At 59.6% G+C, this 57,671-nt stretch carries 52 protein-coding genes and 1 pseudogene (1 of these 53 running past the window's edge); 40 read left to right on the top strand and 13 right to left on the bottom strand.

Translation table 11 applies throughout. The annotated features are described in order from the left end of the window. Positions 1 to 214 precede the first annotated feature (214 nt). From NQ014_RS06320 to NQ014_RS06395, 16 genes are all read left to right on the top strand, one after another. Entirely contained in the window at positions 215 to 541 is a 327-nt protein-coding gene (locus NQ014_RS06320) for a WXG100 family type VII secretion target (protein ID WP_005510029.1), read from the top strand. 73 nt (positions 542 to 614) lie between these two features. Continuing rightward, positions 615 to 902, top strand: coding sequence for a WXG100 family type VII secretion target (locus NQ014_RS06325; protein ID WP_005509924.1), 288 nt, complete (start codon positions 615 to 617; stop codon positions 900 to 902). Between the two features lie 321 nt (positions 903 to 1,223). Continuing rightward, positions 1,224 to 1,667 (top strand): 50S ribosomal protein L13, encoded by a 444-nt coding sequence (rplM, locus tag NQ014_RS06330; RefSeq protein WP_005509852.1) that lies wholly within the window; start codon positions 1,224 to 1,226, stop codon positions 1,665 to 1,667. Further along, positions 1,664 to 2,224, top strand: coding sequence for a 30S ribosomal protein S9 (gene rpsI / locus NQ014_RS06335; RefSeq protein ID WP_070851210.1), 561 nt, complete (start codon positions 1,664 to 1,666; stop codon positions 2,222 to 2,224). Before rplM ends, rpsI begins: the two co-directional genes overlap by 4 nt. A gap of 197 nt (positions 2,225 to 2,421) precedes the next feature. Beyond that, positions 2,422 to 4,344, top strand: a complete 1,923-nt coding sequence (locus tag NQ014_RS06340; protein ID WP_257074337.1) for an acyltransferase family protein — start codon at positions 2,422 to 2,424, stop codon at positions 4,342 to 4,344. Positions 4,345 to 4,387: 43 nt separating this feature from the next. After that, positions 4,388 to 6,076 carry a VanW family protein gene (locus tag NQ014_RS06345; protein ID WP_257074338.1) on the top strand — a complete coding sequence of 563 codons (1,689 nt, stop codon included), beginning with the start codon at positions 4,388 to 4,390 and terminating at the stop codon, positions 6,074 to 6,076. A gap of 102 nt (positions 6,077 to 6,178) precedes the next feature. Beyond that, complete coding sequence (gene glmM / locus NQ014_RS06350; RefSeq protein WP_257074339.1) at positions 6,179 to 7,522, top strand: phosphoglucosamine mutase; 1,344 nt, start codon at positions 6,179 to 6,181, stop codon at positions 7,520 to 7,522. A 16-nt stretch (positions 7,523 to 7,538) separates the two neighbouring features. Next, on the top strand, positions 7,539 to 8,195 hold the full coding sequence (gene idi, locus NQ014_RS06355) for an isopentenyl-diphosphate Delta-isomerase (RefSeq protein WP_257074340.1): 657 nt from the start codon (positions 7,539 to 7,541) through the stop codon (positions 8,193 to 8,195). 4 nt (positions 8,196 to 8,199) lie between these two features. Continuing rightward, complete coding sequence (mvk, locus tag NQ014_RS06360; RefSeq protein WP_101687816.1) at positions 8,200 to 9,225, top strand: mevalonate kinase; 1,026 nt, start codon at positions 8,200 to 8,202, stop codon at positions 9,223 to 9,225. Beyond that, complete coding sequence (gene mvaD / locus NQ014_RS06365; RefSeq protein ID WP_048731502.1) at positions 9,222 to 10,199, top strand: diphosphomevalonate decarboxylase; 978 nt, start codon at positions 9,222 to 9,224, stop codon at positions 10,197 to 10,199. The genes mvk and mvaD overlap by 4 nt, the downstream gene beginning before the upstream one ends. 12 nt (positions 10,200 to 10,211) lie before the next feature. Beyond that, a complete protein-coding gene (locus NQ014_RS06370; RefSeq protein WP_257074342.1) occupies positions 10,212 to 11,297 on the top strand; it encodes a phosphomevalonate kinase in 1,086 nt (361 codons plus the stop codon). 93 nt (positions 11,298 to 11,390) lie between these two features. After that, the gene (locus NQ014_RS06375) at positions 11,391 to 12,446 is read left to right on the top strand and encodes a hydroxymethylglutaryl-CoA reductase (RefSeq protein WP_070831092.1); all 1,056 of its coding nucleotides are present in this window, start codon (positions 11,391 to 11,393) and stop codon (positions 12,444 to 12,446) included. 211 nt (positions 12,447 to 12,657) lie between these two features. Further along, the gene (locus NQ014_RS06380; RefSeq protein ID WP_257074346.1) at positions 12,658 to 13,848 is read left to right on the top strand and encodes a hydroxymethylglutaryl-CoA synthase; all 1,191 of its coding nucleotides are present in this window, start codon (positions 12,658 to 12,660) and stop codon (positions 13,846 to 13,848) included. Between the two features lie 101 nt (positions 13,849 to 13,949). Further along, positions 13,950 to 14,285, top strand: a complete 336-nt coding sequence (locus NQ014_RS06385) for a hypothetical protein (RefSeq protein ID WP_257074349.1) — start codon at positions 13,950 to 13,952, stop codon at positions 14,283 to 14,285. Continuing rightward, positions 14,285 to 15,562, top strand: a complete 1,278-nt coding sequence (locus NQ014_RS06390) for a hypothetical protein (protein WP_257074350.1) — start codon at positions 14,285 to 14,287, stop codon at positions 15,560 to 15,562. Before NQ014_RS06385 ends, NQ014_RS06390 begins: the two co-directional genes overlap by 1 nt. Further along, positions 15,562 to 15,843, top strand: coding sequence for a hypothetical protein (locus tag NQ014_RS06395; RefSeq protein WP_257074352.1), 282 nt, complete (start codon positions 15,562 to 15,564; stop codon positions 15,841 to 15,843). The genes NQ014_RS06390 and NQ014_RS06395 overlap by 1 nt, the downstream gene beginning before the upstream one ends. A gap of 15 nt (positions 15,844 to 15,858) precedes the next feature. On the opposite strand, the gene NQ014_RS06400 is transcribed toward NQ014_RS06395, so the two are convergent. Beyond that, positions 15,859 to 16,710, bottom strand: coding sequence for a dienelactone hydrolase family protein (locus NQ014_RS06400; protein ID WP_049169967.1), 852 nt, complete (start codon positions 16,708 to 16,710; stop codon positions 15,859 to 15,861). A gap of 111 nt (positions 16,711 to 16,821) precedes the next feature. On the opposite strand from NQ014_RS06400, the gene glmS reads away from it, so the two are divergent. Further along, positions 16,822 to 18,696 carry a glutamine--fructose-6-phosphate transaminase (isomerizing) gene (glmS, locus tag NQ014_RS06405; protein ID WP_257074353.1) on the top strand — a complete coding sequence of 625 codons (1,875 nt, stop codon included), beginning with the start codon at positions 16,822 to 16,824 and terminating at the stop codon, positions 18,694 to 18,696. On the opposite strand, the gene NQ014_RS06410 is transcribed toward glmS, so the two are convergent. Both NQ014_RS06410 and NQ014_RS06415 read right to left on the bottom strand, forming a co-directional pair. After that, positions 18,679 to 20,031 (bottom strand): HNH endonuclease signature motif containing protein, encoded by a 1,353-nt coding sequence (locus tag NQ014_RS06410; RefSeq protein WP_257074354.1) that lies wholly within the window; start codon positions 20,029 to 20,031, stop codon positions 18,679 to 18,681. The two genes, glmS and NQ014_RS06410, sit on opposite strands and share 18 nt — an antisense overlap. Before the next feature lie 219 nt (positions 20,032 to 20,250). Next, complete coding sequence (locus NQ014_RS06415) at positions 20,251 to 21,312, bottom strand: triacylglycerol lipase (protein WP_257074356.1); 1,062 nt, start codon at positions 21,310 to 21,312, stop codon at positions 20,251 to 20,253. A 24-nt stretch (positions 21,313 to 21,336) separates the two neighbouring features. On the opposite strand from NQ014_RS06415, the gene NQ014_RS06420 reads away from it, so the two are divergent. The 10 genes from NQ014_RS06420 to groL all read left to right on the top strand — a co-directional run bounded on the left by NQ014_RS06420 (position 21,337) and on the right by groL (position 31,607). After that, positions 21,337 to 23,007 carry an NAD(P)H-hydrate dehydratase gene (locus tag NQ014_RS06420; protein ID WP_257074358.1) on the top strand — a complete coding sequence of 557 codons (1,671 nt, stop codon included), beginning with the start codon at positions 21,337 to 21,339 and terminating at the stop codon, positions 23,005 to 23,007. Next, positions 23,004 to 24,617, top strand: a complete 1,614-nt coding sequence (gene alr, locus NQ014_RS06425; protein ID WP_257074360.1) for an alanine racemase — start codon at positions 23,004 to 23,006, stop codon at positions 24,615 to 24,617. The genes NQ014_RS06420 and alr overlap by 4 nt, the downstream gene beginning before the upstream one ends. 30 nt (positions 24,618 to 24,647) lie before the next feature. Further along, positions 24,648 to 25,298: a tRNA (adenosine(37)-N6)-threonylcarbamoyltransferase complex dimerization subunit type 1 TsaB gene (gene tsaB / locus NQ014_RS06430; protein ID WP_257074362.1), complete on the top strand. Its 651-nt coding sequence runs from the start codon at positions 24,648 to 24,650 to the stop codon at positions 25,296 to 25,298. Next, the gene (rimI, locus tag NQ014_RS06435; RefSeq protein ID WP_257074365.1) at positions 25,295 to 25,774 is read left to right on the top strand and encodes a ribosomal protein S18-alanine N-acetyltransferase; all 480 of its coding nucleotides are present in this window, start codon (positions 25,295 to 25,297) and stop codon (positions 25,772 to 25,774) included. Before tsaB ends, rimI begins: the two co-directional genes overlap by 4 nt. A 38-nt stretch (positions 25,775 to 25,812) precedes the next feature. Then, the gene (locus NQ014_RS06440; RefSeq protein WP_016422112.1) at positions 25,813 to 27,549 is read left to right on the top strand and encodes a pyruvate dehydrogenase; all 1,737 of its coding nucleotides are present in this window, start codon (positions 25,813 to 25,815) and stop codon (positions 27,547 to 27,549) included. Between the two features lie 55 nt (positions 27,550 to 27,604). Beyond that, positions 27,605 to 28,033, top strand: a complete 429-nt coding sequence (locus NQ014_RS06445) for a hypothetical protein (RefSeq protein ID WP_257074369.1) — start codon at positions 27,605 to 27,607, stop codon at positions 28,031 to 28,033. A 58-nt stretch (positions 28,034 to 28,091) separates the two neighbouring features. Beyond that, complete coding sequence (tsaD, locus tag NQ014_RS06450; protein WP_257074474.1) at positions 28,092 to 29,171, top strand: tRNA (adenosine(37)-N6)-threonylcarbamoyltransferase complex transferase subunit TsaD; 1,080 nt, start codon at positions 28,092 to 28,094, stop codon at positions 29,169 to 29,171. Positions 29,172 to 29,296: 125 nt separating this feature from the next. Next, the gene (locus NQ014_RS06455; protein WP_257074371.1) at positions 29,297 to 29,527 is read left to right on the top strand and encodes a hypothetical protein; all 231 of its coding nucleotides are present in this window, start codon (positions 29,297 to 29,299) and stop codon (positions 29,525 to 29,527) included. 156 nt (positions 29,528 to 29,683) lie between these two features. Next, entirely contained in the window at positions 29,684 to 29,983 is a 300-nt protein-coding gene (gene groES, locus NQ014_RS06460) for a co-chaperone GroES (RefSeq protein ID WP_005510054.1), read from the top strand. A gap of 19 nt (positions 29,984 to 30,002) precedes the next feature. Beyond that, a complete protein-coding gene (gene groL, locus NQ014_RS06465; RefSeq protein ID WP_257074382.1) occupies positions 30,003 to 31,607 on the top strand; it encodes a chaperonin GroEL in 1,605 nt (534 codons plus the stop codon). Positions 31,608 to 31,726: 119 nt separating this feature from the next. On the opposite strand, the gene NQ014_RS06470 is transcribed toward groL, so the two are convergent. Continuing rightward, positions 31,727 to 32,050: a WhiB family transcriptional regulator gene (locus NQ014_RS06470; protein WP_016422117.1), complete on the bottom strand. Its 324-nt coding sequence runs from the start codon at positions 32,048 to 32,050 to the stop codon at positions 31,727 to 31,729. A 137-nt stretch (positions 32,051 to 32,187) separates the two neighbouring features. Continuing rightward, on the bottom strand, positions 32,188 to 32,556 hold the full coding sequence (locus NQ014_RS06475; protein WP_038629374.1) for a DUF5319 domain-containing protein: 369 nt from the start codon (positions 32,554 to 32,556) through the stop codon (positions 32,188 to 32,190). Positions 32,557 to 32,819: 263 nt separating this feature from the next. Between NQ014_RS06475 and guaB the strand changes: the two genes are divergently transcribed. From guaB to guaA, 4 genes and pseudogenes are all read left to right on the top strand, one after another. Then, positions 32,820 to 34,349, top strand: coding sequence for an IMP dehydrogenase (guaB, locus tag NQ014_RS06480; protein ID WP_016422119.1), 1,530 nt, complete (start codon positions 32,820 to 32,822; stop codon positions 34,347 to 34,349). Between the two features lie 50 nt (positions 34,350 to 34,399). Further along, positions 34,400 to 35,548, top strand: a complete 1,149-nt coding sequence (locus NQ014_RS06485) for a GuaB3 family IMP dehydrogenase-related protein (protein ID WP_257074384.1) — start codon at positions 34,400 to 34,402, stop codon at positions 35,546 to 35,548. Positions 35,549 to 35,667: 119 nt separating this feature from the next. Then, positions 35,668 to 37,417, top strand: a pseudogene (locus NQ014_RS06490) (FAD-dependent oxidoreductase). A 13-nt stretch (positions 37,418 to 37,430) separates the two neighbouring features. Then, entirely contained in the window at positions 37,431 to 39,005 is a 1,575-nt protein-coding gene (gene guaA / locus NQ014_RS06495) for a glutamine-hydrolyzing GMP synthase (protein WP_257074385.1), read from the top strand. A 4-nt stretch (positions 39,006 to 39,009) separates the two neighbouring features. Here the strand turns inward: guaA and NQ014_RS06500 are convergent, their stop codons facing one another. After that, positions 39,010 to 39,771 carry a hypothetical protein gene (locus NQ014_RS06500; protein WP_257074387.1) on the bottom strand — a complete coding sequence of 254 codons (762 nt, stop codon included), beginning with the start codon at positions 39,769 to 39,771 and terminating at the stop codon, positions 39,010 to 39,012. Between the two features lie 65 nt (positions 39,772 to 39,836). Between NQ014_RS06500 and NQ014_RS06505 the strand changes: the two genes are divergently transcribed. From NQ014_RS06505 to NQ014_RS06515, 3 genes are all read left to right on the top strand, one after another. Beyond that, complete coding sequence (locus NQ014_RS06505; protein ID WP_257074388.1) at positions 39,837 to 40,142, top strand: antibiotic biosynthesis monooxygenase; 306 nt, start codon at positions 39,837 to 39,839, stop codon at positions 40,140 to 40,142. A 204-nt stretch (positions 40,143 to 40,346) separates the two neighbouring features. Next, positions 40,347 to 41,042: a hypothetical protein gene (locus NQ014_RS06510; RefSeq protein WP_257074389.1), complete on the top strand. Its 696-nt coding sequence runs from the start codon at positions 40,347 to 40,349 to the stop codon at positions 41,040 to 41,042. Continuing rightward, positions 41,042 to 42,706 carry a DNA polymerase Y family protein gene (locus NQ014_RS06515; RefSeq protein WP_257074390.1) on the top strand — a complete coding sequence of 555 codons (1,665 nt, stop codon included), beginning with the start codon at positions 41,042 to 41,044 and terminating at the stop codon, positions 42,704 to 42,706. The genes NQ014_RS06510 and NQ014_RS06515 overlap by 1 nt, the downstream gene beginning before the upstream one ends. A gap of 23 nt (positions 42,707 to 42,729) precedes the next feature. Here NQ014_RS06515 and NQ014_RS06520 read toward each other — a convergent pair whose 3' ends face one another. After that, the gene (locus NQ014_RS06520; RefSeq protein ID WP_257074391.1) at positions 42,730 to 43,410 is read right to left on the bottom strand and encodes a hypothetical protein; all 681 of its coding nucleotides are present in this window, start codon (positions 43,408 to 43,410) and stop codon (positions 42,730 to 42,732) included. A gap of 164 nt (positions 43,411 to 43,574) precedes the next feature. Here NQ014_RS06520 and NQ014_RS06525 point away from each other — a divergent pair, with 164 nt between their 5' ends. Then, entirely contained in the window at positions 43,575 to 44,486 is a 912-nt protein-coding gene (locus tag NQ014_RS06525; protein ID WP_257074392.1) for a sucrase ferredoxin, read from the top strand. Between the two features lie 24 nt (positions 44,487 to 44,510). Here the strand turns inward: NQ014_RS06525 and NQ014_RS06530 are convergent, their stop codons facing one another. From NQ014_RS06530 to NQ014_RS06540, 3 genes are all read right to left on the bottom strand, one after another. Then, positions 44,511 to 45,143 carry a methionine ABC transporter permease gene (locus NQ014_RS06530; protein ID WP_224433327.1) on the bottom strand — a complete coding sequence of 211 codons (633 nt, stop codon included), beginning with the start codon at positions 45,141 to 45,143 and terminating at the stop codon, positions 44,511 to 44,513. Positions 45,144 to 45,208: 65 nt separating this feature from the next. Further along, positions 45,209 to 46,258, bottom strand: coding sequence for a methionine ABC transporter ATP-binding protein (locus NQ014_RS06535; protein ID WP_257074393.1), 1,050 nt, complete (start codon positions 46,256 to 46,258; stop codon positions 45,209 to 45,211). A 64-nt stretch (positions 46,259 to 46,322) separates the two neighbouring features. Next, entirely contained in the window at positions 46,323 to 47,189 is an 867-nt protein-coding gene (locus NQ014_RS06540) for a MetQ/NlpA family ABC transporter substrate-binding protein (RefSeq protein ID WP_257074394.1), read from the bottom strand. 247 nt (positions 47,190 to 47,436) lie between these two features. On the opposite strand from NQ014_RS06540, the gene NQ014_RS06545 reads away from it, so the two are divergent. The 5 genes from NQ014_RS06545 to NQ014_RS06565 all read left to right on the top strand — a co-directional run bounded on the left by NQ014_RS06545 (position 47,437) and on the right by NQ014_RS06565 (position 54,544). Next, on the top strand, positions 47,437 to 50,676 hold the full coding sequence (locus NQ014_RS06545) for an error-prone DNA polymerase (RefSeq protein ID WP_257074395.1): 3,240 nt from the start codon (positions 47,437 to 47,439) through the stop codon (positions 50,674 to 50,676). Between the two features lie 18 nt (positions 50,677 to 50,694). Beyond that, positions 50,695 to 52,659, top strand: coding sequence for a S9 family peptidase (locus tag NQ014_RS06550; RefSeq protein WP_257074396.1), 1,965 nt, complete (start codon positions 50,695 to 50,697; stop codon positions 52,657 to 52,659). Between the two features lie 31 nt (positions 52,660 to 52,690). Further along, entirely contained in the window at positions 52,691 to 53,230 is a 540-nt protein-coding gene (locus tag NQ014_RS06555) for a tRNA (cytidine(34)-2'-O)-methyltransferase (protein WP_257074397.1), read from the top strand. 67 nt (positions 53,231 to 53,297) lie between these two features. Then, complete coding sequence (locus NQ014_RS06560) at positions 53,298 to 54,155, top strand: bifunctional methylenetetrahydrofolate dehydrogenase/methenyltetrahydrofolate cyclohydrolase (RefSeq protein ID WP_257074398.1); 858 nt, start codon at positions 53,298 to 53,300, stop codon at positions 54,153 to 54,155. A gap of 20 nt (positions 54,156 to 54,175) precedes the next feature. Continuing rightward, positions 54,176 to 54,544: a DUF3017 domain-containing protein gene (locus tag NQ014_RS06565; RefSeq protein WP_005510063.1), complete on the top strand. Its 369-nt coding sequence runs from the start codon at positions 54,176 to 54,178 to the stop codon at positions 54,542 to 54,544. Here NQ014_RS06565 and NQ014_RS06570 read toward each other — a convergent pair. The 3 genes from NQ014_RS06570 to NQ014_RS06580 all read right to left on the bottom strand — a co-directional run. After that, positions 54,541 to 55,677, bottom strand: coding sequence for a homoserine O-acetyltransferase (locus NQ014_RS06570; protein WP_257074399.1), 1,137 nt, complete (start codon positions 55,675 to 55,677; stop codon positions 54,541 to 54,543). The two genes, NQ014_RS06565 and NQ014_RS06570, sit on opposite strands and share 4 nt — an antisense overlap. 45 nt (positions 55,678 to 55,722) lie before the next feature. Beyond that, the gene (locus tag NQ014_RS06575) at positions 55,723 to 57,045 is read right to left on the bottom strand and encodes an O-acetylhomoserine/O-acetylserine sulfhydrylase (RefSeq protein WP_257074400.1); all 1,323 of its coding nucleotides are present in this window, start codon (positions 57,043 to 57,045) and stop codon (positions 55,723 to 55,725) included. A 408-nt stretch (positions 57,046 to 57,453) separates the two neighbouring features. Continuing rightward, a protein-coding gene (locus tag NQ014_RS06580; RefSeq protein ID WP_257074401.1) for an NADP-dependent isocitrate dehydrogenase crosses the window boundary here: on the bottom strand, positions 57,454 to 57,671 show its 3' end. It continues 2,005 nt past the right edge of the window; 218 of the gene's 2,223 nt are visible here — the last part of the coding sequence; its start codon lies off the right edge, out of view; the stop codon is at positions 57,454 to 57,456.

Genomic DNA, 57,671 nt, shown 5'->3' on the forward strand with positions numbered 1-57,671 from the left:
TGAAACAGGGCTTCCGTTGGCAGCGTCAGATTTGTATAAGAGACAGGGGGGGGGGTAGGCAGGGGTAAAGGTCGGAAAACCAAAATGGAACCGAATCGGGGTTTTTCGCGCCAAACAATATGACGGGTTTTTAACGCGGGAAGCTGGCTGGCTCGCGCGGGGAGGTAAAAATGCCGTCGTTAATCAGTCACTCAACACGAATAAGGGGGAAACAGTGGCAAACCTATTTGCAGCCGAATCAGATCAAATGACCACTACCGCGGGGGACGTCGATGGCGTCAACTCGGAAGTACAGGGCGAGCTGGGTCGCATTCGAGGCGTCGTGGACGGTCTGGCGGGGGAATGGAAGGGCCAGGCTAAAGACAGCTTCGATGATCTGATGCTTCGTTGGGATGACGCAGCTATGCGTCTATCCAATGCTCTGACGGATATCGCGGATAACATCCGCGCAAATTCCAGCAGCTTCGATGCGGGCGAGGACGAGGGGGCGTCGTCGTTCAAGCAGGTGGCAGCAGCGGGTGCGTCGTTGCTGAACCTCTAAACGTTTTGTCGAATCGCACAACCACAACACTGAATCACACAACACACATCACCTTTTGGGGAAAGGGTTCTTAATGCAACCAATTAGGTACAGCTTCGGCGGCATCGACGGTGCTGCCGATGACATTCGGTCCACTTCTGGCACCATCAACGGGCTGCTCGGAGATTTGAAGAAGCGCATCGCGCCGATGGTCTCTACGTGGGAGGGTGAATCGTCGGATTCTTACCAGGAGGCTCAGCGCGAATGGGACACAGCAGCGGAGGAGCTCAATATGATTCTCACGACTATCGCGGATACGGTCAGCGCAGGTAGCCAGCGAATGGCGGATATTAACCGCCGCGCGGCAGCTAGCTGGGGATAGTTAGGATCCTGATTCAGGTCCTTTTTATTGAGCTATGTAACCGGGGGAGGGGGGAGGACATTGCTCAATTGAGGTTCTCAATTAGGTATCTGTCTTTGAAGTATTCTTGCTAGCAGCACTCCGGGGGGGGGAAAGGCCAGTCTCAGCAGTTTTCGGCTGAGACTGGCTTTGGCATTTTTTGTTCTAACGCCATCTCAAGGTAAAGTAGCCAAACTGTGTGCGCACACGTGAATGTTGCCTCGGGTCTCCACCGGCCGCCGGGGAATAACAACAGTGTGCACGGTGGCTGGCAAATCTACACGGACCCTAAAAGGAGTCATGTTGTCTACTTTCCATCCGAAGGACGGTGACATCGAGCGCAAGTGGTACGTCATCGACGCTACCGACGTTGTTCTCGGCCGTCTGGCTACTCACGCCGCAGACTTGCTGCGCGGTAAGGGCAAGGCTTACTTCGCCCCTAACGTCGACTGCGGTGACCACGTCATCATCATCAATGCCGATAAGGTGCACGTCTCCTCTAACAAGCGGGAACGTGAGATGCGCTACCGCCACTCGGGCTTCCCGGGCGGTCTGAAGTCGATGACCCTGGGTCGTTCCCTCGAGGTTCACCCGGAGCGCGTCATCGCTGAGGCTATTGAGGGCATGATGCCGCACAACAAGCTTTCGCGTGCGTCCATCAAGAAGCTGCACGTCTTCGCCGGTTCCGAGCACCCGTTCGCCGGTCAGAAGCCTGAAAACTACGAGATCAAGGCGGTGGCACAGTGACCAACCCACAGGACGTCAATGAGAACCAGAACGTAGAGGCCACCGAGGCTTCCTACGATGATGTTCAGGCTGCCGCTGCTGCTGCCACCGAAGAGTTCACCTCTTCCATCGGCGACGCAGTTGCTACCGAGACCGAGGCTGAGGCTGCTCCGGCTGCACCGCTGACCCTGGATCGTCCGATTCAGACCGTCGGTCGTCGTAAGCGCGCTGTCGCCCGCGTCGTTCTGACCGCCGGCTCCGGCAAGATTGTCTGCAACGGTCGTGAGCTCGAGGACTACTTCCCGAACAAGCTGCACCAGCAGGAAATCAAGGACCCGCTGGTCCTGGTTGAGCGCGACAGCCAGTTCGATATCAAGGCCAACATCAACGGTGGTGGCCCGTCTGGTCAGGCCGGTGCTCTGCGCCTGGCTATCGCTCGTGCCCTGAACGAGTTCAACCCGGAGGAGCGCAGCGTTCTCAAGAAGGCTGGCTTCCTCACCCGCGACGCTCGTGCTGTCGAGCGCAAGAAGGCCGGTCTGCACAAGGCCCGCCGCGCACCGCAGTACTCCAAGCGTTAAGCTTTACTGCTTCGAAAAGCACCTCGATTTGCGTATTACACGCAAACCGAGGTGCTTTTTTGGTTAGATTCCGCTGTGACCAGCCATGGCTGCATTTTTGGGACAAGCCCCGTACGTTAGACTTTTATCCGTTAAAAACCGCCACGAGAATCTTTTTTCGCGGTGCGATTGATATGCGATGGGAAGAAGGAAACCGTATGGCGGTGAGCACCACAGCCACCAAGACCTCCGACGCGAAGGGCTCCTCTAGCTCGTCGTCGGTGGCGAAGCATCCCTTCCGCATTCGACGCGTACCAGGCATTGATGGGCTGCGCGGTCTGGCCGTTGCCACAGTGGTGATTTACCACTACTTCGACAATGTGCTACCCGGTGGCTACATCGGTGTGGATATCTTCTTCGTGCTCTCCGGGTTTCTTATCACCTCGCTTCTGGTGCGCGAACGCGCGGTCACTGGGCGCATCGATCTGAAGGATTTCTGGCTCCGCCGGCTGCGCCGCATCGCTCCGGCTGCGATGTTCGTGTTGTTTATTTCCATCGCCGTCGCAGGTCTGGTCGGCGGGGATCCCGCTGTTGGCTTGTCGGCGCAGTTTCTCGGCACGGTCTTTTTCGTCAATAACTGGACGCAGATTGCGGGCTCTCAGTCCTATTTCGCGGATTCCGGAGTGCAGCTGTTAGCGCACTACTGGTCACTGTCGGTGGAGGAGCAGTTCTACTTGCTCTGGCCATTGATCTTTGTGGCTCTTCTCGCCTTGAAGCTGGCATCTCGCAAGCTGGCAGCAGTGGCGGGCATTGGGGCGGTTGCTTCTTTCGTGTGGATGGTCTCGCTCTACGATCCGAAGGTCGACCCCACGAGGGTCTACTACGGTACCGATACTCACGCCTTTGGACTCCTGTTTGGCGCGGCCCTCGCATTGTGGTTGACATCGACGTCGTCACGCGCAGAGGCGGACTCCTGGCCACGCACAGAACCCCTCCTGCGGGACTTCTTTGGCAGTTCCGCCCAAGCTTTCGTAGTGGCCTCGCTGCCTCTGATCTTCCTTTCGTTGGTTCTGCTGATGATGTCGGATACCGCGTCGGCGACTTACCGCGGTGGGTTGGTGTTCGCCTCGTTGCTGTCGGTGGCGATTCTCTATCTTGTCGTTCGCGGTGTCTCACCCGTGCGTCAGATTTTTGAGTTCAAGCCACTGTGCTGGCTGGGAAAGATTTCTTTCTCGCTGTACCTGTGGCACTGGCCGGTCATCGTGCTCATCCGTGAACTGCTGGAGCGCAGTGAGGCCATGCAGTATGAGAACCTCGCTGCCTGCGCAGGTATTGCGCTATCGCTGCTTTTGGCGAACTGGTCATACAAGAATGTGGAATCGCCAATTCGCCGGATGGGTTACCGCCGTTGGATGGCGCAGTTTTCGGGCACGCAGTTTGCCGGTTCCTGGAAGCCGCGCGTTGCAGCAGGGCTGGCGCTGGTCGTCGTGGTTGGTGCAGTTGTGGGAATGGCTACGGCGCCGAAGATGACACGTCTGGAGGCGCAGCTACAGGAGGCAGCTGAGCGCCGTGCGCAGGCTCAGAAGGCGGAGGAAGCCGAGTTGGCTAAGCGCGTTATGCCGCGTGGTGACCAGATCACCGCTATCGGCGACTCTGTGATGCTCGCCTCGGCGTCCGCGTTGGAAGAGAAGCTGCCCGGTATCTATATCGATGCGGCTGTTTCCCGTGGTTATCCGGCTGCGCCGGAGATTATCGCCAGTATGAAGGCGGCGGGTACGCTCGATCCATTCGTCGTTCTGGGTCTTGGTATCAATCAGTCGGCTGCGGCATCGGACGAACACCTGTTGGATGAGATCCTCGATTCGCTGGGTGAAGACCGCATCATTGTCCTAATCAACCCGTACGGTGATCGTGTGTGGATGCCGCAGTCGGAGAGGGAAGTCCTCGACGCGGCAAAGAAGCGCGACAATGTCTATGTGGCTGACTGGTGCCATGGTGTGCGTGATGATTTGTCCAAGCTGCGCGCGGACCTTATCCACCCGACCCCCGATGGCGCCGAGGTCTATGCCAATGCCGTGGTCGATGCTTTCCAGCAGTATGCGAAGAACAAGAAACGCATTCCGGACACCTGCGGAATCTAATAAAAATCTAGTTAGTAGTGTTTCCACGGTAAAGTAAGTGGCTGTGGCCAAACAAAAGTCTTCCTCCAGTCACCGTGGATTAAAGATTTTCCTCGGCATCGTCCTCGGTATCTTCGCGCTCTTCGGTGTGTTTTACGCTGTCGATTACGTGCTGAACAAGGACCATGTCCCGCGCGGGTCTACCGTTGCGGGTATTGACATCAGCACGCTGAGCGCGAATCACGCTGAGGCGAAGCTCGAAGAGCAGCTCGGTGATCTTTCCACTCATCCAGTGGCGTTTCGTGCCGGCGAACGCACGGCGGAGGTTCTGCCCGAGGAGGCGGGGCTGAGCATCGACTGGGAGAAGACGGTCGCGCAGGCGGGTAAGCAGACGGCGAACCCAGTTACCTGGGTGCGCAGTTTCTTTACTACCCGTGAGCTGGATTTGGTCAGCGATATCGATAGCTCTAAGTTCGAGCCGCAGGTCGACCGTCTCGTCGGCGAACTGACTATTGCTCCCGTCGATGGTGAGGTCAAGCTTGTCGACGGCCGCGTGGAAACAACTCCACCGGTCATCGGCCAAGATGTCGACCGCAATGCGGTCAGCGGGGATTTGGCCGCCAAGTGGTTGTCGCCGGAGGGTATCGATGTAGAGACCACCGCGCACGACCCGGCTATCGGTGAGGAGCAGGTCCGTGAGGCAGCTGAGGGAGAGGCCGCCGATGCGGTGTCGGGCCCCATTGTTGCCAAGGGCCGTGATGGCAAAGATGGTGTAATTCCGCCGGAGCGCATGGCTGAAATCATCAGCTTTGTGCCGCGCGACGGCGGATTGGCCGCCGATATTAATGTCGACCGCGCACGCGAGATCCTCGAGGAGGGGCTGGCTGCTTCCGAGGTTGATAAGCGCAATGCGTCGATACGCTTCAGCGGTGGTTCGCGTGAAGTGGTCCCCTCGGTTGATGGCGTAGCCGTGAAGTGGGATGAAACTATGAAGGACTTCGCCGAGCGTGTGACTTCGACGGATAAGCGCGAGTTCGATGCGGTCTACGAGGACAAGCCCGCCACCTACACCACCGAACAAGCGGAAAGTGCCACCTTCGATGATGTCATTGGTGAGTTCACCACCGGTGGCTTCAGCTCGGCATCGGGAACAAACATTGCCCTGGTGTCGCAGATGGTCAACGGCGCATTCGTGGCGCCGGGCGATACATTCAGCCTGAACGGCTACACGGGTCCGCGCGGTACTGCGCAGGGTTTTGTCGAGTCGGGCATCATCCTCAACGGCCATGCGGATAAGGCTGTCGGCGGTGGCATTAGCCAGTTCGCTACCACTTTGTACAATGCTTCGTACTTTGCGGGCATGGAGGATGTCGCGCACACTCCGCACAGTTACTACATTTCGCGTTACCCGGCCGGCCGTGAGGCGACGGTGTACGAGGGCGCAATCGACCTAGCGTTTAAGAACAGTTCCGACACTCCGATTCTCATCGAGGCCGTTACTACTGGCTCCGACGTCACTGTGCGCATCAAGGGTGTTAAGAAGGTCAACGTTGAGTCCATCAATGGTGGCCGTTGGGCATACACGCAACCACAGCGTATGCAGGTCAGTGGCAGCTCTTGCCAGCCGTCGTCGGGTGCGCAGGGCTTCACCACTTCCGATACACGCGTCATTCGGGACCTCTCGGGCGCGGAAATATCGCGTGAAACTCAGACTACGGTTTATGACCCGCAGCCAATTGTGTCCTGTGGCTAGTCTGGATTCGCCTGCGCGACCGGCTAAAGTAATACAGCATTGACAATGCAATAGTCCGCGATACCAAAACTCATAAAACCCCCAAGGAGTGGTCTAGCAACAATGGCACGTCTTTTCGGAACTGATGGCGTCCGCGGGTTGGCGAATAAGACTCTGACCGCACCGCTGGCAATGCGGCTGGGTGCTGCTGCGGCCACTGTGCTGACTAGCGGCACGAATCCGTCGGGGCGTCGTCCCCTGGCCATTGTTGGCCGCGATCCGCGTGTTTCCGGTGAGATGCTCGCCGCAGCGCTGTCTGCCGGCATGGCTTCCCAGAGCGTCGACGTTTTGCGTGTCGGCGTGCTGCCCACTCCGGCTGTCGCTTTCCTCACCGACGACTACGGTGCCGACATGGGTGTGATGATTTCGGCTTCTCACAACCCCATGCCGGACAACGGCATCAAGTTCTTCGCCGCGGGCGGCACCAAGCTTGACGACGCGGTGGAGAAGGAAATCGAACACGCTCTCCACAACCTGCCGGAGACCGGCCCCACGGGCACCGGAGTGGGTCGTGTCATCGAGGAGGCCCCAGACGGGCTCGACCGCTACCTGTTCCACCTCTCCCGTGCGGTCAGCACCAAGCTCGACGGCATTCGCGTCGTGGTGGATTGTGCAAATGGTGCTGCTTCGCAGGCCGCCCCCATGGCGTACGCGGCCGCCGGTGCCGACGTCGTCGCTATTCATGACAAGCCGAACTCCTACAACATCAACGACAACTGCGGTTCCACCCACATTGAGGTTTTGCGCGCGGCAGTGCTGGAGCACGGCGCGGATCTGGGGCTGGCTCACGATGGCGATGCCGACCGCTGCCTGGCTGTGGACTCGCAGGGCAACATCGTCGATGGTGACCAAATCATGGCCATCCTGGCCGTCGCCATGAAGGAAGAGGGGCTACTGCACCACAACACGCTGGTGGCCACTGTGATGAGTAACCTCGGCCTCAAGCTGGCGATGGAGGAAAACGATATCGCCCTGCGTACCACCAAGGTCGGCGACCGCTATGTGCTGGCTGATTTGAACGCTGGCGGTTACTCGCTCGGCGGTGAGCAGTCGGGGCACGTGGTCATTCCGGATCATGCCACCACTGGTGACGGCACCCTCACGGGTCTGTACCTCATGGCGCGGATGGCACGCACCGGTAAGTCTCTGGCTGAGCTGGCCTCCGTAATGAAGGTGCTGCCGCAGACTCTTATCAACGTGCCGGTGTCCAACAAGGCCGCAATTCTGGAGTCTGATGAGGTCAAGGCCGCCATCGATGCAGCCGAGGAGAAGCTGGGTTCCACCGGTCGCGTGCTGTTGCGCCCGTCCGGCACCGAGGAGCTCTTCCGTGTCATGGTGGAGGCCGCCGATGCGGAATCGGCCCGCAAGATTGCCGGGGAGTTAGCTGCGGTTGTGGCCGCAGTCTAGAGTCAGGAGTGTGGAAATGAATGACGTGCCAGAGGACATTAAAGCCCGCTTTGCCCCGGGTGAAGCCGACATCCAGGTAGAGGTGGTCGATCGTGACGGTCGGGTTCTCGGTACCGTCGGCAAGCTTGAAGCACACGTTCCACCGGGAATTTTGCACCGTGCTTTTTCTCTTTTCCTCTTCGATGAGCAGGGACGCATGCTGCTGCAGCGCCGTGCGGAGTCGAAGTATCACTCACCACTGCTACTGACGAATGCGACCTGCTCGCACCCACTGCCGGGGGAGCCGGTGGCCGATGCCGTTGAGCGTCGTGCGAAGGAAGAGCTCGGTGCGGATGTCTCCCAGTTGGAGGAAATCGGCATTGTTATCTACCAGGTCATCGATGATCGTTCGGGATTGGCGGAGCACGAGTACAACCACGTGTACGCCGGCATCGTCGATCCGAAGTCGGTGGATATCAACCCCGATGAGGTCGATGAAGTGGTGTACGTGACTCCGCAGGAACTCGCAGAACGTCGCGCGAACGAACCGATGACGGAGTGGTTTAACCACGTCTGGGGTGTTGGGGCGGAGAAGTTCTCCAAGTACGGTTTCGACATTGCGGGTGTGCCGGGTATCCATGGCCCAGCGGAGGCGCAGGCTGCCGCGCAGTCGGTTTCGGAAAAGGATGTGTAGCTTCGTGACCAGCGTAGAAAACGCCAGCGTCGACGACTTTGGCCTCGACAAGTCCGAGGAATTGGAGACCGGGGAGTTCTATGCCCTGGCCAATGAACAGGGTGCCGCATTCGGTGAAGGCCATGCCAAGTCGATTTTGTTGGGCGAGCACTCTGTCGTCTACGGCAAGCCGGCTATCGCGCTGCCGGTGACGTCGCTGCGCACGATGGCGTGGATTGACCGCGTGGAGGATTCTCCAGTCCTGTTTTCCATGGACGGCGAGGTCATTGACATCGATGAGCTGCCGGAGCGCTTTGCCTCTATCGCCGCTGCACTCCGCGCTGGCCTGCGCACCTTCGGTATTCCCGAACGCGACCTGCTGGTTCGTCTCCGCTCCGGTATCCCACCCGCTGCAGGGCTGGGTGGTTCTGCCGCAGTGGCACATGCGCTTATCGACGCAGTGCGTGACCTCGCCGATGGCACTTTGACCGAGCGTCAGCGCTTTGACCTGGTGCAGGAAGCTGAGCGTCTGGCGCACGGTAACCCCTCTGGCCTGGATGCCACGGTTGCCCGCGCATCGCGTCCGGTTTACTTCAAGCAGGGTGAGTTCCATCCGCTGAAGGTGGCCAAGAAGATGTGGCTGGTGCTGGGGGATACCGGTGTGCGTGGTTCGACGTCGCTGGCCGTTGCCCGCGTGCGTGGTTTCGTCGATTCCCACCGAGTCCACGGCCAAGAGTTGCTGGACCACTTGGGGCAGCTGGCCGATGGCGCGGTGCACAACCTGGCTAAGGGCGATTTTGCCCGTCTGGGACATCGCATGGACTCGGCGCAGGAAGCGCTAGAGGAACTAGGTGTTGGGCATGAGTCCATTACCGATCTCGTCACTGCCGCCCGTCTGGCAGGTGCCCACGGGGCAAAGCTCACTGGTGCCGGCTGCGGTGGCTGTGTGATGGCGCTGGCAGAGTCCGCCGATCACGCGGAACTGATTAGCCATGCCATGATGGGCGCCAATGCCGTTGCTACTTGGACTGTGGAGGTAAATCCCTCGTGACCACGACCGCTACCGCCGTCGCTCATCCCAACATCGCCCTGATTAAATACTGGGGCAAGCGCGATGAGGCCGTGCAGCTACCGGCCACAGGTTCGCTGTCCCTTACTCTGGGCATCGCTCCGACGACGACCACGGTGTCGCTTATCGACGATCCCAGCGTCACCGCCGACTCGGGCACTCTGAACGGCCAGGAGATGGTGGGTAAGGACCTCTCCCGTGTCCAGAAGTTTTTGGATTTGGTCCGCGAGCGTGCGGGCAGCACTAGCTTCGCAGAGGTGACCAGCACCAACGAGATTCCGACGGGTGCGGGTCTGGCTTCGTCCGCGTCGGGTTTTGGCGCTCTCGCGCTGGCCGCGGCGAAGGCCTACGGCCTGGACTACACCCCGGAACAGCTCTCGGCTCTGGCCCGTCGCGGTTCGGGCTCGGCCTGTCGCTCTATTTTCGGCGGCCTCGTTGAGTGGCTGCCCGGCGATGACGATGCTTCCAGCCACGCAGTGGCTCTGCCGGATTCCGGCCTGGATCTCTCCCTGGTCGTGGCGGTTTTGGCCCCGGGGCGCAAGAAGATTGACAGCCGTGCCGCCATGCGTCGCACGGTCGAGACATCACCGTTCTTCCCGGCCTGGGTGGAGCAGGTGCCCCGTGATATCGAGGACATGAAGGCCGCCATTGCCGCTGCGGACTTCACTGCGGTCGGCGAGCTTGCCGAGGCCAATGCCATGCGCATGCACGCCACTATGCTGGGGGCTCTTCCTCCGGTGCGGTACTGGAATCCGGATTCGGTGGCGGCTCTCGATCTCGTCGCTACGCTGCGTGACGAGGGCACCGAGTGCTACGCCACCATGGATGCCGGGCCGAACGTGAAGGTGCTGTGCCGCAGCGGCGATGCCGAGACCATCGCGGATCGTTTCCGCGCAGAGTTCGAGGATATTGACGTGCTGGTTTCCGGCTCCGGCCCTGGCGCATACCTGGTGTAGCTGGGGGAGTAGTTGAGCAACGCTAAAGGCGGACCTATCGAAGGCGAGTCCATCGGCTGTGGCTGCGGCAAGCTGTACCTCACCGGCGAATATGCGGTGATGGATGTCGAGGGGCTGGCCGTCATCGCAGGTGTCGACCGCTATGTGACAGTTCGGTGCCGCGATGCCGACCCATCGCAGCCGGTCTCTCGCGTGTACTCCAGCTATTACGGCCCGCAGGGACGCGTCATTGATATCGATGCGCCAAATGACATCGCTACCCAGACTATTTCCCTGGTCTATCGCATTGCTGCGGGCGAGCTGGAAAACACCCCAGAGAGCCCCATCAATATCGTCATTGAGTCAGACCTCGATGACGCCGACAGCGGTGCAAAGTATGGCCTGGGGTCCTCCGGGGCTGTCGCTGTGGCTGTGACCCGTGCGCTGGGAGCGCATCTGGGTCTGGAGCTCGATTCGCTGGACGTGTACAAGATTGCGATGGTGGCCACGCTTCTGGCTGGTGCGGCTGGTTCCGGCGGCGATATCGCGTGCTCCGCGCACGGTGGGGTGGTGCTCTATCGCCGGCCGAATCCGACGGCGCTCGCAGAGCTCGTGGCGGCTGATCCTGTCGCTGCCGTGGCGGCACCGTGGCCGAATCTTCGCATTGATGCCCGTGCCGACCTCGGTGGGCTACAACTGTTGGTCGGCTGGACGGGCAGTCCGGTGAAGACGGACTCGCAGTTGAAGAAGGCCGGTGGCGCAGACCGTGATTTTGTGCGCGGGGTCTCGTCGATAAGCGAAAGACTCTGGCAGGCGCTTGCCGACGGCGACCACACAGCGGCGTTTGCCTGCCTGCGTGAGAATCGGACGCTGCTGCAGGACTATGAGCGTGAGCGTGCTGTGTGCATCGAGACGGAGAAACTGAAAGCGCTCGCCGACATCGCCGATTGCGCGGGAGCCGCCGGCAAGAGCAGTGGCTCCGGTGGTGGTGACTGTGGAATCGCGCTGGTGGGAGTCTCAAATGGTGCCGATGCCGAGGAGACTGCCGCGGACATCACCGCGCGCTGGCAAGCAGCTGGCATCCGGCCGTTGCCGCTGAAGCTGGCCGCTCAACTTTGACCACAGTTTTTTGACCGTAGAATTTAAGACAGCTGAAATTTACAGAAGCTGGGAACCGAAGCTGCATGCAGCTAGAAAGGGTCGCTTAGGACAATGGCTGAAAAGAGCTCGCACGACCTGGAATATGCACACGTACCACTGAGCTGGATTGGCCCGGTGCGGATTAGTGGCAACGTCATGAATGACGAGGTGAAGATTCCGCTGGCGACTTATGAGACCCCGCTGTGGCCGTCGTGTGGTCGCGGTGCGAAGGTCTCCCGCATGATCGAAGGTGGCATTACCTGCACTTTCGTCGGCGAGAAGATGACCCGCTCGGTGATTTTCACTCTCGATTCGGCAGCTGATGCCGTCGTTGCGCGCGACAACATCCTGTCTCGTTATGACGAGCTGAAGAAGGTTGTGGAGTCTTCCTCGCGTTTTGCCAAGCTGGTAGATATTCACTTCCAGATCGCATCGCGTCTGCTCTTTGTCCGCTTTGACTTCTTCTCCGGTGACGCCTCGGGCCACAACATGGCCACGCTGGCGTCTGAGCGTTTGATGTCCTACCTGATGGAGCAGATGCCAGAGTTGGGCTATGGCTCTATCTCGGGCAACTACTGCACCGATAAGAAGACTTCCGCCGTCAATGGCATTTTGGGCCGCGGTAAGTACGTGATCGCCGAGGCCGTCATTCCGGAGCCGGTTGTCCGCGAGCGTCTGCGCACAACTGCCAAGCGCCTGGCCGAGCTCAACGAGCGCAAGAACCTCGTCGGCTCCATCATGGCCGGTTCGCTGCGCAGCGGTAATGCTCACTACGCGAATATGCTGCTGGGCTTTTACCTCGCTACCGGTCAGGACGCTGCGAATATCGTCGAAGGCTCGCAGGGGCTGACGCAGGTAGAGGCGCTTGACGACGGCTCCGTGCGCTTTAGCTGCACCTTGCCACATTTGATCGTCGGTTCCGTGGGCAACGGCAAGGGCTTGGACTTCGTGGAGAAGAATCTCACGGCGCTGGGCTGCAAGGAGGACCGTGAGCCGGGCGAGAATGCCCGTCGTCTAGCAGCGTGCTGCGCGGCAATCGTCTGGTGCGGTGAGCTTTCCCTGCTCGCGGCACAGACGAACCCGGGTGAGCTGATGGAGGCGCACGTTTCTATCGAGCGTGCGAAGTAGCGGTTTGTGAATAGTCGTTTGCGACAATTCGCAAAACCTAAGACAAATCTCAGGTAGACGCGCTAGATTTCTGTAGTAGGCAATTAACATTTTGTGGGCAAAATATCCCGTGCTCTGATGGCCGCTCTGATGACTGCTCTGATGACATGGGGGATGTTTCGTTGCCCGTGATTTCTTAAAAATCTGTAGAGGTAGTGAAGGCACGGTTTTGATGACAACAAGCAATGTGACCCCGATCGGTATTGATGACATCGCCTTTGCGACGGGTTCGTACTGCATTGACCTCGCCGATATTGCGCCCCGACTCGGAGCGGAACCGGCAAAGTACCACAAGGGCCTGGGGCAGGAACGTTCCAGTGTGGTTGCCTCTGATGAAGATCCGGTGACGATGGCCGCGGCCGCGGTGAAGAAAATCGTCGACCGCCACGGTATCGACGGCGTGCGTACCATTATGTTCGCCACTGAGACCGGTATCGACCAGTCGAAGGCCGCTGCTGTCTATGTCCACGAGTTGGTCGGTCTTGACCCGCACGCGCGCTCTGTTGAGCTGAAGCAGGCGTGTTACTCCGGCACTGCGGCGCTGCAGTTCGCGTGCGCTCTGGTGGCCCGCAATCCGGAGGAGAAGGTCATCGTTGTCGCCTCCGACATCGCCCGCTATGACCTGGACTCCGCTGCGGAGCCAACCCAGGGCGCAGGTGCTGTAGCCATGCTGGTGACCGCTAATCCGCGCATCCTGGCTATCGATGCGGCTTCGGGTGTCTTCACCCGCGAAGTTATGGACTTCTGGCGTCCGAACCACCGCAGCCAGGCGTTGGTGGAGGGCAAGCTCTCTATTAGCGCTTACATCGATGCTGTTCAGGGTGCTTACGAGGACTACCGTGCCCGCGGTGGTGTGGACTTCAGCGAGATTGACTACTTCAGCTACCACCAGCCATTTACCAAGATGGCCTACAAGGCGCACCGGCAGCTTTCGGCCAATAACGGTGTGGAGCTCACCGCAGAGGATGAGGCCCGCCAGCTCGGCCCAACCACCAAGTACAACCGCATCATCGGTAACTCCTACACAGCATCGGCCTACTTCGGCCTGCTGTCGCTGCTGGATACCGAGAAGGACCTGGCTGGCAAGAAGGTCGCTGTTGTCTCCTATGGCTCGGGCTCGGTTGCTGAGTTCCTCACCGGCAATGTGGTCGAGGGTTACGAGTCCCAGCTGCGCGCCGCGAATAATGCCCGTGAACTGGACGAACGCATAAAGCTCGATGATCCGACCTACTACCGCCACGCTCAGGTGACACATGAAGATCCGGGTGAGTACTCCAACCTGGGAGACGACGCCCTGATTGGCACCGGACCATTCAGTTTCACCGGTGTTGAGGGGTGTAAGCGCATCTACCGCGCTCGTTAGCCCCCGGGGGCACCCGCCCTAGTACCTCAACGGAACCGAATCCCCTTTTTTCGCGCCTAACAGTAATAAGAACTGTTTTTTCGCGGGGAAGGGGATTTTTCGTGTCCGCACGTTTTACTGGAGGCAGTGGCGGAGGCTTGCTGCACTTTTCGGAAGATGCAGTGACAGCGGCTGCTCGAGAGATCGAGCAACGCGGCCGTGACGGCCATGAGCGGTGGGGAAGCGCTCCCGATATTTCCGCAGCAGACTGTGGCCAGGGTTTTGCCACCCAGGGGCATCGTTTGCAGCAGGCGGCAGCGCGACTGCGTGAGCACGGACAATCGATGTACGCGGGACTTGGCAATCATGCTCCGGCAGTACGGGAACAGTGGCGTGTCTTCGCCGGCTGTGACAGCGACGGGAGTGCGGACCTCGGGGGAATTGAGGTAGTGGACTGATGCCATGGGTTGCTCGAATCCTTCCGATATTGGTGCGTGTTATTGGCCGTGGAAGCCGTATTGGAGCCAAGCGCGGGGTCGGCGGCATCGGCAAGAATCTGCCCAAAGTCTTGGATAAGGTGCGACGCGCTGACGGCTGGAAGGGCAGCGCCCTATCCAAGTTCTCCAACTCAGTAGGGTTGATAGCCTCCGCGATAACTATTGGTATGGCTTTCGATTGGGGCGGTTTGAAAGGCGATGCCGCCGACGCAGCCAAGGAGCGCTGCGAAAAAGCCGCGCAGGATTGTGCGAATCAGGATCAGCAGTCCGCCGATGGCGCGCAGAGTGTCGGCGAGTGCGGCAAGAAAGTCGACGAGGTCCTCGAGGATTGTGAAAAGCAGGCCGAAGATATGGCTGAGCAAACCGACGGCGTCCTCTCTCAGTGCGAAGCGCTTGTCGACGATCCGGAGGTCGGCGCCGAAGCCGCACAAGTGGCCCAGCAGGTGTGTAACAGTCTCGTCGACTCCACTGGTCAGCTCTACGATGCGCGTAATACCTGCATCGAGCAGTGTCTTGAGCAGGCAGCGTGTGACACTGAGGCCGCGGTGGTCGCCACCCCGCCGCAGCCTCCTACTGTCCCTGCCAGTTCGGGTGCTACTTCGGCGGCCTGTGCAGAGGTGGCTGAGTCTGTGAGTGGCGAAGGAGCTACTGTAACCGGTGGCAACGGTGCTACCGCTGGTGGAATTGGGGTCGTTGCCAACGTTGATATTGGGATAGAGGCAGGCGTTGCTGCTGGGATGTCCCTTGGAGATGCCATTGGCGCTGCCGGGGCGGCCAGTGTCGCTGGAATTGCGGGGGCTGTCGGGGTTGCAGGCAGTGTCGCGTCCTCACTGCTCAACTTGGACATGTGCACGGAGACGGAAGAGTCAGTGTGCGAACAGGCACCTGCGCCAGCACCAGCACCAGTTCCTGCGCCGGAGGACTGTGTGCCGGAACCCGAGCCCAAGCCCGAACCAGAACCCGAGCCCGAACCTCAACCAGAACCAGAAGATGCGCCAGAACCGCCTCCTCCGGCTGAGAAACTAAAGCACCTGGGAATCGAGCTGCCACAGGAGCCGCAGCCAGAACCACAAGCAGAAACACAAGCAGAACAGCAAGCAGAGCCGCAGCCAGAACCAGCCCAGGATTCGGCAGCATCAGTGCAGGAATCTGCTTCAGCTGTGCCCGAACCCCCTGAGCAGCCCAACGCCCAGGAGCTTGTGGGCGCGGTCAATTCGCCGACGGCAGGTGAGTGGTAATGGGGAGTAAGGATTCCGCGAAATATGACCGGATTGGGCAGGCCTATTACGACGCTGCTGCAATGACCCGGCAGGAGTTCGATACGGCGATACAGAGGGCACAGAAAGAATTGCAGGGTTTGGAAGAGCGTCGTAAAGCACGCGAAATTAAGGAGAGGGAGGTGGCGGCGGGCGTCGAAAAGCAACAAAAAACCGCCCGACCGAAGGGAACCGTTACGCGGTTGTTCGGGCGGGCGGGGAAAGGGACGCCGACGGTGAAGTCGATTCGGGGCGTGTCCTGAAGCGTGGCCTAGTGACTACTTGCCGGGAATCAGCGAGTGCTCCGGGTTTTCCGGCAGCTCCTTGATGAGCCACTCCATATCGCGGTTAGTTGTGCCCTTGATAGTGGCGGTCGGGTCTGCGAAATCCGAGTACTTCTTGTCGTCACCGACCGTGGCCAGCAGGAAGCCTGTGAGTGCGGCGCGCGCGACCTCCTGGTACTTCACCTTGGAGGAAGAGAAGCCCGCTAGACGACGGAGAAGAGTTGTTTCCGAGAAGCTGCCCTGGTCAGCCTTGTCTACTTCGCGGTAAACGACATCGCCCTTCCACTGAACAGCCAGGCGAGCCGGGTTACCGCGATCGAGCCACTGATCCTCGCCAGGAGCCAGGACGAGGCCCGGGGCCGAGACATTAGTTGCAGCGGCGCTGGAGGAAGGCGCGGTAGTTGCGGGGAAGACGCAGCCAACGCCGGAGATGAGGTCGTGACCAGCAGCGGCGAGGACGGCTACACCTGCGCCCATGCCGTGGCCGGCAACGCCGAGTTTCTTCGGGTGGACGACGACCTTGCCCTCTCCGAGGCGGACACCAGCGAGAATCTGGAGCGCTGTCTCCAAATCGTTGGCGAGACCACGGTGGTCTGCCACGATGCCATTTTCGGTGTCCGGAGCAGCGACCGCGATGCCCCACGAAGCTAGGTGACGCAGCGTGGCGTGGTACTCCTCAATCGGTGTGCGCCAATCGTGTGCGAAGGCGATACCGGGGATGCCATTGCCCTCGGCAGGCGTGTAGACCTTTCCCGGCAGGCCAGTAAAAGCGAGATCACCGACCATGACGCGGTGCGGTCCACGCTTGGAAAGATTAGATGTCAGAGTCTTCAAGTTGTCAGCCACAGTGAATAGCTTAACTATAAGGTGCATACCTTTGCTGAAAAAGTGCCAGGATGAGCGAGAATGTCTATTTCGTTATGACGATTTTCCGCTTCGCGGGTTATTCTGTAGGGCATGTGTGGAATCGTTGGATATGTGGGCCATCAGCCCGCCCTGGATATTGCTGTCGATGCGCTACGACGCATGGAATACCGTGGCTATGACTCCGCGGGTGTTGCCATTGTCGACGATCAGGGGCATATCACTGTAGAGAAGAAGGCCGGTAAACTCGCCAACCTCGAGGCTGCCCTTGATGCGGATGGGCGCGACAAAATCACTGGAACCACCGGAATTGGGCACACCCGCTGGGCTACCCACGGTCGCCCAATTGATGAGAATGCCCACCCACACCAGTCCTATGACGGCAAGGTGGCTATCGTCCACAACGGCATTATCGAGAACTTTGCTCCGCTACGTCAGGAGCTGGAGGATGCCGGCATTGAGCTGAAGTCCGAAACCGACTCCGAGGTCGCCGCGCACATGCTCGCCCGTGCCCTGGACGGTTCCGACGGCGGATCTACCGCTGGTGATTTCGAGACCTCAGCGCTGTCCGTGCTCAACCGCCTCGAGGGTGCTTTCACGCTGCTGTTTACTCATGCAGACCACCCGGATCGCATCATCGCTGCTCGTCGCTCCACTCCGCTGATTGTCGGTGTGGGCGAAAACGAAATGTTCCTCGGCTCCGATGTTGCGGCTTTCATCGCGCACACCCGCGAGGCCGTGGAGCTGGGGCAGGACAACGTCGTCATCATCACCGCAGATGATTACCGCATCCTGGATTTCGCCGGCAATGAGCAGCAGGGTCGACCATTCACCATCGACTGGGATCTCGCCGCAGCCGAAAAGGGTGGCTATGACTCCTTCATGATGAAGGAAATCCACGAGCAGGCTGCCGCCGTCCGCGATACGTTGGCCGGTCACCTCGTTGACGGCCGCATCGTTCTCGACGAGTCCCGCCTGAGTGACCAAGATCTGCGTGACATCGAGAAGGTCTTCGTCGTCGCCTGTGGTACCGCATACCACTCTGGTTTGTTGGCCAAGTACGCCATTGAGCACTGGGTTCGCATCCCGGTCGAGATTGAGGTCGCGTCCGAGTTCCGCTACCGCGATCCGGTGCTGGACCGCCAGACGCTGGTGGTCGCTATTTCGCAGTCGGGTGAGACTGCGGACACCCTTGAGGCCGTGCGACACGCAAAGAGCCAGGGCGCCCGCGTGCTGGCTGTCTGTAACACCAACGGTGCACAGATTCCGCGTGAGTCTGACGCCGTGCTCTATACGCACGCCGGCCCGGAGATCGGTGTTGCTGCAACCAAGTCGTTCCTGGCGCAGGTAGCCGCAAACTACCTGGTCGGATTGGCTCTGGCCCAGGCGCGCGGCACTAAGTACCCGGATGAGGTCACTCGCGAGTTTGAAGAGCTGGAGACCATCCCGGCACTGATTGACAAGGTCGTCGCTAAGGGCGATGAGTTCATCGACATGGCCAAGGAAATCGGTGCTATTCCGACGATGCTCTTCCTCGGCCGTCACGTTGGTTTCCCAGTCGCACTTGAGGGTGCGCTGAAGCTCAAGGAGCTTGCCTACATTCACGCAGAGGGGTTCCCGGCAGGCGAGCTCAAGCATGGCCCAATTGCACTCATCGAGGATAATCTTCCGGTCGTCGTCGTAGTGCCATCGCCGAAGGGGCGCGCCGTGCTGCACTCCAAGATTGTCTCCAACATCCAGGAGATTCGAGCCCGAGGTGCCAAGACCATCGTGATTGCCGAAGAAGGGGATCAGTCGGTGGTTCCTTTTGCGAACTACCTGATTGAAATCCCGGAGACGTCCACGCTGCTCCAGCCGCTGTTGTCTACGATTCCGATGCAGTTCCTGGCAGCTGAGATCGCTCGCCAGTGCGGTAACGAGGACATCGATAAGCCGCGCAACCTGGCCAAGTCAGTCACCGTCGAGTAGTTCGTCCTGCTTTCGTCGGTACTGCTCAATCTCCGCATCGAGTTCTTCATCCGTGAGGGACTCGATGCGTTTTTCTTCCTCCTCTGTTAGCTCCCAGACCTCGTCAGGTACGTCGCAACATGACAACATCCAATCGAGGTTGCGTTTCTGAATCGTCTTCATCTTCCGTGTTACGCGCTGATGAAAAGTTTGCTTGCCGACGTTCTTTAGCGGCCCAACCGGAACGCTGGTCGCGGTGTCTCCATCACGGGAAGTCCACACTTCCGTTCCATCAGGGAACCGATCGATGTCCCAGCCCTCGTGCGTTTTTAGGTTGTGGTGTCGGCGGCAGAGACAGTGCAGATTCTCCGTGTCAGTCGGCCCGCCCTGCTCGGGATTGTCGTGGTTGTACGGCTGAATATGGTCCAGGTCGCACTTGGATGCCAGGACGTCGCAGCCGGGGAAGCGACAGGTACCGTCGCGACCGCGGACGCGAGCCACCTGGCTCTCGGTGGGGCGGTAACCATCCACCTTGCTGTCGGCGGAGATACGGATGTGAGTTGCGCGGGCAAGCCATTCTTCGGTGGCTACCTCGCTCAACCAGCCGACGCCATCAATCCATGCTGGCCCACCGCCGACCTCGCGGTAGACATTGATGACAATCTCGGCATTGGTCGATTTCTGTGCCAGCTGTAGTAGCGCTTCCGCCTGCGTGCACTGTTCACCGCGATTGATTGCGGTGTTGCGAATCCCCTGGATTCTTGCCATGAGCTCGGTCGCGCGGTCGTTTTCAAGGATTGCTGTGACCTTTTTGTGCTTGCCATCGCCCGTGTCGGCGAGTGCAACTGCTTCGCCCTCGGGAACCCGTTGGGTGCCGTCGTTGCGGGCGCAGTCGTTGTACTCAGAAACCAAGTCACCGATTAGGCGAGACAGCGTGTAGACACCAATCATTGCTTGTCGAGGGCGCGTCGGAGTGAGCATTTCCAAAAGATGGGGCTCTACCGTGTCGAACTGGTCTGGTGACAGCCCGGCAACGCCATTGGCGATGGCGCGGAGATGGGCTAACGAGAAACAGAAGGTGGATTCGATGAGAGCCCGGACTTTTGGTAGGCGTTCGAACATCAGCGCAATTTCGCACAGCGTAGAGCACTTGCCGCGGCTAAGGCCGGTTCGAATGCTTATGCGGGCGAGATGGTGATTGACGTCGACTTCGTCACCGGGATCGCAGATATCGATGAGTTGAAGGTCGGCGGCGTTGATGGCACGGGCCGCGATGCTAATGGGATCGTCGGATTGCTGGTTGGCCCATGAGGGCTTTTGACCTGGTACTGGAAGTTCTGTGGGCGGCGATGACATTGGTTATCCCCCTGATTACTACGTGTCCGCCGGAGAATTGAAGATTGAGTTCTGTGGTGGAGAGAAGCGTGGGGGAGGCTGTTTCAACCAGTCCCGCCGACTTCTGTGCACCAGACAAAGAACTTTCGCTTACAAATTTTCCCTACAACCCAAATCGTACACCTGTTTGAAAAACTGTCAATAGAATTCTGGAAATACGTTCTAAAATTCTGTGCTGAATTAGATCCGACCCCTCCGTCCGAGACCCCTCCGTCCGAGACTCCTCGGCAGGGCGCCGTACATAGGCAGGACTCGCTGTCGCGGATGATGCGGGACATCACCAGTCTCAGCGCCATCCAGTTCCTCCAAGAACTCGTGAATGCGTTCGAGCGTATTGGGGGAGTAGAGCAGTGCGAGGTGATCAGACCAGTCGCCACCGCCAGTGGCATTGTTGACGTTCGTAATGTGGTGACCCTCTTGTTCGGGCAAAAAGGCGCCGGTCCACGGGCGAACCACGGTGTCAAAAGGGGTGCCGATATTCAGGTAGTGCGGGCCGCGTCGGGTAATGCCACGCGCTGCGCGGTTCAGAGTCGCAATGTAGTCAGAGTCCAGCAGCTGTTGAATGCAGGCACGGCCGACAAGGCGGTCGACGAGCTTGTGCATCGGTAGGCCGCACCGCTCAAGGACACTGAGCCTTCGGCGCATGCCCCACGCAGTAGTGCCGCGATGGTTTCCCGCAAGCGAGATGACTGCTCGCACGGGGCTGTTGTCGGAGGCGTACTGCTCGGCTGCTTCTTCGTTGAGGCCACGGTTGAGGGCGTCGTCGTAAAGCGAATCAATGCTCGCGTTGGCGTAACTGCGACAGTGCAGACCGCCCTGGGAATGACCGATGAGGTCGATGCGGGGTAGGGAGAGTTGGGCTCGGAAGCGGTCGAGAAGGTCGGTGACTTCGGCGAGCGCATCGTTCAAATCGGTGGTGGCTTTGACGCTGCGGAGGCGGCTGACCAGCGCGGCGGGGTCGGAGCCGTAATCGAGTGAGAATACAGGGCGATTCCGGGCGAGGAACGGCCCCAACATGGCGAAGGAGTTGAACGAGTTCATCCAGGTGCCGTGAACCAGGACAATTGGTGTGCGGCCGTTGTATCCATCCAGGTCGGGAGTGACTTTGCCGTCGAGGATTTCGCGAACGTCCTGCACGCCGTGGGGGATCCATTCGGGATGACGCAACGAGCGCAGGTATGCCTGCGGAAAGGCGCGCAGTAGAGGGCCGAAAACTCGCGTGCTCGGGGAGTAGTCATCCATAGGGGCTAATCGTAGGCTGGGTTTATGACGTACTGCTACACAGCTGCCGAAATTCGCGCCGCGGAACAGCCCTATCTGGACGCACAAACGCGTGACGACGAACTCATGCGCCACGCAGCCGCCGCTGTGTCGGAGGTGGCGGAGCGGATGCTCGCTAAGGTGTCGCAGGAGCCTGGTCGCGGTCGTGTGCTGCTGTTGGTTGGGTCGGGAGGCAATGGTGGCGATGCGCTCTATGCCGGCCGGGACTTGTCTTCGGGCGGACATGGCGTGGATGCGGTTTTGCTGGGCACGAAGCCACATGAACGGGCGCTGAAAGCGTTTGAGCTCGCAGGTGGGCGGGTGCTGCCGTTGGGGCGTGACCGGGAGACGGATTTATCGAAGATTCTGTGGTCGATTAGTGAAGACTACGCACTGATCATCGACGGAATTGTGGGGCTCGGTGGTCACGGCGCGCTGCGTGAAGAGGCTGCGTGGCTGGTGCGCGAGGCAAACATCGGCGAGGTTCCTATTCTCTCGGTCGACGTGCCGAGTGGTGTGGAAGCCGATACCGGACGCACTTTTGATCCGCCCTCCCAGACCATCAATCCGGACCCTGATCTGGAAGAGGGGCAGGATCCGTACCTGCCATCCCACGTCGAGGCCACGACAACGGTGACCTTCGGCGGACTGCGCTACGCGCATGCGCTGTCGGAAGCCTGCGGTGAGGTCGAACTACATGAAATTGCGCTCGATGCCTTCTCCCTCGAACTTCCAGGACTGGGGCAGACGCTCTACGAAAACGGTACCTACAATGCCGTCCACCACCGGACTCCGACCGTCAAGTTTTACGAAGCCCTAGGCGGGAGCTTCCCCGCACCACTTGGCGCGATAACCCCGCTCGAGCCCGGTGCCGCTGACCACAAGTACTCCACCGGAGTTACAGGAATCGCCGCCGGTAGCGAGGCATATCCCGGCGCAGGGCAGCTGTGTGCCACCGCTGCCGTGCATGCGACGAGCCCCGCAGTCATCTATGTCGGCGACGCGGTCGCACGTAACCGCATCACCACTGCCTTGCCGACGGTCATTGCGCAGCCAGATTCGGTGGATCGCAAAGAGGTACGCGTTGATGCCTGGGTCGTCGGTCCCGGCCGGGGCACTGATGAGCGCGCGGCCGAGGAACTGCGAGATATTTTGGCCACCGACAAGCCGGTAGTTCTCGATGCCGACGCACTGACGTTGCTGTCGAAGCATGAGGACATCCGACAGCTCGTCCGTGAACGCGGCCAAGAGCGCAACCTGCGCACTGTTCTCACTCCGCACGCCGGTGAATTCGAGCGTCTTACCGGGCATGAGGTCACTAACGCCATCGCAGATGCCCGTGAACTTGCCGAGCAGTTCTCCTGCGAAGTGCTGCTCAAGGGGCGCCGCACCGTGATTGCCAATCCGACAACGCAGCGCACAGTCGTGATTGACGCGGGTAGCTCCTGGGCAGCAACGCCGGGTTCCGGCGATGTATTGTCCGGACTTCTCGGTGCCTGGGTAGCGCGTGGCGAATCCCTCTACGTACCAGCAATTATTCACGGTCGCGCCGCATTTTTGGCCGCGCGGACAGCGTTCGGACCAGCACCCTGCAGCGCCCAGGACATCGCCGAATCCATCCGAGATGCCACCGCATGGTTCACCAACGAAGGCAGCAGTGGCAAAATACGGCTATGACTTCCTCGGCACCAGCCATCCTGACCCACACCGTTAATCTCGACGCAATCACCCACAATGTGAAGACCGTCAAGGCCATCGCAGGGGTGTCGGAATTCATGGCCGTCGTCAAGGCGGACGGCTACTCGCAGGGTGCGCTGCAGACCGCGCGTGCCGCACTGGACGGCGGCGCAACACAGCTCGGCGTCGCAACAATCGATGAGGCGCTCTCCCTCCGCGAGGAACTCCGCGCCACGCTTGACGACGGCCACACCACCCCCATCCTCGCCTGGATCTGGGACGCAGCAGCCACCTCGTTGGTGCAGCGCGCTGTGGCTGCAGATATTGACCTCGGTCTGCCGTCGATGGCTCATGCACTGGCTGTGGCCAATGCCGGGCGGGCGCTGTCGGTGACACCACGTGTGACGGTGATGGTCGATACGGGTTTGGGACGCTCGGGATTCTCTATGGCCAATGGGGACTTTGACAATGCGGTCGCTCAGCTGGTCGAGCTACACAAGACCGGTGCGCTGAATATCACCGGTGCTTTCACGCACTTTGCGTGCGCGGATGAGCCGGGCAACGAGAGCGTCGATAAGCAGGCGCAGAATTTCCGTGCTGCGATTGCGGCACTGCGTGAGGCGGGGCTGGACGAGCTGATTAACCATGCGGCGAATTCGCCGGCATCGTTGTCGCGTTCTGACCTGGCCTTCGACATGGTGCGCCCAGGTCTGGCGATTTATGGTGGTGAGCCAATTGCAGGTGCTACCCACGGATTGCGTCCCGCGATGCGGTGGGAAGCGTCGGTCATTTTGGTCAAGAAGCTGCCGGCGGGGCAGTCGGTGTCCTACGGACAGACGTGGACAACTGACCGCGACACCACCATCGGCATCGTGCCCTGTGGCTATGCGGACGGCATGATGCGCTCAGCCTCCGGGCGTTTCGAGGTCAGCATCAATGGCACACGCTATCCGCAGGTGGGGCGCGTGTGTATGGATCAATTCGTCGTCGATCTGGGGCCCGACAGCGATGTCGAGGCCGGCGACACTGCGATTATCGTCGGCGATCCCACACTGGGGGAGCCCGGTCTCGATGACCTCGCGGAGGCATCCGGCACCATTAACTACGAAATCCTCACCGCGCCAAAGGGACGCAGTGAGCGAAAGTGGGTGCGCAGCCGCATTGCGCCAACCGCAGAGGACATGCGTGACCTCGGCGAGGAGATTGGCCGGGAGCTAGCCGCCGGGGATCTGGTGATTCTCGATGGCCCACTCGGCGCGGGCAAAACGACCCTCACGCAGGGCATCGCCCGTGGCATGAACGTGCGCGGTCGCGTGACGTCGCCGACGTTCACCATCGCCCGCGAGCACCGTCCGTTGGCAACCGACGGCGTCACCCTCATCCACGTCGACGCCTATCGCCTCTTCGGCGAAGAGGGACCCGGCTCCGATGGCGAGGCCTTCGATGCGCTGGACTCGCTCGATTTGGACACCGACCTTGAGGACAGCGTCGTGGTCGCCGAGTGGGGAATGGGGCTCGCCGAGGTGCTCTCCGAGCGCTATTTGCAGGTGAGCATCGATCGTTCGCGTGACGACGATGCCCGCGTCGTCACCTGGAAGTGGAGCAAGTAGCTTCAAGTCGGTTCAAGTAGGTTACTGAGTATGAACATTTTGGCCGTTGACACATCGACTCCACAGGTCACCGCGGGAATTGTCCGCGATGGTGAAACCGTGGCCGAAAAGCTGCACCTGGATGCCCGTGCGCACAACGAGGTGCTGGTGCCGCTGATTCAGCAGTGCCTCACTGACAGTGGGGTGGCGGCAACCGAGCTAGATGCCGTGGTTGTCGGCTGTGGGCCGGGGCCGTTTACGGGCTTGCGCGTTGGTATGGCCACCGCAGCCTCCTTCGCCGACGCTCTGGGGATTCCCTGCTACGGCATCTGCAGCCTGGATGCGCTCGCGGGTGGGGTTGGCGATGAACTGGTCGTCACCGATGCCCGCCGCCGCGAGGTGTACTTCGCCGCCTACCGCGATGGCCAGCGGGTTTTCGGCCCGGCAGTGGCCAAGCCAGCCGACGTCATGGAGCTGCTCAAGGGAGAACTTGCAGCAGAAGCCGCCGATTTCGCGCCGAGCCACGCCCGCGGCAGCCTCAGCCACATCGAGCAAATTGCCGGGCTTGAGGTTGCTGCCGAACAAGTCTTTCCCACTCCGAAAGCCATGGTTGAAGCGGTTGACTTTGACTCCGCGCCGGGCCCACTGGTGCCGCTGTACTTGCGCCGTCCGGATGCCGTTGTCCCGAAGGCTATGAGATGAGCGTCGTCAAGCTAGTGCGTCTCGGACCTCCTGCGGCCAAGGCGTGTGCGGCGATTGAGGCAGAGCTGTTTGCCGGCGACGATCCCTGGCCGGAATCGGTCTTTATGGCAGAGCTGGCCGCGCCGAACAATTTCTACGTCGGGCTGATCGCAGAGGCGGACGGGGGCGAAGAAGTGTGCGGCTATGCGGGGATCACCAAGCTGGGGCCTGCGGGGGCCGCCGAGTACGAGATTCACACTATCGGTGTGGGGCAGAAGTGGCAGCGCCGGGGCTTTGGGGCGCAGCTGATGGACGCGCTGATGGCAGCTGTGGCAGAGGATCCGGGCCCGGTGTTTTTGGAAGTTCGCACAGATAACGAACCCGCGATCGCCATGTATCGGCGCTATGGTTTCGAAAATATGGGGCTGCGAAAGAACTATTATCCGGGCTCTGGGGCGGATGCGTACACGATGTGTAGGCCTGAGTTGGCCAGCTAGATGTTGACGTATTGACTAATCTGCGTTAAACCAGGCACATGGCTAAAACCTTTGCAAAACAGCTCGTAGAAACCCTAGAGAAGCAGGGTGTCAAGCGAATCTTCGGACTCGTTGGAGATAGTTTGAACCCCATTGTCGACGCTGTGCGCGAGTCCTCCATTGAGTGGGTGCACGTTCGCAACGAAGAGGCTGCCGCCTTCGCCGCCGGCGCGGAGTCCCTGGTCACCGGCGAATTAGCAGTGTGTGCGGCTTCCTGTGGCCCGGGTAATACCCACCTCATTCAGGGTCTGTATGACTCCCACCGCAACGGCGCAAAGGTGCTGGCGCTGGCATCGCACATTCCTTCCCGCCAGATTGGCTCGAACTTCTTCCAGGAGACCCATCCGGAGTTCATCTTCAACGAGTGCTCCGGTTACTGCGAGATGGTCAACTCCGCTGAGCAGGGTGGCGTCGTTTTGCATCACGCTATCCAGTCGACCATGACTGGCCACGGTGTTTCCGTGCTGGTTCTGCCGGGCGACATTACAACGCATGAGGTGGAAAATGACGAGTTCGTCACTTCCACTATCAGCAGCGGTCGCCCAGTTGTATTCCCTGACGCCGGCCAGGCCGCCGCGCTTGCCGACGCAATTAACGAGGCTAAAACCGTCACGCTTTTCTGTGGCGCAGGTGTGAAGGACGCCCGCGAACAGGTGCTCAAGCTTGCGGAGAAGATTAAGTCGCCGGTGGGGCATGCGCTGGGTGGCAAGATGTACATCCAGTACGACAATCCCTATGACGTCGGTATGTCCGGCCTGCTGGGCTACGGCGCCTGCCACGATGCCTCCAACGATGCTGATCTGTTGATTCTGCTCGGTACTGACTTCCCCTACAACGACTTCCTGCCGACTAAGAACGTTGCACAGGTCGATATCGATGGTCGTGCCATCGGTCGTCGTACCACGGTGAAGTACCCAGTCGTCGGCGATGTGGCTGCCACGATTGAAACCATCCTGCCGCACCTGGATGAAAAGACCGATCGCTCCTTCCTGGACAAGCAGCTGCGGAACCACGAGCGCCTGCTCAGCCACGTCATCGAGGCATACACCCACGACGTTGAGAACATGCGCCCGATTCATCCGGAGTATGTAGCCGACCTGATTGATAAGTACGCCGATGACGATGCCGTCTTCACCGTCGATACCGGTATGGGCAATGTCTGGGCTGCGCGCTACGTCACGCCGAATGGCAAGCGAGAGCAGATTGGTTCCTTCCGTCACGGCACTATGGCCAATGCGCTGTCGCAGGCCATTGGTGTGCAGGCTGCTGATCGGGACCGTCAGGTCATTACCTTCAACGGTGACGGTGGCCTGTCAATGCTGCTCGGTGAGCTCATCACCGTGAAGCAGGAGCAGCTGCCCATCAAGATGTTTGTGTTCAACAACTCCTCGCTCGGCATGGTCAAGCTGGAAATGCTGGTTCAGGGGCTGCCGGAGCACGAGACCGATCACGACGCAGTTGACTACGCCGGAGTCGCAGAGTCGTTGGGTATCAAGGCCATCCGAATTGAAGATCCGGCCGATGCGCCTCGCCTGATTCAAGAGGCGCTGGCTTACGACGGCCCGGTGCTGGTGGACATGATCACCGACCCGAATGCCCTGTCCATTCCGGCAAACATCACCTGGGACATGCTGATGGGATTCTCCAAGGCCGCTACTCGCACCGTCTTCGGCGGCGGCGTTGGTCAGATGATCAACATGGCACGGTCGAACCTCCGCAACATCCCGCGGCCATAGTGGGGGTAGCGCTCTCGAGATGCGGGAGTGGGTGCGGTGCGGTACCTCTGTTTCCATGATTAAAGGTTTTCTGGTGAACCCTGACCTGACGCATCGCATCGTCGAATTTGAGTTGGACGCCGCTGCTACTTTCCTCGGCGGAGTTTCCTCCGACCGTGTTTCGGTGGCGTTCCAGGAAGACGGCGCCGATTACGCCGCTCTCTACAACCCGACGGCCAAGGCTGAGGGCGCTGAACCGAATCCGGTCGCGTCCCTCGGCCGCAATGAGGCTGCTACGGGCAACTCGGCTTTCTTTACCGACCCCACCACCGCAATTTGCGGAACGGTCGTATTTGTCGACGCCGAGGGCAAGGATATCGGCGACGAGGAAATCGAGCGTATTAAGCACGGTATGCGCGCCGTGCGCCACTACCGCGATGACTACCCAGAGGAATACGCTCTCTGGCGTGCCGCTGTGCGGAACCTCGGTCGCCTCGAAATTTAAACTCGGTCGCTGGTAAGTGACCCGGTGGTGCGCTAGTACCATGACTGCTATGACCGAGTTGACCCTGCTGGCAATCGAGAGTTCCTGCGATGAGACTGGCGCTGCAGTGGTGCGTGTGCGCTACGACGACACCGACACCAGCACCCCCGCCATTCCCGAGGTGGAAGTGCTTGCCGACGTCGTCGCATCCTCCATGGAACAGCACGCCCGCTTCGGTGGTGTGGTCCCGGAGATTGCTTCCCGCGCTCATTTGGAAGCCCTGCAGCCAGTAGTCTCCGAGGCGCGCGCGCAAGCAGCTGCCAAGCTCGGTATCGATACTTTTATCCCAGATGCCGTCGCCGCTACCGTGGGGCCCGGTCTCGCTGGTGCGCTGCTGGTCGGTTCGGCAGGCGCGAAGGCCTATGCCGCCGCCTGGGGTGTGCCTTTCTACGGCATTAATCACCTTGGTGGCCACGTTGCTGTCGGAGCTCTCGATGGCGCAGATCTATCCAACGCAGTGGCGCTCTTGGTTTCCGGCGGGCACACGCAGCTGCTGCGCGTGCAGGGGGTTGGTCGTCCGATGGAGGAGCTCGGATCGACGCTTGACGACGCAGCCGGAGAGGCATACGACAAGGTTTCGAGGTTGCTTGGGTTGGGTTACCCGGGCGGCCCGATTATCGATAAGTTGGCTAAGCAGGGAAATCGCAAGGCCATCGCGTTTCCTCGCGCCATGATGCGCCAGCAGGATGCGCGCCATGACTTCTCCTTCTCCGGCTTGAAAACCGCCGTGGCCCGCTATGTCGAGGCGGCAGAGAAGGAAGGTCGTGAATACTCCGTAGAGGACGTCTGTGCTTCCTTCCAGGAGGCGGTCTGCGATGTATTGACCAAGAAGGCCGTTCGCGCAGCTCAGGATGTGGGGGCCACTACGCTGCTGCTCGGTGGTGGTGTGGCTGCGAACTCGAGGTTGCGTGAACTCGCAGCGGCGCGAGCTACCTCGGCGGGAATTACGCTGCACGTGCCGCCGATTAAGCTGTGTACCGACAACGGTGTCATGATTGGTGCAGCTGCCGCCTACCTCATTGCCGCGGGGGTCAAGCCCTCTGGCTACGCCTGCCCGACCGACCCCTCCATGCCTGTGGAAGATCCTGTAATGCAATAAGCAGTGATTCCCCTTCGGATCCATGTTAAATTTCGTTAACTGACTTTGACTTGTTTCTCTGCCATGGACCGCAGGACAATTACAGGAAAGCGCTTGCCCAAAAAAATGAGTAAAGACTACAGCGAGTGGGAACTTCAGCCTGTGACGGATGGTGGGCGCTGGGTGGGCGCGCAAACAGTGGTGGAATGGCGGTCTACCAATGGGACGAAGGTGCCTGGCAAAGGAGGGAGCCAGACAGTCGTTACACAACCGGTTCTGGTGGCCCGTGCTTTAGTGATGAGTACATCAAGGAACACGGAATGACGGTTACTGTGTTCGGTCGTATGGCGTGTAACCCCGACAAGCTGACCAATTAGCATTAGCGCTCACTATTGTTGAGTGTTAGCACTTGCAGGGGTAGAGTGCTAACGAAGGTTGTTTGACACACAGTTGTTCACCCGCGACGACGGCTGTGCACGGCAGACCAACCGGCACAAGAACATCACATCACCGCATGTATGGAGGAATTCATCGTGGCGAACGTCAACATCAAGCCGCTGGAGGACCGCGTCCTCGTCCAGATCAACGAAGCAGAGACCACCACGGCTTCTGGCCTGGTTATCCCGGACTCCGCTAAGGAGAAGCCGCAGGAGGCTACCGTTATCGCAGTTGGTCCGGGTCGTTGGGCCGATGACGATGACCGCATTCCTATGGACGTCAAGGAGGGGGACATTGTCATCTTCTCCAAGTACGGCGGCACTGAGCTGAAGTACCAGGGCGAAGAGTACCTGCTGCTGTCGCAGCGCGACATCCTGGCTGTTATCGAGAACTAAAGGGAGGACGTACCCACACATGGCGAAGCTTATTGCTTTTAACGAAGAGGCTCGCGAAGGCCTCAAGCGCGGTGTGGACACGCTTGCCGACGCAGTCAAGGTCACGCTTGGCCCGAAGGGTCGCAACGTTGTCCTGGACAAGGCCTTCGGCGGTCCGCTGGTCACCAATGATGGTGTGACCATCGCCCGCGACATCGACGTTGAGGATCCGTTTGAGAACCTCGGCGCGCAGTTGGTTAAGTCCGTTGCGGTCAAGACCAATGACGTTGCCGGTGACGGTACTACTACCGCAACGCTGCTGGCACAGGCGCTGGCCCACGAGGGTCTGCGCAACGTTGCAGCCGGCGCAAACCCGATTTCGCTGAACCGCGGTATTCACGCTGCATCCGACAAGGCGGTTGAGCTGCTGAAGCAGCGCGCCACCCCGGTCAGCAGCTCTGCTGCCATCGCACAGGTGGCAACCGTTTCCTCGCGCGACACTGAAATCGGTGACCTGGTTGCAGGTGCTATGGACAAGGTTGGCAAGGACGGTGTCGTCTCTGTGGAGGAGTCGCAGTCGATTGCCACCGAGCTGTCCGTGACCGAGGGCGTGTCCTTCAACAAGGGCTTCCTCTCGCCGTACTTCATTACCGACGTCGAGGCTCAGCAGGCAATTCTCGACGGCGCACAGGTGCTGCTGGTCCGCGAGAAGATTTCCTCCCTGCCGGAGTTCCTGCCGATTCTGGAGAAGATTGCCGAGTCCGGCAAGCCGACTCTGATCATGGCTGAGGATATCGAGGGCGAGGCTCTGTCCGCACTAGTTATCAACGCTATGCGCAAGACCTTGAAGGTTGCCGCAGTGAAGGCACCGTACTTCGGTGACCGTCGTAAGGCGTTCATGGATGACCTGGCAGTTGTCACCGGTGCGACCGTCGTAACGGCTGACACTGGCATGCAGCTGAAGGACGTTGGACTTGAGGTGCTGGGTAACGCACGCCGTATCACCATTACCAAGGACGAGACCGTTCTGGTCGACGGTGCCGGCACCGCTGAGGCTGTGGAAGAGCGTCGTAACCAGATCCGTGCCGAGATCGAGCGCACTGACTCTGACTGGGACCGCGAGAAGCTGGAAGAGCGTCTGGCGAAGCTCTCTGGCGGTGTGGCCGTCATTAAGGTCGGCGCTGCTACCGAGACCGAGGTCAACGAGCGCAAGCTGCGTGTCGAGGACGCCATTAACGCTGCTCGTGCGGCAGCTCAGGAAGGCGTCATCGCCGGTGGCGGTTCCGTACTGGTGCAGATCTCCCGTGAACTCGAGGCATTCGCTGACGAGTTCGAGGGCGACGAGGCAGTCGGTGTCCGTGCAGTTGCCAAGGCTCTGACCCGTCCGGCTTTCTGGATTGCTGAGAATGCTGGTAAGGACGGCGCTGTCGTTGTCTACCACATTGGTGAGCTGGAGAACGGCAACGGCTACAACGCTGCTACTGACACTTACGAGAACCTGATTGAGTCCGGCGTCATCGACCCGGTCAAGGTCACTCACTCCGCAGTCGTCAACGCAACCTCCGTGGCACGCATGCTGCTGACCACCGAGGCTTCCGTTGTGGATAAGCCGGAAGAAGAACCACAGCACGATCACGCTCACTAATCGCAAGTGTGCTAGTGCCCTGGCCTTTGGCACGTAAAATGCTCCCCACCTTTCAATCTGAGGGTGGGGAGCATTTTGGTTTTTATGTGAACCGGCTGGAGTCCGAGAGAGGGGAGGGACTACATGGCAGTAACTAGAACGCGTTCAAGTTCGCGTTCACGTGCGGCCGGCTTAGCTCGAAGGATTTCATTTCGTTCAGATTCGCTGAGACCGCCCCAGACACCGTATGGCTCACCAACCTTGAGTGCGTGACTACGGCACTGCATAAGAACAGGGCAAGAACGGCAGATAGCCTTCGCACGGGCTTCACGCAGGCTGCGTGCGCGTCCGCGCTCGCCTTCCGGGTGGAAGAAGGTCGCGGAGTCCTGCCCGCGGCACGAGCCGTGCAGCTGCCAATCCCACAAATCCGCATTGGGCCCGGGCAAGTGGTCGATGTACGTCATCGGAATTGATGTCTCCTTCATTGAGCTTTCTTGAAGCAGTGAGCTCAAGTGTGGAGGCCAACAATGAACGGTTGGTAAACCTAAGGAGGCCAGCCGGGATACTACGCAAACAATTCCGTCAAACTCTTACCAAATTTTTAGAAACGGCCAGGTCGTCGAGAACGCAGACCGTCGACAAAGCCTGCGCAGTAGTCCCATGGGGCGTAACGGGAGGGGTCTGGATCGAATTGTGGCTCGTGAACCGGAGATGCCTGTCCAGACAGGAGCATCAGGTAGTGGTTTTCCAAAACCTCCCAGTTATAAAAGTGCTCGTCACCGCAGTCCTCACACAACATGCAGACGCCCAGTAATCCCTCTGGGCTCAAAGCGGTGCGGAATAGGCGAACTGCGGCCAGATCTTCAAGAACCTCTCGACGTTCCTGGTCTGTTAGTGGAGCAAACGGCTCATCCGGCTCGAGAAAGCTTGCCGGGTCATTGGGATCTCCTTCGAACGGATCCCGCGGCATGGATGAGAAAAAGTTGTGGTTCACAATCACTACCGTAACAGCTCTGGACGGCAATCCTGTCGATTGGCAATGTACTTAGTTGAGGTTTAGTTCACCTTGGTATAACCCTCAGCTAGCTTTCGGCTAACCCTTGTCGGGCACCTGTCGCTCCGCCTAATTGTCGCGTTTCATCACTGAAGGACTACCCTGTATATAACGTTTGGCAACCACGAAGCGATAGCGCCCCTGGCCGGATGTCGGCAAGGGTGGAGCAGGAGGAGTCCATGACCAACCCCACGGGAATTAGCCTCGGCGGAGACAATCCCAACAAGATTCCACTAGTCGGCCTTACATTCGATGACGTCCTGCTGCTGCCGGATGCTTCGGACGTTATCCCCTCCGGCGTTGATACTTCGACGCAGCTCACTCGTGAGCTGCGTCTGAACATTCCGGTTGTGTCCGCTGCTATGGACACCGTCACCGAGGCCCGCATGGCTGTTGCCATGGCCCGCCAGGGCGGTATGGGTATCCTGCACCGCAACCTGTCTATCGAGGAGCAGGCGCAGCAGGTCGAGATTGTGAAGCGCTCTGAGGCTGGCATGGTGTCCGACCCGGTGACCTGTTCCCCGGATGACACCATCGCCGAAGTAGATGCCAAGTGCGCTCGTTACCGCATCTCGGGCCTGCCGGTCGTCGACAAGGACGGCAAGCTGGTCGGTATCTGCACCAACCGCGACATGCGTTTTGAGGCAGACCTGAACCGCAAGGTTTCCGAAATCATGACACCGATGCCGCTCGTCGTGGCTGAGCAGGGTGTGTCTGGCGATGCGGCGCTGAACCTGCTGCGCGCTCACAAGGTGGAGAAGCTGCCGATCGTCGATGGCGAAGGCCGCCTGACCGGTCTTATTACCGTCAAGGACTTCGTCAAGAAGGATCAGTACCCGAATGCTTCCAAGGATGGTTCCGGCCGTCTGCTGGTCGGTGCTGGCATCGGTACCGGCGAGGACTCCTGGAAGCGCGCGCACGCATTGGCTGACGCAGGCGTAGACGTGCTCGTTGTTGATACCGCTCACGCCCACAACTCAGGTGTACTTGAGATGGTCTCCCGCGTTAAGAAGGAATTCGGCGAGAACATCCAGATTATCGGCGGCAACCTGGCTACCCGTGGCGCTGCACAGGCCATGATTGACGCGGGTGCAGATGCCATCAAGGTCGGTATCGGACCGGGCTCGATTTGTACCACTCGCGTTGTCGCAGGTGTAGGTGCCCCGCAGATCACCGCCATCATGGAAGCCTCTGTCGCAGCTAAGAAGGCTGGCGTTCCGATTATCGCCGATGGCGGTATGCAGTTCTCCGGCGACATCGCCAAGGCTCTGGCAGCCGGGGCATCCTCCGTCATGCTCGGTTCGATGCTGGCAGGTACCGCTGAGGCTCCGGGTGAGGTTACCTTCGTCAACGGCAAGCAGTACAAGATGTACCGCGGCATGGGCTCGCTGGGTGCTATGCAGGGCCGCGGCCTGACCGGTGAGAAGCGCTCCTACTCCAAGGATCGCTACTTCCAGGCTGACGTCAAGAGCGAAGAGAAGCTGGTTCCGGAAGGCATTGAGGGGCGTGTTCCGTTCCGCGGCAGCATCGACTCCATCGTTCACCAGCTGGTCGGTGGTCTGCGCGCAGCTATGGGCTACACCGGTTCCGCTACCGTCGAGCAGCTGCACGACGCACAGTTCGTCCAGATCACCGCTGCAGGCCTGCGCGAGTCGCACCCGCACGATATCCAGATGACTGTCGAAGCGCCGAACTACTACCAGCGCTAAACTGGCTTAGTCGAGTTAAATTCCACGGAAAGGGCATGTGAGGAAAGCTCATGCGCGACATCGTTGAAATCGGTATTGGCCGCGAGGCACGCCGGACCTACGAGTTGGACGATATTGCACTCGTTCCCACTCGTCGTACCCGGTCGTCCAAGGACGTCGATACCTCCTGGCGAATTGACGCCTACGATTTCGAACTCCCGATGATGATGCATCCGACAGATGCCATCGCCAGCCCGGAATCCGTCGCTGAGTTTGCTCGACTGGGCGGCTTGGCGGTTCTCAACGCCGAGGGCATCTGGGCCCGTCATGCCGATGCACAGGACAAGATCGCCGAGCTGGTGGAGTTGGCAAAGAATGCCGCCACCAAGCGCGAATCCGAGGCAGTGAACCGCAAGCTGCAGGAACTGCACTCTGCTCCAATTGATACTGACCTGTTGGTTGAACGCATTAAGGAAATCCGCGCAACCGGCGCGATCACTGCAGTTCGTGTCTCCCCGCAGCATGCCCGTGAGCTGGCTCCGCTGGCTATCAAGGCCGGCATCGACTTGCTGGTTATCCAGGGCACGCTGATTTCCGCAGAGCATGTAACTGCTCAGGGGGAGCCGCTGAACCTCAAGGACTTCATCGGCAGCCTGGATGTTCCGGTTATCGCCGGTGGCGTTGTCGACTACCAGACTGCGCTGCATCTGATGCGCTCAGGCGCCGCTGGCGTGATTGTCGGTACGGGCTTTACGACGTCCCCGGATGCGCTCGGCATCGATGTGCCAATGGCTACCGCTATTGCGGATGCTGCAGCTGCTCGTAAGGACTACCTCGATGAGACCGAGGGCCGCTACGTCCACATCATTGCCGATGGCGGCATTGATACCGTCGGTGACATTGCCAAGGCAATCGCCTGCGGTGCGGATGCTGTGGCACTGTCCAGTGTGCTGGCAACCGTCAACGAAGCTCCGGGGCAGGGCTACGCCTGGCCGTCTGTTGCGGCACACCCGAAGTACCCGCGCGGTGCGGTGTGGCCGGTCGTTGACGATGAGAAGGAATTGGTCAGCCTGGAAGAGGCTCTGTTTGGCCCGTCCGCTTCGCCGTTCGGTGACCGCAATCTCGCCGGTGGCCTGCGTCGCGCAATGGCCAAGTGCGGCTTTACCAACCTGAAGTCCTTCCACCGCGTTGAGCTGTCGGTACGTCCAAAGGGTTTTTAATTAAAGTAATCGGATAGTTTTTTCGCAAAACTACCTTACTGAAAAGCCACCTTTGCTTAGGGTTAGGAACATGAGTTCCGCGCATTAGCGTTACGCCCTTAGAGAAGGTGGCTTTTCCCATGAGTAAACAACGCGATTTCGATGTTGTAATCGTCGGTTCCGGTTTCGGTGGCTCTGTTTCTGCTTTGCGGTTGACCGAAAAAGGCTACCGAGTGGCAGTTCTCGAAGCTGGTCGACGGTTCGAAGATAAAGACTTTGCCAAGACCAGCTGGCGGCTTCACAAGTACCTGTGGGCTCCCAAGCTGGGGCTCTTTGGTGTCCAGCGCGTGCACATGTTGAAAGATGTCATGATTCTCGCTGGTGCTGGCGTCGGCGGTGGTTCTCTTAACTACGCAAACACTCTGTATAAGCCGGGCACCGAATACTTCCAGCACCGTCAGTGGGGGGCACATTACCGACTGGGAGTCAGAACTCACTCCGCACTATGACAATGCATCTCGCATGCTCGGGGTGGTCACCAACCCATCCGACACGCCTGCCGACGTTGTCATGCGTGAGGTAGCCGAAGATATGGGTGTGGGCCATACTTTCCGCTCGACTCCGGTGGGTGTGTTCTTTGGCGCCAAGACCGGTGGCCAGGGTGCGCCAGGGCAAACAGTTTCCGATCCTTACTTCGGGGGGATTGGCCCGGACCGTACTGCTTGTACGGAATGTGGTGAGTGCATGACTGGTTGCCGTCACAATGCCAAGAACACCCTAGTTAAGAACTACCTCTACTTGGCGGAGAAGTTCGGTGCGCAGGTCTTTGACCGCACTACCGTTACTGGCCTGCACCCTCAGGCTGATGGCTCCTGGGTTATTGACACTGAGCGCACTGGCCGTTGGGTAGCTAAGGGCAAGCAGCAGTTTAGCGCTAAGCGCGTCATTCTCGCCGCCGGTGCCTGGGGCACCCAGAACTTGTTGCACCGCCAGCAGGCCGATGGGCACTTGCCGTTGCTGCCGAAGTCTTTGGGCAAGCTGACCCGCACCAACTCCGAGGCTATTTTGGGGGCGATGGGGACGAAGGTGGACCCGGAAAATGACTTCTCTAACGGTGTAGCCATCACTTCGTCATTCTTCCCGGACGAGGACACCCATATCGAGCCAGTGCGCTACGGCAAGGGCTCTAATGCCATCGCAATGCTGCAGATGATTATGACCGAAGGAGGTCGTCGGACTCCGCGATGGTTGCAGGCTGTGGGAACCGTCGTAAAGCATCCTAACTACCTGACGCAGCTCGTGAATCTGCGTAAGTGGTCGCAGCGCACCGTGATTTCTCTGGTGATGCAGAATCGCGACAACTCGATTACGACGTACCTGCAAAAGATCGGGCCGGTGCGTTTCCTGATGAGTAAGCAGGGCGAGGGGGAGCCGAATCCGACGTGGATTCCGTCGGGTAACGAAGCTACGCAACGTGCGGCGGACAAGCTCAGTGCACGTGGTCGGAATGGTCGTGTGCTGGCTGGTGGCACTATCGGTGAGTTGGCAAATATTCCTTTGACAGCTCACTTCATTGGCGGTGCGACGATTTCGGATTCGCCTGAAAACGGCGTCGTTGATCCGTACTTGCGTGTGTGGGGCTACCCGACGCTCTCGATTCACGACGGTTCTGCGATGGCAGCCAACCCGGGAGTGAACCCGTCACTGTCGATTTCCGCGAATGCGGAGCGTGCGACGTCGCTGTGGCCGAATAAGAGTGAGGAAGATCAGCGTCCGGCGCAGGGTGAGTCCTACGTGCGCCTGGATCCGATTGCTCCGGTGAGCCCGGCTGTGCCCGCAGATGCTCCGGCTGCACTGAACCTGGGTATGCCTGCAGTCCGTAAGTCTTGATAAGCTTTAGGGCGTGTCTGAACAGGTGACTAAGCCCGTCCTCGTCGTGGACTTCGGTGCGCAGTATGCGCAGCTCATCGCGCGACGTGTGCGCGAGGCAAAAATTTATTCCGAAGTGGTCGCGCATGATGCGACGACCGAAGAAATCAAGGCCAAGAACCCGGCCGCGCTGGTGCTGTCCGGCGGCCCGTCCAGTGCCTACGCCGAAGGTGCCCCGAAGCTCAACCCAGAGTGGCTTGAGCTGGGCATTCCGGTGTTTGGTATTTGCTACGGTTTCCAGGCGATGACTGAGGTGCTCGGCGGCACGATTGCTGCTACCGGTGACCGTGAGTACGGTCGCACGCAGCTAAACGTCGTCGACGGTGGCGGTGTCGCTCACACTGGTGTGCCGGAGACACACGAGGTGTGGATGAGCCACGGTGACGCGGTGTCTAAGGCACCGGAGGGCTTCACCGTTACGGCGTCCACCAAGGGTGCTCCGGTAGCGGCTTTCGAGTGTTTGGAAAAGCGCATGGCCGGTGTGCAGTACCACCCGGAGGTCAACCACTCGCCGTATGGTCAGCAGGTTCTGGAGAAGTTCCTGTACGAGATTGCTGGTCTGGAGCCGGACTGGACTGCCGCTAATATCGCGGAAGAGCTGATTGAGCAGGTCCGTAATCAGGTCGGTGAGACCGGTCGCGCAATTTGCGCTCTGTCCGGCGGTGTCGACTCCGCAGTCGCCGCCGCGCTGGTGCAGCGCGCTATTGGTGACCGTCTGACCTGTGTCTTCGTTGACCATGGGCTGATGCGTCAGGGTGAGCGCGAGCAGGTTGAGAAGGATTTCGTTGCCGCAACTGGTGCGAAGCTGATCACCGTCGACGATTCCAAGGTCTTCCTGGATGCTCTGGCTGGTATCACCGATCCGGAGACCAAGCGTAAGACCATCGGCCGTGAGTTCATCCGCTCCTTCGAGCGCGCTGTCGCACAGGCGCTGGAGGGCGCTCCGGAGGGCGAGACCGTGGACTTCCTGGTCCAAGGCACCCTGTACCCGGATGTGGTTGAGTCCGGTGGCGGTTCTGGTACCGCCAACATCAAGAGCCACCACAACGTCGGCGGTCTGCCGGATGACGTTGAGTTCACCCTCGTTGAGCCGCTGCGCCTGCTGTTCAAGGACGAGGTCCGTGCGGTCGGCCGCGAACTGGGGCTGCCGGAAGAAATCGTCGCTCGCCAGCCATTCCCGGGTCCGGGTCTTGGTATCCGCATCATCGGCGCTGTCGATAAGGAGCGTCTGGATACCCTCCGCCGCGCCGACGCCATTGCGCGCGAGGAAATGACGGCCGCAGGTATGGACGAGGTTGTCTGGCAGTGCCCGGTCGTCCTGCTTGCCGACGTCCGCTCGGTTGGTGTCCAGGGTGATGGTCGTACTTATGGCCACCCAATCGTGCTGCGCCCGGTTTCCTCTGAGGATGCGATGACCGCTGACTGGACCCGCGTTCCGTACGACACTTTGGAGAAAATCTCCACCCGTATCACCAACGAGGTGCCAGAGGTCAACCGCGTGGTCCTGGATGTGACTTCCAAGCCACCGGGAACCATTGAGTGGGAGTAAGCCACTAGTTGGCAAGGGCCGTGTCTGTGAGTTGTACAAACTCGCGGGCACGGCCCTTTTCCGTCAAGGCCGAATGGTTCTTGGTGATGGTGATGCGCTTATCGGTGGCTAGGGTGTGGAGGGCTGCGCTCACGGCATCGTCGTCAAGCATGGCGAAATAGGGGAGTTGGTCGGTGAAGAAGACGTAGCCGTCGCGTAGACGTGCGATGAAGAGGACTGTGAGGATGCGGGCCTCTGGTGAGTCGGCAGGGTAGGGGCAGCGCTGGGCGAAATTGTCAGGAAGGTGCGCGGCGAGGGGGAGGAAGCCGAATTGTCGCGGCAGGATTGCGCAGGTAGCGGTGATGACGGCCAGAACTAGGGTCATTATGAAGGCGACCGGTGTAGAGGAGATTCGCTCGGCGACGGCGGCAATAATCCATGCGCCGGGGAACATCAGCAGCACGCTTATACTGCTATTCCACGAGATGTCGTTTGGTGACTCACGCATTGGCTCGGCGAAAAAGGATGGCCGAGTTTCTTTGGTGGGTGCTTTTGCCTGGCGCACGAAAAGTGTGGTGCCGATGAGTACCAGTAAAAGCGCTATCATGATCCACCAGCCAATGGAGCCGATGATGTGGGCTTTAAGTAGTGCGAGCAGTGCGATCACTGCGGTGGTGACACCAATTGCCGTCCCCAGTCGCGCGGGACTATTGATAAATTTTGTCGTGCGGTGGGCCGCGTCTTGGTAAGAGCCTGAAGAGTGTTGGTGCCGGCTGCGTTCAGTCATACTTCTTAAGTTTAGTAACGGTGGAGCTATAGATTGTTGAGAGTTGTGTGGCTAGTGTTAAGGCCATGAGCATTGTAAAAATTAACGCTATTACCGCTCCTGAGGGCGCGGGAGAAGAGCTCGAACGTCGCTTTTCCGCTAACTCTTCAAAGATGAGCGATGTGCCGGGCTTCATTGGTTTCCAGCTGCTGCGTCCGACTGCGGGAGAGAGCCGTTACTTTGTCTTTACCGAGTGGGAGAGCGAGGAGGCCTACCAGGGGTGGCGTGAGGGTCGTGCCTTCAAGGCTTCGCATGAGGGCGAAAAGCGCAAGCCGGTGTCGTCGTCGGCTGATTTGCTCGAATTCGATGTAGTTCTGGATGTGAAGGCCTAAGTAGTACGAAATGTAGTACTCGGCTGAGGTTAGAGCGTCGCGCGGTGATGTGTGGCGCTTTTCTTCGCACATTAACATCGAACGTACGTGCTATTTAGGGTAGTGTTTAATCCGCTTGTTGGGAAAGAATATTCGAGCAGTGTTCGTGGTGGGCAGGGCAGTGAGATGGCAGTGGGATAGCAGTGGGATGAGGTGGAACAAGAAGTGACAACGGCGGTCAATATTGCTGCGGGGCAGTCTAGGGAGCAGACTATTGCGGCATTGCGGCAGGCGATGGCGGCCCAGTCTGGTGGGACTGCAACTGGTGCAACCTTTGGGCTCGGTGAGGCTCTGCCGGTGCCGGAGGCGTTGGAAAATACGTTGGCGGGAGCAGTGCGAAAAGGGGCTGTCAGTGTCATTGAACAGCCCGGTGCAGTATTGGCAGGCCTAATCGCGGAAGTTACGAAGACAGGTCATGTTGCGCTAGTTGGACTCGCTGAACAGGGGTTGCTCTCCGTGGTGGAGTTGGGCGGGAAGCTATCGAACATCGTCTGTGTGCCAGATCCTGGAATGCAGCCACTTGAAGTAATTGGGCTGTTGGCGGACGGCGTTGACTTGGTGGTGGCTTCGTTGGCACGCACTCCGCCGCCGTCGCAGGCACGTCCGCTGCAGGCACGACTGCGCACGAGTGGTTGTGCTCTGGTTTTTGTCGGGCAGCAGTGGCCGGGCGCTGAGTCGGAAATTTCCAGCTCTGTTGCTGGTGTTTCCGGGCTTGGTACTGGTTATGGCCGGATTCGAGCAGTGGATTACCAAGTCAGTGTGTCGGGGACGCGGTTTCCGCGGAGGCAGTGCCGTTGGCGGGTGGGGGAACAGGTGGAACAGAACAATGTGGTCGCCTTTCCCGCACAGAGGAGGTCCTAGTGGTAGCGGCGCAATCGAACCGTGTGGTGGCGCTTTGGCTTCCTGATTGGCCAGTGCAGGCAGCGCATCTAGCATCTGTGACGTCACAGGCTAATCCGCTCAGTCCAGTTGCGATTGTGGGTGATAGCGGAGTAGCTGCTTGTTCTCCGAGTGCGCGCCGTGCAGGGGTACGGCGCGGGCAGAGTCGTCGCCATGCGGAAGCGTTGTGCCCGGAGCTGGAGGTTGTCGAGGAAAGTGCGGTGCGCGACGCTGCGGAATTCGAGTCCGTGCTGCAACGGTTGGAGGCGGTGGCAGCTGGGGTTGAAGCTCTACGGCCAGGCTTGGCGGTTGTGGCAGCGCGAGGGGTAATGCGTTATTACGGCGGACAGGATGTGGCCTTGGAAAAGCTGCTTGATGCCGCTGCGGTACCGGGCGTGGACTGCAACTTGGGGCTCGCGGACGATATTGTGACAGCTATTTTGGCAGCGCGCAGGGGAGTGCTGGTAGCTCCCGGGGAGGATGAAGGCAAAAGATTTCGGCAGGGAATCTCTCTGGTGGAGCTGAGGGCGGAAAGTGCACTGGAGATGCCCGCAGAGCTTGCGAAGTCGTGGCAGGAACTCGGCCTGCGCACATTGGGGGATGTCGCTGCGTTACCGAAGCGGGATATAGCCAACAGGTTTGGGGCGCAGGGGGCTAGATGGCACGATTTGGCCTGCCGTGGGGAAGTGCGGTTGGTGGCGCCGCGATCTTTGCCGCCCGGACTGGCTGTGAGTTACCAGTCTTGGGAAAGTCCACTCCGGAGAGTGGATGAGGCCTCATTCGTCGCGCGCTCTCTAGCTGGGCAACTGCATGAAAAACTTTTTAACCATGGGTATTCGTGTTACCGCTTAGCGGTGGTGGCGCAATTTAGTGACGGCTCAGAGGTGCGCAGAGTATGGCGCTGCACTGAGCCACTGGCAGAACAGACTACGGCTGACAGGGTTCGGTGGCAGCTCGATGGCTGGCTGAATAACAGGAATCGGCAGCAGCCACGAGGAGGCAGCGGCACTGTTGCTGGAACTGTTGACGGCGCTGAGGAAAATGATGGAGATGACAGCCGCGGAATTGTAGAGCTGCAGTTAGAGCCACTGGATGTGGTCGCCGCCGGGACCGTAAAGCAGGATCTGTGGCACGGTAGTGATGATGCGCGAGCCAAGGCGCGCCGGGCTGCCGAGCGTGTGCAGGGGTTACTGGGGTCAGAGGCAGTACAGCAACCAATCATGCAGGGCGGGCGTGGCCCAGGGGAAAGAGTGGGATTTGTCGCTTTCGGAGAAAAACCCAAAAACACAAAAACCGCGGAAAATAATCAGCCGTGGCCGGGAGCCGTTCTTGCTCCCAATCCGGCAACTATTCCCGCGACTGCTAATGCTGAGGTGGAAGTGCTCGATGACAATGGGCAGACCGTGGGCGTAACTGGGCGAGCGACCATGACGGCGGTACCATCTCTGGTGCGGCATGGAGTGACAACGTACCGCGTGTCATCGTGGGCTGGGCCCTGGCCGATTGACGAGCGCTGGTGGGTACCCGATGAGGCTCGCCGAGCGGCAAGACTACAAATCCGTGCGGTAGCGCATGACGGTACCATCGCCGCCTGGTTGCTCATAGGGCATGCCGGCGCATGGAGAATCGAGGGTGCTTACGCGTAGAGGCGTAGCGAGGGGCAACCCGATTACTTCGATTGGAAGTCAATAACCAGGCGGCTCGGATTGCTCAACGAGAAAACCTTGAATGGGGTCTTATCTCCCTTGAGCCCGACGACATACTGAGTCTGTCCCTCGAAGGTGCCGGCGCCGACGACTTCCTTAATAACGGAAGTCGATGTCGGCTTGACCGAGTCGGAGGGGAAGTCCTCCATCTGGAAATCAAAGGGGTAGCCCATGCCCCGCAAGTCGATTACCAGCTTGGCTGTGCCATCGACCGAAATCGGTTTGCCGGAGCCCTGTTGGGTCGGCACATCTTCGTAACGGACGAAATATCCCGGAGTGCCCTCGCCGGTGAGTTCAAAGACAATGCGGTCGTAACCGTCGTGGGAACCGACACGGACATCTTCAATACCCAAGTAAGCGCCATCGGAAGGGGCAGCTTCTGAGGAGGAACTATTGAAATCGCCCTCCGGAGCAGCATCGTCATCCATGGTGGTTTGCGCCGCCGCAGATGAGCTAGTGGAGCTGCTAGAGCTGCTCGACAAATCGGAGGTACCAGCGGTTGAGTCAGTCTTCATAGACACTGCAGCAGCCGAGTCTGAGGAGGAGTCAGAGGAGCAAGCGCCGAGAGCCAGGCCCAATGCGAGGCACAGGGATGCCGCGATACGGGTACGGGTGCGCGAAACATCCAGCGATTTCGTATTCATACGTCTGACGGTATGTGCGCAGTTACGGAATTTCAACAAGCTGAACTACAAAAGTCGAGGTCAGAAGTATTTGTTGTCAAAGTGTTGCACAATAGTAATAAAACAGGGGTGAACGCTGCGACCTAAGACCCAATCGCAGGGGGCACTCAATTACGCTTAGGCGTATGAGCCAGGCCAAATTTGATACCACCTGTTCCGCTCAGATGACTGAGCCGCTTCCCGGTACTGCGAAGACCGGAAAGCTCTTTATTGCGTTGGAGCACCAACTCGGTTGGTCGCACGATATTTTTGACGGCGGGGTATGGGGAGCAGAGATCACCTGTCAGGTAGAGGCCTGGTTGTCTGAACGCAGTGGCGCGTTGCAGCTGATTCGAAAGCCAGGCCGAATCGGCCAGCAGCCGTGTGATGGCGTTAACGTCTATATCGCGCATTGTGAGTCAGTGGATGGCTCTGAGGTTTTTCTCGAACATCGCATGGTTGCCGATGTTGAAGACCTGATGACTCTGGATATTCGCCTTGGCCAGCCCACCGAAGGGGCCACTCGTCTGGACCATCCACTGTTTCTCATCTGTACGCACGGCAAGCGTGACCGCTGCTGTGCAATTAAAGGTCGCCCGCTCGCTGCTGCGATGCACAATCTCTACCCAGAGGTCGTGTGGGAAACCTCGCACTCTAAGGGGCACCGCTTTGCGCCGGCCAGCGTGCTGTTGCCGTGGAATTACAGCTTTGGACGTCTGAGTGCGGTGGATGCCAAGGGGGTCATCGAAGACGCGCAGCAAGGCATCGTGCATGCGGAGGGCTGCCGCGGCCGTGGTATCTACACCCCGCAGGGGCAGGCGGCCGAGTTGGCTGTGCGTCGTCAAGCAGATGCGTGGGGCGTAGACGATGTCGCACGCGTTGACGTCGACGGCACGACTGCAGTCGTCGCGCTTTACGACGGCCCCAGCGACCGCGACAAGGTCGTGGAATATGAAGTGGCCCTGGAGAAAATCACCACGGAAGGCGTTGTGTCTTCCTGCGGTGATGCTCCAGGGCCAAAGAAGGGCTGGGCTGCGGTCGAGGTAACCCGCCGCTAGCTAGTGGCTAGCTAATGTGCGCGGCTACCTGCGCATAATCTTCTTGGAGAGCCAGTTGCCGAAGATCTGCGCCAACTGGACGATGAAGATGATGACCAGGGTTGTCACCAGGGTGACGTTCCAGTCGAATGCCTGGTAGCCGTAGGTGATTGCGAAGTTGCCCAGTCCGCCACCGCCGATGTAGCCGGCCATAGCCGACATATCGACCACGGCGATGAATGCGAAGGTGTAGCCCAGTACCAGCGGGCCCAGTGCCTCCGGCACGACGACCGTGCGGATGATGCGCCACGGACTTGCACCCATCGCACGGGCGGCCTCAATCACGCCGGGGTCGATGGACATCAAGTTCTGCTCCACCAGGCGCGCGATGGCGAAGGTGGCGGCAATCGACATGACGAACACTGCGGCTTCGGTGCCGATCGTGGTGCCGACCACGTTCTTTGTCAGTGGGCCGATGGCCGTAACCAGGATGATGAACGGGATTGGTCGAACAAAGTTAATCAGGACATTGAGGACCTGGTAGACAAACTTGTTGCGCAGCACGCCACCATCGCGGGTGGTGTAGAGCAGCACGCCGATTGCCAGACCTGCGACACCACCAATCAGCATGGCGACACAGACCATGTAGAGCGTCTGGCCGAATGCCTCGCCCAGCATCGGGCCGAGGCTATCCCAGTTGGTGTCCTTGCCACTCACCGATGGCAGAGAGTTTAAGAGACCGATCATGATGCAAGCTCCTCTACCTGTGTCAGTTCGGAAATAGCAGCAATGGCGGCATCGAAATCAGAGGGATCCGAGGCGGAATTGCCTGTCAGCGGAGTCAACCGCAAAGTAAGGCGGCCGTAGGACTTCGCCTGCACATTGGCGACCGCGCCGTGTGCCACCGAGGCGGCGACACCGTGGGCACTAGTGGCCTGTGCCAGGGCGCCGAGGTCAACACCGTCATTGATAGTGATGGTGACCAGGCGAGCCGCTGCGCTCTCGGCAGACTGATTCACCGAATCGCGTTCACGGCCAATTGGAACATCGCGCAGTGCGGTGGTGGCGAAGCGGCGGCCAACCTCAGTCTTGGGGTTGGCAAAGACCTCGTGGACCGTACCGGTTTCGACGATGTGACCATTTTCCATGATGGCCATGCGGTCAGCGATACCGCGTACAACCGACATGTCATGAGTAATCAGCACGATAGTGACACCCATTTCGCGATTGATGCGACGCAGCAGATCCAGGACGCCGGAAGTAGTTTCCGGGTCGAGTGCCGAGGTGGCTTCGTCGGCAAGCAAGAGCGTCGGTTCGGTGGCGAGCGCACGGGCGATGCCGACACGCTGCTTCTGCCCACCCGAGAGCTGCTCGGGGAAGGACTCCGCCTTGTCGCCGAGACCGACGAACTCCAACAGTTCCTGGGCACGAGCGCGGCGCTTGGCCTTCGGCATACCGGCCAGTTCCAGCGGGTATTCAACGTTGCGAATCGCGTTGCGCGAATGGAAGAGGTTGAAGTGCTGGAAAATCATGCCGATATTGCGGCGCAGACCCCGTAGCTGGCGCTCGGAGATGCCGACGATGTCGGTGTCATCTAGCAAAACCTGCCCGGAGGTTGGCTTTTCCAGGCCGTTAATCATACGGATGAGCGTTGATTTACCAGCGCCGGAATAACCGATGACGCCGAGGATTTCGCCGGGTTCAACGGTTAGGTTGATGTCGGCGAGCGCGGTGACGTCGCCGAATTGCTTGTTCAGCTCGCGGAATTCGAGCTTCGTTCCCTTGTTGGTCACGAGTGGATCAGTGCCCCTTGGTCTGTGTTCCCTGGTGTTGGGCGGTGCTTAGGTGGCAGTGGCGTTAGTTCTGCTCGCGCTGCTGCTCTTCGACGCGATCCAGAATGTCCTGCAGCTCCTTAGCCGAACGGTCAACCGGAACCGAGGTGCCCTTGGAGTCCTCAGCGACTGCGTCCTGGACCTCCTTGGAGTGCCAGATCTTGGAGAGCTCCGCGTACTTCGGGTCATCAGCATTTTCGGCCTTGGTGACAAAGACGTTGATGTACGGCTCTGCCTCCGTGGAGTTCGGGTCATCCTGGAAGATGGCGGTGTTCGGGTCGATGCCGGCGCGGTCCAGGAAGGAGTTATTGATAATGGCAGGCTTACCCTCACCGTAGGCGGCCGGGGTCTGAGCGGCATCCACCGGCAGAACCGTGACCTTGGAAGCTTCCTTATCGATGTCAGCCGGGGACGGGGTCAGCAGGTCATCCTGCTTCAGCTTCAGCAGGCCAGCCTGAACCAGCACGTTAATAGCGCGGCCCTGGTTGGACGGGTCGTTCGGGATGACGACCTCGGTGCCCTTTTCCAGCTCATCAACCGACTTGTGGTCCTTCCAGAACAGAGCCAGCGGGACAATTTCGCTCGAGCCAATCGGAGTCAGGTCTGACTTAGCGCCGACGTTGTACTCAGCCAGGAACTTGATGTGCTGGAAGAGATTGACGTCGAGCTGGCCCTCATCGAGTGCGCGGTTCGGGGTCTGGTAGTCGGAGAAGGACTGAACATCCAGATCGATGCCCTGTTCGGAAGCCTTCTGTTCGAAAACGGTCCAGGCCTTCTTGCCGGCATCCGTGGTGCCGATGCGAATGGCGTCATCCGAGCTGCCACAGGCGGTAAGGCCGGTTGCGGCGAACGCGACAGTAAGTACACCGGCGGAAAAACGCTTGAGGTTCATCGAGGGGTCTCCTTATTTAATGGGATTTGTTAGCTGAAGTTTTAAGGCAGAACTAGACCAAGCTGTCTTTAATTCTGGGGTTAAGGCTAGCACTTGCCCAGGTAGTGCTGAAAATTTAACTTCAGCCTAAACAGTCGAGCGTGGCTGAGGTGTGACTTACGGATGTGTCGCGGGGGTGGTGCTTAATGCAGATGATAATCGAAAATAAGTTTGAATTCAGTCCGCGGGGTGGGTTAATGTTCGTGGCATGGAAAACATCTCGGACGGACAGTCGGAGCAGTCCGGTCGGCCACTGAGCTGGTCGCGGATTGAGCGTATTCTATCGGGTAAATTTTCAGGAAAACTACAGCCTAATGGCAGCTTCAACGGCTGGCGGGGGCAGCTGTCAGATTCCATCATTGGAGCTTTTGAAGCTCCGGAAAGTGGTGCTAGCGGCAGTGGTAGTGTGTCATTTACGCCTGTGCACATTAAGGCGGAATTGCACTGTCGTTCGAGTTATTCATTCCTGCATGGTGCATCGGATCCGGAAGAATTGGTGTCCGAGGCTGCGCGTTTGGGGTTAAACGTGATGGGGCTGGCAGATCGCGATGGTTTCTATGGAATCGCTCGTTTTGCCGAGGCTGCAGCGGAGGCTGGTATTGCCACTATCATCGGCGCGGAGCTGGGGCTTCCGCAGCGGCCCCTCACGGTGCTGGGACGGGGGCCCGAGGGCTATCGGCGCCTGAGCCACACGCTGTGTGATGCGCATATGTCGGCAGGGGAGAAGTCCGTCGTCCGCTATCCCTCGCTGCCAGAGTTAGGGGAGGCCGCAGGCGGTTTCTGGCAGGTGCTTGCCGACGTCAGCTGGGTCGGCGACTTGGAAGAGCTCATTGCGGCCTTCGGTGCGGAGAACGTGGCGCTCGAGCACCGCGTGAGCCCCACAGCACAGGCGGCCGATGATGCGGAGGCGATTTCGGCCGCAGCTGTGAAGTATGGCCTGCGGGAGGTGGTTTCCTCGGCTGCGACGGCGGCCTCGCCTGCGGCAAGCCGGTTGGCCGGGGCGAAGCAGGCTCTTGCTGTGCGGGAGGACTTAGACGGGTTCGAGTCACGGCTGGAGCCCGCAGGCGGAGCTTGGTTGCGTTCGTGGGAGGAGCTATCGGCGGCAACACGGTATCTGGGGGCGCAGGTGCTGCAGGCAACACAGGACATTGCAGGTGAGTGTGCTTTTACGCTTGATCTCATTGCGCCTGAGTTGCCTCGCTGGGAGGTTCCTGCGGGCCACGATGAGGACTCATGGCTGCGGGAAATTGCTCGTGCAGGGGCACGGCGGCGGTACGGTCCGGCCGATGGAGCTGGGGACGGCTCCGTGCAAGCGCGGGCGTGGGCGCAGTTAGAGAATGAGCTGACTGTGATTCGAGAGCTGGGTTTCCCGGGCTACTTCCTCATCGTGCACGACATCTGTGAGTTCTGTCGCCGGGCGGGAATTCTGGCACAGGGGCGCGGTTCGGCCGCTAACTCGGTGGTGTGTTTTGCGCTGGGGATCACCAATGTTGACCCCATTAGTGCCGGGCTGTTGTTTGAGAGGTTTTTGTCGCCAGAACGGGATGGGCCGCCGGATATCGATGTAGACATTGAGTCTGGCCGTAGGGAAGAGGTCATCCAATACGTCTATGAAAAGTATGGTCGTGACAATGCCGCGCAGGTGGCCAATGTCATTACCTACCGGCGGCGCGGTGCATTGCGCGATGCGGCGCGGGTGTTGGGGTACTCGCCGGGCGTTATCGATGCGTGGGTCAGAGACCGGGAGGCGTGCCCGCCGGAGCCGGTGCGGAAACTGGCGGAGCAGCTTCGTGGGCAGCCTCGTCATTTAGGTATTCACTCTGGCGGAATGGTGATTTGTGACCGGCCGATTGCGGATGTCGTGCCAGTGGAATGGGCACGCATGGAAGGTCGCTCGGTAGTGCAGTGGGATAAGGATGACTGTGCGGCAGCGGGACTGGTGAAATTCGACCTGCTTGGCCTCGGAATGCTGGAGGCCATCCACCATTGCATTGACTTGGTCTATGAACAGCATGGGCGCCGAGTGAACCTGTGGGAAATAGATGTCGCTGAACCGGAGGTTTACGAGATGTTGGCACGCGCGGACGCGGTGGGCGTGTTTCAGGTGGAATCGCGCGCGCAGCTGGCCACCTTGCCCCGACTGAAGCCGAGGGAGTTCTTTGATCTGGTGGTGGAGGTGGCACTCATTCGCCCAGGCCCCATTCAAGGCGGTAGCGTGCACCCCTACATTCGCCGCCGAAATGGACTCGAACCGGTGACCTATGAGCATCCGGTGTTGGAGAAGTCCCTCGGGAAGACACTGGGCATTCCGCTATTTCAAGAGCAGCTGATGCAAATGGCCGTCGATGCGGCGGGTTTCAGTGGGGCGGAAGCGGACTCGCTGCGCCGCGCTATGGGCTCGAAACGCTCAGTGGCCAAAATGGAAGCGCTCCATGCCCGTTTTCTGGCTGGGCTAGAACGCACCAGTGGCATTGATGCGGATGTTGGGGAACAACTGTGGAACAAGATAGTGGCCTTTGCCGCCTACGGTTTCCCGGAATCACACGCGCAGTCGTTTGCCTCCTTGGTGTATTTCTCGGCTTGGTTTAAGTACCACTATCCGGCGGAGTTCTGTGTTGCGTTGCTCCGTGCCCAGCCCATGGGTTTTTACTCTCCGCAGTCGTTGATTGCCGATGCCCGCCGGCACGGTATCGGCTGCGATGGTCCGGATATCTCGGTTTCAGGCGTGGAAGCCAGCGTCATCGATGGGCGTATTCGGTTGGGGCTCGGCGCCATTGCCGGTGTGGGCAATGACGTGGCGGAACGTATCGTCGCAGCGCGGCCATTTGTCAACGCAGCAGATGTCGCCCGCAGAGCTCGGCTGAGTGTTGGGCACATGGAAGCACTGGCGCGCGCAGGAGCACTTGGGTCGCTGGGGATTGACCGTCGTCAAGCACTGTGGGCGGCGGGCGTGGCGGCGACGGAAAGTGAGGGCATGCTGCCGGGGCTCACGCTTGCCGACGCACCTGCGTTGCCCGGCATGACGGAGTTTGAGCTGGCGGCCGCTGATTTGATGGCAACGGGAGTGACCCCGGGGCAGTACCCGGTGGCTGCGTTGCGGGCAGACCTGCAGGAACGTGGAGTGGTGCCTGCGGCGGAACTGAAAGCAGTGCCCGACGGAACACGAGTAGAAGTGGCGGGAGTCGTGACGCATAGGCAACGTCCAGGGACCGCTGGCGGAGTAACATTTTTGGGAATGGAGGACGAAACTGGGCTGGTGAATGTGCTGTGTACGCCGGGGCTGTGGAATCGATTTCGGCCGGTAGCGGTGAATTCGCGGGCGATGGTGGTGCGCGGTATCGCGCAGACAGCTTCTGGTGCGGTGACAATCGTGGCCGATCGTCTGGTGGATATGTCCGAGGCACTGGGGCGGCCAGTGGTGGCAGGTCGAAGTAGAGATTTTCGCTGACTACTAGAATGGATTGTCATGCGCCAGACCTATGAATCCTCGTTAGCACCGGATGGGAGTGCAATCGCCTTTATTGTCCGCGATAGCGGCTACCCGCATGCGGTACAGCAGGAGATTACTCCGGAGGGGCTAGGGGCGGAGCGCCCCGTGAAACTGCCGGTGGAAGGCCCGGTTACCAGGGTGCTGCACTCCCCGGATGGAAAGTGGATTGCCTGCGAGGTCTCTCCGTACGGTACGGAGAGACTGCAGACCTGGCTGGTATCCACCGATCCGGAGGTCGACGGTGCCCGCCCCCTGCGTATGGATGCGGATATGCGCGCCACACTGGTGGAATGGGATAACGATCTCCTAGCGATGAACGCGGTCGATGCCCAGGGCATTAACTATGCGCGTTTGGTCAACCCGACGAACTCAAAGTATGAGGTCATTGATAAACGCACTGACAGCCAGCTGGTAGCGGCTGAAGGTGGGTTTGGCCTCGTGCGGGTGGGGCCGCGAGGCCACCGTGAGCTACTGCTGGTCGGGCCGGGGCAGCAGTGGCAGCCGCTGTTGCCGTCCGATCCTGGCTCCACCACGGATGCCGGTGTCTTATTGGCGCATCCGGGGCAGGAGAAGCTGACCGCATTCGTACTCTCAGATCATGGCGCGGAACAGCGTCGCATCCTGCGCCTGGGGATTACTCCCGATAGCGGTATCAGCACTACTGAGCCGCACACAGCGGAATCGACCGCAGCAGAGATTTTGGATATGAAGATCGGCATCGAAGTTGATGTCGAGGAGTTCATTGGCAATCCGGATCAAGACGTCGAAGAATTTGTCATCAGTGAGGATTCCTCCACTGCGGCTGTGCTGTGGAATAACGGTGGGGTCAGCACGCTTGAGGTGCTTACCCTTGGCCTTCACCCGCAGACTGACGACATGCGGGTGATGGTGCGCCGCAATGTGGAATTGCCGGGAATGGTTGCGCGTGAGCTGTCAATCTCGGGTGACGGTGAGCTGATCTCCCTGACAGTAGAAGGGCCAGGCCTTGCGCCAACGGTGGAGATTCTGCGCAATATCGGTGGTGTCATTGAGCCATTGGACATGGAACGCACCGAAGGGATTTTGGCTCTGGAAGAGAAGAATCTGGAGACCATCCCGGCCCCAGAGCTGGTCTACTTTGTCTCCCGCGATGGGTTGGAACTGTCTGGTTGGCTCTACCTTCCGGAGTCGGTGCGCAATAGTTCTAATGACGTCTCAGGAAACGCACTACCGCCGGCTTTCATCCACATCCACGGCGGCCCAGAACTGCAGGCGAAACCCATCCACCACGATGTTCTAGCCAGCATTGTGGAGGCGGGCTTCGTGGTGTTCACTCCTAATGTGCGCGGTTCCTCGGGGTCTGGTAGGTCATTTGAGCACGCGGGCGACCGCTATGGACGCTTTGCCGCTATTGCGGATATCGCAGCGGCGCGAGCCTTCCTCGTTGATGCCGGGCTGGCGGACCCAGAACGCATTGCGCTGGGCGGACGATCCTACGGTGGCTTCATGTCGCTGTTGGCCTCGGCATGGTACCCGGATCAGTTTGCGGCCATCGTCGATGCTTGCGGAATGACAAGTTTTGAAACCTACTACCAGTCCACCGAGCCCTGGTTGGCGCAGGCCGCGTTCCCCCGATACGGCTACCCGTACCAGGATGCTGAGCTCCTGCGCGATATCTCGCCGCTGCACCGGGCGGAGGAAATGAAGGCTCCAACCCTATTCATTCACGGCGAGTGGGATACCAACGTGCCTCCGCGAGAGTCCGGTCAGATGCGCAACGCCATGGACGCCTACGGTGTGCCCACCGATTTTCTGGTGGTCGAGGGAGAGGGGCATAAGTTCTCAAAGCCGAGGAGTCGAGCGCTCATCGGTGAGACCATCATCGCGTTTTTCGCCGAGCACGGTGTGTGCGATGCGGTGCCCGACACGACAGCGGCAGCAGAAACCAACGACGAGCAGTAATAGAAGCAGCGGAAAAGAACTGACGGAAGAAATGAATAGCGCCACGACCGAGCCAACGAACGCCGAGGCAACCAACTCCACAGACTGGATTAAGAGCCACACCTGCCACGTGCTTTTTGACCGGCCTGTCATCCCGCCGAACACCGGAAACGCTATCCGCATGTGTGCGGGTTCTGGAGCTATGCTGCATCTGGCCAAGCCACTGGGGTTCAACTTCGATGACAAAAATCTGCGTCGCGCCGGGCTGGATTACCATGACCTGGCCGATGTGCGTATTCATGACTCCATCAATCAAGCATTGGAGACCTTTGCCAGCCAAGGGTGCCGCATCTTTGCCTTTACCGCACACGCTGACACGTGGCACACAGATATTGAGTACACGAACACCGATGTTCTGCTCTTTGGCCCAGAGCCAACCGGGTTGGAACAGTCAGTGCTCGATGATCCGCGAATTACACAATTAATCCGAATTCCGATGCTGCCAGCTCGTCGCAGCATGAATCTTTCCAACGCCGCAGCAGTGGCTGCTTATGAAGTCTGGCGTCAGCAGGGCTTTATGGGCGGTAAATAGGGTCAAGGCGAGGGCTGTTACGGGGCGTTTCTGGGCATTATTCGCTCCTGTGCCTAAGATAAATGCCATGGCAGCGACAAAGCTTGATGGCAAACTCTACCGAGACGAAATCTTTGAAGACCTGGAAAAGCGCGTTGAGCGTTTGAAGGAAGCCGGCTACACCCCGGGGCTGGCCACCGTGTTGGTTGGTGATGATCCAGGCAGCCACTCTTACGTCAAGATGAAGCATCGCGACTGTGAGCAGATTGGTATCGCCTCTATTCGCCGTGACCTTCCTGCTGACACCACGCAGGAAGAACTTGAGGCAGTAATCACCGAGCTGAACGGAAGCCCGGAGTGCACAGGCTACATTGTTCAGTTGCCACTGCCGAAACACCTGGATGAAAACCGTATTCTGGGGCTCATCGATCCGGAAAAGGATGCCGATGGTCTCCACCCGGTAAACCTGGGCAAGCTGGTCCTCAACGAGCCAGCACCACTGCCGTGTACCCCAAACGGCTGTATCCACCTGCTGCGACGCTTCGGCGTCGAGCTCAACGGCGCCAAGGTTGTTGTTATCGGCCGCGGTGTCACCGTTGGTCGACCAATCGGCCTGATGCTCACTCGCCGCAGCGAGAACTCCACCGTGACGCTATGTCACACCGGCACCAAGGACTTGGCCGCTGAAACCCGTCAGGCTGATGTCATCATCGCAGCCGCTGGTGTCGCTCATATGCTTACTGCAGACATGGTCAAGCCTGGAGCTGCTGTACTCGACGTGGGAGTTTCGCGTGTCGACGGCAAGCTGGCCGGTGACGTTGCTGATGACGTCTGGGACGTTGCCGGTTACGTATCCCCGAACCCAGGCGGTGTCGGCCCACTGACTCGCGCTTTCCTCGTACGCAATGTCGTCGAGCGCGCTGAAAAGCTCGCTGGCCTGGCCTAGTCAGCCAGGAGGAACAAGTCGTGTCGAAAAGGGAAATTGCGCAGCGTGCCCGGCGGGAAGACCTGCCGGATCCAATGCTGAACCCGCACAGCCCGAAGACCCCGCCGCCGGGGGCATCGTGGCCAATGTGGGTGCAGTATACGATTTACGGCGCGCTCTTTTTCGGCATGTCCGCCTTCGTGGTGTTCCTGGGGCTGGAGCGGTGGCGACGCGCCACATTCATGCTGGGAAGCACAATGATGCTGCTCGGCGTGGCTAGGCAGTACCTGCCGGACAGCATTTTAGGTGTGTTCTCTGTGCGATCCCGGGCCTTTGACCTATGGTTTTGCTCCATAATCGGGATGGGAATCGTATTCCTCGCAGTCAGCGTGGATGCGCTGGGAAGCTAGCTGACATCGTGAGCGAGGAAATTGCGCACAATCGAATCCACTCGCTCGAACTCCGTCAAGAATCCGTCGTGGCCCACGGCGGATTCAATCTTTTCTAGCCCCAAGCAGTTGCCCAGATTGCGGGCGAGGTGCTCCTGCTGGTGGAAGGGGTAGAGAATGTCCGTGTCCACACCGGCGACCATGGTCGGCACGGTTGACGAGTGCAGCGCCTCGTTGAGGCCACCGCGATCACGGCCAATATTGTGCCGATTCAAGGTATCGGTGAGCACGACATACGACCCGGCATCGAAACGCTGAGCCAGCTTCTTCGCCTGATGATCCAAGTAGCTTTCTACCTGGAACCGGTCTTCCGTGCGCATCGGGCCCAGCGGATTCTCACCGGGCTGCGCTACCGCACCAAAACGGTCATCCATCTCCAGCTCGCCACGGTACGTCAAATGCGCGACCCTGCGTGCAAAACCCAAACCGCGGGCCGGGGGCACACCGCGGTCGTAGTAGTCGCCGCCATGCCAATCGGGATCGGACTCAATGAATTGAATCTGCGCAGACTGAATACCAATCTGCCAAGCAGACGCACGTGCGCCGACACACATCACCAATGCCTTGCCGACGAAATCCGGGTACATCAGTGACCACTCAAGCGCGCGGGCCCCACCCAACGAGCCGCCAATGACAGCTTGGAGGCGGGAAATTCCCAGTTCTTGCAGTGCAAGGTGCTCCACTGTCACCGTGTCGCGCACGGAGATAGCGGGGAAGCGAGAGCCCCAGGGCTTGCCGTCGCCCGGATGTGGACTGGAAGGGCCGGTTGTACCGCGACAGCCACCGATGACGTTGGTGCAGATAATGCAGTACTCGTCGGTATCCAGTGCGCGGGCGGAGCCAATCATCCCGTTCCACCAACCCGCAGTCGGGTGGTACTCATCCGAGGGGCCGGAAGCGTGGGCGTCGCCGGTTAGGGCGTGCTCGAGGAGGATGACATTCGAGCAGTCGTCGTTAAGCCGACCCCAGCGCTCGAACTCGACGGTGACGTCGGGGATGACCGCGCCAGCCTCGGTTGTGACATCGCCGATAAAGACACGCCCCGGCTCGCCCTCGGGTGGGAGGGCGGCCGGGGTAGATGGGGAAAAGCTCATGCCTTATAGACTACTTAGTCCGTTATGTGTCTGCGTACAAACGGTCTACGCGAGTGCTGCGAAGCCGCCCTCGAGATCAGCGATGATGTCATCGATGTTCTCGATACCGACGGAGAGACGTACGGTGGCCTGGGAAATGCCGGCGCGAGTCAGACCCTCCTCATCGGACTGGGAGTGAGTGGTGGTGGCCGGGTGGACAACTAGCGAGCGGACATCACCGATGTTGGCGACGTTGGAGTGCAGCTTCAGAGCGTCAATGAACTTCCAAGCCTTGGCGGTGTCGGCATCCTTCAGGTCGAAGGAGAGTACGCCGCTGGCGCCGGAAAGGCCGAGCTTGTTCAGGGTCTCGTACCACGGGGAGCTCGGCAGGCCGGCGTAGTTGACCTTGGCGACCAGCGGGTGGTTCTCGAGGAACTCAGCGACTGCCTTGGCATTTTCATTGTGGCGCTCGATGCGCAGAGCCAGGGTGTCGAGGCCCTGAGCCAGAACCCACGCGTTGAACGGAGCCGGAGTAGCGCCAGTGTCGCGGAGAATGCCAGCGCGAGCACGCAGTGCGAAGGCCGGGGCGCCCAGGTCGGCGAACTTCAGGCCGTGGTAAGCCTCGTCGGCCTCGGTGAAGTTCGGGAAGATGGAGCGGCCGTTACGAGTCTGAGTCCAGTCGAAGTTGCCACCGTCGACGATGACACCGCCGAGGGCGGAGCCGTTACCGGTCAGGAACTTGGTGGTGGAGGAAACCACGACGTCGGCACCGTGCTCGAGCGGGCGCAGCAGGGCCGGGGTCGGAACCGTGTTGTCGACGATCAGCGGAACGTTGTTGCGGTGTGCAACCTCGGCAATAGCCGGGATGTCCAGGACGTCGATCTGCGGGTTGGCGATGGACTCACCGTAGAAACCGACGGTGTTGTCCTGAACTGCTGCCTGCCAGGACTCCGGGTCATCCGGATTCTCGACGAAAGTGCAGTCGATGCCAAGGCGCGGCAGGGTGACCTTGAACAGAGTCTCAGTGCCGCCGTAGAGGCGTGGCGAAACGACGAAGTGGTCGCCTGCACGAGCCAGGGTGAGGACAGCAGCGGTCTCAGCTGCCTGGCCGGAGGAGAACAGTACGGCAGCGACGCCGCCCTCGAGGCTGGCGATGCGCTGCTCGACGGCATCCACAGTCGGGTTGGTCAGGCGGGAGTAAATCGGGCCTGCATCCGAGAGGTTGAAGCGGTTGGCAGCGTGCTCAGCGGAATCGAAGACGTAGGAGGAGGTGTTGTAAATCGGCAGGTTGCGCGCGGAGGTCTGTGCGTCCGGAGCGAAGCCGGTGTGAATAGCGCGAGTGGACAGGCCCCAGTTGGCAGCGTTGCTGTTGTCGTACTTGGTGGTCATTTCAGATACTTCCTTGCGGTTTTTGAGATTGTTCAAAACGTTACTTACAAACAATAGTGAACCAAGCTGTCTATTGCAAAGTTTTGGAAAAACCCAAGGTAAGAGGGTGTGTGTATCTGTGTCGAGAGTGCTATAGCCCGCTTAGTACGGATTGGTTTGATTGGCTCTGGGGCGTGGTCGGTTGTGGGGGGGGTAGGGAGCTGTGGCGCCGAGTGCCGGGGCGAGCCAAACCGGAAGCTGTCAAGACCGTTGAGGAAGTCAGGGCATAGAAAAAGCCCCTCGCGCCATGTGCATCAAATGCAACATGAGCGAGGGGCTATCGCCCGAAACCGGCGGTCAGCCTAGGTCGGCCTAGGCCAGCCTGGGCCAACCGGGCCAGTCAGACCAGCCAGGAGCAAGCAGCTAGTCCTACTTCTTCAGACCGTCGATGATCTCGTTGAACTCAGCGGACGGACGCATAACTGCGGAGGTCTTCTCATCGTCCGGCAGGAAGTAGCCACCCAGGTCAGCCGGGGAGCCCTGAGCATCAATCAGGGTCTTGGCGATGGACTCTTCCTTCTCCGTGAGAGCCTTAGCAACCGGGGCGAAAGCTTCCTTCAGCTCGGAGTTCTCGTCCTGCTTGGCCA

Origin of the sequence: Corynebacterium sp. 5QC2CO (genome assembly GCF_024580435.1) — a bacterium.
GTDB lineage: Bacteria > Actinomycetota > Actinomycetes > Mycobacteriales > Mycobacteriaceae > Corynebacterium > Corynebacterium jeikeium_D.

What these genes read in the sequence shown, in the direction of transcription:
- glmM (WP_257074339.1), top strand. Translation starts at nt 6,179, where the DNA reads ATGGCACGTCTTTTCGGAACTGATGGCGTCCGCGGGTTGGCGAATAAG.
- NQ014_RS06380 (WP_257074346.1), top strand. Translation starts at nt 12,658, where the DNA reads ATGACAACAAGCAATGTGACCCCGATCGGTATTGATGACATCGCCTTT.
- NQ014_RS06325 (WP_005509924.1), top strand. Translation starts at nt 615, where the DNA reads ATGCAACCAATTAGGTACAGCTTCGGCGGCATCGACGGTGCTGCCGAT.
- rimI (WP_257074365.1), top strand. Translation starts at nt 25,295, where the DNA reads ATGAGCGTCGTCAAGCTAGTGCGTCTCGGACCTCCTGCGGCCAAGGCG.
- NQ014_RS06475 (WP_038629374.1), bottom strand. Translation starts at nt 32,556, where the DNA reads ATGCCGCGGGATCCGTTCGAAGGAGATCCCAATGACCCGGCAAGCTTT.
- guaB (WP_016422119.1), top strand. Translation starts at nt 32,820, where the DNA reads ATGACCAACCCCACGGGAATTAGCCTCGGCGGAGACAATCCCAACAAG.
- NQ014_RS06395 (WP_257074352.1), top strand. Translation starts at nt 15,562, where the DNA reads ATGGGGAGTAAGGATTCCGCGAAATATGACCGGATTGGGCAGGCCTAT.
- NQ014_RS06410 (WP_257074354.1), bottom strand. Translation starts at nt 20,031, where the DNA reads ATGTCATCGCCGCCCACAGAACTTCCAGTACCAGGTCAAAAGCCCTCA.
- NQ014_RS06445 (WP_257074369.1), top strand. Translation starts at nt 27,605, where the DNA reads ATGATTAAAGGTTTTCTGGTGAACCCTGACCTGACGCATCGCATCGTC.
- NQ014_RS06470 (WP_016422117.1), bottom strand. Translation starts at nt 32,050, where the DNA reads ATGACGTACATCGACCACTTGCCCGGGCCCAATGCGGATTTGTGGGAT.
- NQ014_RS06440 (WP_016422112.1), top strand. Translation starts at nt 25,813, where the DNA reads ATGGCTAAAACCTTTGCAAAACAGCTCGTAGAAACCCTAGAGAAGCAG.
- NQ014_RS06420 (WP_257074358.1), top strand. Translation starts at nt 21,337, where the DNA reads ATGACGTACTGCTACACAGCTGCCGAAATTCGCGCCGCGGAACAGCCC.
- NQ014_RS06570 (WP_257074399.1), bottom strand. Translation starts at nt 55,677, where the DNA reads ATGAGCTTTTCCCCATCTACCCCGGCCGCCCTCCCACCCGAGGGCGAG.
- alr (WP_257074360.1), top strand. Translation starts at nt 23,004, where the DNA reads ATGACTTCCTCGGCACCAGCCATCCTGACCCACACCGTTAATCTCGAC.
- tsaB (WP_257074362.1), top strand. Translation starts at nt 24,648, where the DNA reads ATGAACATTTTGGCCGTTGACACATCGACTCCACAGGTCACCGCGGGA.
- NQ014_RS06530 (WP_224433327.1), bottom strand. Translation starts at nt 45,143, where the DNA reads ATGCTGGGCGAGGCATTCGGCCAGACGCTCTACATGGTCTGTGTCGCC.
- NQ014_RS06575 (WP_257074400.1), bottom strand. Translation starts at nt 57,045, where the DNA reads ATGACCACCAAGTACGACAACAGCAACGCTGCCAACTGGGGCCTGTCC.
- NQ014_RS06545 (WP_257074395.1), top strand. Translation starts at nt 47,437, where the DNA reads ATGGAAAACATCTCGGACGGACAGTCGGAGCAGTCCGGTCGGCCACTG.
- NQ014_RS06340 (WP_257074337.1), top strand. Translation starts at nt 2,422, where the DNA reads ATGGCGGTGAGCACCACAGCCACCAAGACCTCCGACGCGAAGGGCTCC.
- NQ014_RS06500 (WP_257074387.1), bottom strand. Translation starts at nt 39,771, where the DNA reads ATGACTGAACGCAGCCGGCACCAACACTCTTCAGGCTCTTACCAAGAC.
- NQ014_RS06540 (WP_257074394.1), bottom strand. Translation starts at nt 47,189, where the DNA reads ATGAACCTCAAGCGTTTTTCCGCCGGTGTACTTACTGTCGCGTTCGCC.
- NQ014_RS06525 (WP_257074392.1), top strand. Translation starts at nt 43,575, where the DNA reads ATGAGCCAGGCCAAATTTGATACCACCTGTTCCGCTCAGATGACTGAG.
- NQ014_RS06485 (WP_257074384.1), top strand. Translation starts at nt 34,400, where the DNA reads ATGCGCGACATCGTTGAAATCGGTATTGGCCGCGAGGCACGCCGGACC.
- idi (WP_257074340.1), top strand. Translation starts at nt 7,539, where the DNA reads ATGAATGACGTGCCAGAGGACATTAAAGCCCGCTTTGCCCCGGGTGAA.
- NQ014_RS06550 (WP_257074396.1), top strand. Translation starts at nt 50,695, where the DNA reads ATGCGCCAGACCTATGAATCCTCGTTAGCACCGGATGGGAGTGCAATC.
- NQ014_RS06375 (WP_070831092.1), top strand. Translation starts at nt 11,391, where the DNA reads ATGGCTGAAAAGAGCTCGCACGACCTGGAATATGCACACGTACCACTG.
- NQ014_RS06555 (WP_257074397.1), top strand. Translation starts at nt 52,691, where the DNA reads ATGAATAGCGCCACGACCGAGCCAACGAACGCCGAGGCAACCAACTCC.
- NQ014_RS06560 (WP_257074398.1), top strand. Translation starts at nt 53,298, where the DNA reads ATGGCAGCGACAAAGCTTGATGGCAAACTCTACCGAGACGAAATCTTT.
- NQ014_RS06520 (WP_257074391.1), bottom strand. Translation starts at nt 43,410, where the DNA reads ATGAATACGAAATCGCTGGATGTTTCGCGCACCCGTACCCGTATCGCG.
- glmS (WP_257074353.1), top strand. Translation starts at nt 16,822, where the DNA reads ATGTGTGGAATCGTTGGATATGTGGGCCATCAGCCCGCCCTGGATATT.
- NQ014_RS06415 (WP_257074356.1), bottom strand. Translation starts at nt 21,312, where the DNA reads ATGGATGACTACTCCCCGAGCACGCGAGTTTTCGGCCCTCTACTGCGC.
- NQ014_RS06505 (WP_257074388.1), top strand. Translation starts at nt 39,837, where the DNA reads ATGAGCATTGTAAAAATTAACGCTATTACCGCTCCTGAGGGCGCGGGA.
- NQ014_RS06390 (WP_257074350.1), top strand. Translation starts at nt 14,285, where the DNA reads ATGCCATGGGTTGCTCGAATCCTTCCGATATTGGTGCGTGTTATTGGC.
- groL (WP_257074382.1), top strand. Translation starts at nt 30,003, where the DNA reads ATGGCGAAGCTTATTGCTTTTAACGAAGAGGCTCGCGAAGGCCTCAAG.